Source organism: Gordonia aichiensis, from assembly GCF_039946255.1.
GTDB lineage: Bacteria > Actinomycetota > Actinomycetes > Mycobacteriales > Mycobacteriaceae > Gordonia > Gordonia aichiensis_A.
Genome location: NZ_JBCDWL010000008.1, coordinates 156678 through 198977, shown reverse-complemented (window position 1 = coordinate 198977; position 42300 = coordinate 156678). Strand labels below are relative to the sequence as shown.

Genomic DNA, 42300 nt, shown 5'->3' with positions numbered 1-42300 from the left:
GAGCTGACAAGTCGAGACGAAGCCCACCATGATGGCCGCACATACGACACCAGTCCCACTCGGACAAGGAGCTAGAACCAAGCCTTCCAGCTAGCACCAGACCAGCCAATACCCATTAGAGATACGCGTCCTCCGCTGCGCTCCGGTCGCTACTCGACCACCCTGAAAATGCCGCACCCAGCCACGAACCAAGGACACCCCTCCCAGGCTGGTCGAGTAGCCCGCGAACGAAGTGAGCGAGCGTATCGAGACCCCGCACCCACCAGGCCTCGATACGCGACCACCCTGCAGGCCGCCCCGAAGCAGGGACAGCTTGCCGCAGGCCCCTCTCACGCGTCGCTCCGACCGAGCCTGGGAAGACAAACGGACCCGCAGGGCATCCCTGCGGGTCCGTAGTCAATCGCCCCTGACGGGCGAGTGAAAGGTCTGAGCCTCAGATCACTTGAGCGAGATCTTGGCGCCGGCCTCTTCCAGCTTGGCCTTGGCAGCCTCGGCGTCTTCCTTGCTGACCTTCTCCAGGAGGGCCTTCGGAGCGCTCTCGACGAGGTCCTTGGCTTCCTTCAGGCCCAGGCCCGAGACGACCTCGCGGACGACCTTGATGACCTGGATCTTCTTGTCGCCGGCCGACTCGAGCACGACGTCGAACTCGTCCTGCTCGGCAGCAGCCTCGGCGCCACCGGCAGCCGGAGCACCGGCAGCGGCGATCGCGACCGGAGCGGCAGCGGTGACCTCGAAGACCTCTTCGAACTTCTTCACGAAGTCGCTGAGCTCCAGCAGGGTCAGTTCCTTGAACTGGTCGATGAGCTCGTCAGCGGTGAGCTTCGCCATGATGGCGTCCTTCCGTTAAATCCCCGCCGGTGCGGGGGCGCCTGCATTGCAGGCTGGTTCATGGGGGTGTCGACTCCGTCGGCGTGGCCGAGCGGTCGGAGCCGGGTGGTGGAGGGTTCCGAAGATCAGGCGGCTTCGCCGTCTGCTTCCTTCTTCTCCTGCAGAGCCGCGGCGAGACGCGCGACCTGCGATGCAGGCTGGTTGAACAGCCCAGCGGCCTTTGCCAAGTTGCCCTTCATGGCGCCCGCCAGCTTTGCCAGCAGGACCTCGCGGGTCTCCAGGTCGGCGATCGCTTCGATCTCAGTCACGGACAGCGCACGGCCGTCCATGTAACCGCCCTTGATGATCAGGTTCTTGTTGTCCTTGGCGAAGTTCTTGATCGCCTTGGCAGCCACGACCGGCTCACCCTCGATGAAGGCGATAGCGGTCGGACCGGTGAACAGATCATCGAGACCCTCAAGGCCCGCCTCGGTGGCGGCGCGCTTGACGAGGGTGTTCTTGGCGACGGAGTAGGTAGCGCCTTCGCCGAGCGAGCGACGCAGCTGCTGGAGCTGCGGCACCGTGAGACCGCGGTACTCCGTGATCACGGCAGCGGTCGATCCGTTGAACTGCTCGGCAATCTCCGCAACTGCAGAGACCTTGTCAGCCTTAGCCATACTTCGCCTCCTCTCGTGTCACATTCGTTGTGCTCCGGCGGACCGGAACACCTGATCCAGAGGTTGACGCGGGGTACCGGAGCGGTTCGACGAGGAGAACGGTGCGAGAAATGAGAAGCGCCCCGGGCAGGAGGCACGGGGCGCACAGAATGGATGGCCTGAGCCACCGCATAGAGATATCACCACGTTCATCCTGCGTGGGCCGCCGACTCGCATCGGGCCTTCGATCGGAACACATCCGACAACCAACGGTCTCTGGTTGAACTGACGCGATCGCTTCGACTTCCACGTGGGTCATCGGGCTGATCGCACCGGCTAATAGGGTATCGAGTATGACGGCTGAAGCCAAATCGTCGGCGCAGGACCGGGCCGCGGCGGCCCAGACCGCGATCCGCGAGCGCCACCTGCACCCCCTGTGCGGGTGGGTGCCGGGGACCAGGATCGGCGCCGTCGCCTGGCCGCCGGTGGGCCGACCGTTGTCGATCCGACGACTGACCGCGTCGTGGAACTACTGGTGGCAGGCCCACCTGGTGGATCTGCTCGTCGACGGCGCCGTCCACCGCAACGACGCCCCGTGTGCCGCCGACGCCCTCGCGCTGCTGCGAGGGATTCGGCTGCGCAACCTCGGACGCTGGACGAATCACTACTACGACGACATGGCCTGGCTCGGTTTGGCGATCGAACGCGCCGACCGACATCTGGGACCGCAGACCGGCCGCACCCACCACCGGGCCCTGGGCACTCTGACGTCTGTCCTGCTGCGGGCCTGGGCGCCCGAGCTCGGCGGCGGCATCCCGTGGCGGACCACCGACACCTTCTTCAACGCCCCGGCCAACGGTCCGGCCGCGATCCTGCTGGCCCGGACCGGACACATCGCGCGGGCCGCGGCCATGACCGACTGGATCGATCGTGAACTGCGACTGCCGAGCGGGCTGATCGCCGACGGCCTGCGCGTGCACCCCGGCGGCGACCGAGAGCTCGTGTCCGCGGTGTTCACCTACTGCCAGGGAGTCACGCTCGGCGCCGAGGTGGAGGCGTACCGGCGCCTCGGCGGCCCGGCCCGCGTGGATCGGATCGACCGTCTGCTGACCGCGGTCGCGGCCACGCTGGCGCCCGACGGCGTGATCACCGGTGCCGGCGGCGGCGACGGCGGACTCTTCGCCGGGATCCTGGCGCGCAACCTGGCCCTGGTGGCCACCGACCTACCCGCCGCGGCCCCGGGTTCGGCGGACCTGCGCGCCCACGCGCGCAGTCTCGTGCTCGACAGCGCCGAGGCCGCGTGGGCGCACCGGGCCGTCGACGACGACGGCCTGCCCGTGTTCGGTCCGGACTGGAACCGGCCGGCCGTCGTCCCCCGCGCCGGCGGCTCGGCGGCACGGAAGAGCCACGGCGCGGTGTCGTCGTCGAGCACCCCGGAACGGGATCTGTCGGTCCAGATTTCGGCCGGAATACTGCTGGAAGCAGCGGTTTCGGTCACGATCGGATTACCTGAGCACACCGGTTCGGCCACCCCGGATTAACTATCTGGCAGATGATCGTTTTAGATTAGTGAAGGACTCCGCGTGATTCGCGCCACAACGTGACGGGCGCGGGGCCGAGGAGACACCTCGCACCGAGAAGGCAAAGGGGGACCCGAAGATGACCCTGCAGTTCGATATGAACGACCGTGAGTTCGCAGTCCCGCAGGAACGTCGCCCGCTGGCGCCGGCACCCGTCTACCGAGATGCCGCAGGAGGCGTCGCCGCCCTGGAGTGGCGGCAGGCCGTCGACGGACCCAAGCCCTTCCCCCGCGTTCACATCGACCGCAGTGTTCGACTGACGATGAGCGACGGCGTCCGCCTGCGCGCGACCGTCGTCCGTCCCGCGAACCGATTCGGCCAACCCGTCAGCACGCCGCTTCCGGCGATCCTCAACGTCAACCCCTACAACCGCGCGGTCCTCGACGGACTCGACCACGCTCTGCACGGGCCGGTGATCGGGAAGTCGGTGCACGCGGCGAGCACGACCCTCACCACCGACGACGGCGCGCTCGCCGGACTCAGCCGCATCACCCGCACCTTCGGCAAGGGCCTGTGGGACGTCTTCGGCATCAACCGGAACCTGGTGCGCTCCGGCTACGTCCAGGTGCTGGTGGACGTGCGCGGCACCGGCACCTCGCACGGCCGCTGGCAGATCCTGGGTGCCCGCGAACAGCAGGACAGCCTCGAGGTGATCGACTGGATCACCGAGCAGGACTGGTATGCCGACGGTGTCGGGATGACCGGCTGGTCGTACTCGGCGATCAACTCCCTGCAGACCGCCAGCCATCGACCCGACGCGCTGAAGGCGGTCTTCGCCGTCGAGGGCAGCGAGGACGTCGTCCGCGACATCTACATCACCGGCGGCATGCCGTCGGCGTTCATCCCGCTGTGGCTCGCACTGGTGAACGGCCTCAAGTGGCTGCCGAATCCGGCGACCGCCGTGGCCGACGTGATCCGCGGCGACGCCTACCGGTGGCTGTCGTCGAGGATCAAGTCGCCGGCCACCGAGATGCCTTCCCTGATGTGGGGTTTCCTCACCGCCCGCGACGACCGCATCTTCGACGACCCGTATTTCACCGAGCGAGACCCGAAGATCGAGAACATCGTCTGTCCGACGTTCACCGTCGGCGGCTGGCACGATCTGTTCGGTCGCAGCGCCACCCGCGTTTACTCGAAGCTGCAGATGGCGCCCGGTCGCAAGCAGGTGCTCATCGCCGACGGCTACCACCTCGATCCCGGCTGCGATCACCAGCGCCCGTACAGCCCGCCGCGCCTCGACGTGTTGCAGCGCGCCTGGTTCGATCGCTGGCTGAAGGGCATCGACAACGGCGTCGACGACTACGGTCCGGTGACGCTGGAGCAGCAGGGCGGCGGCTGGTCGTGCGGACCGGCGTTCCCCCGTCAGGAGGTCGCGCCGCGGCGCCTGTTCCTGACCGAGGAGCCGACCGGCACCGCGATGCACACCCAGCACGACGGCGGTCTGCGCCCTGCACCAGCGACTCGTCGCCGTTCCCTGCGCATCCGCCCCAGCCTGCGCGGCTTCGTCTCCCGCGATCTTGCGCAGGTCACCGCGGGTGCGGCGATCGTCTTGGGCGAGAAGTTCAGCACCGACGCGTCGTTCCAGGAGGAGGCGGGGCTGTCGTTCACCAGCGAACCGGTGGCGCGCCCGACGCAGATCTCCGGCGCGATGAACCTGCGGCTGAACGTCTCCACGACCGCGCACGAGGGCATCTGGGCGGTCACGGTCAACGACGTCGCTCCCGACGGGACGTCCACGGTGCTGACCAACGGCGCGCTGACCGCGTCGAACCGGGCCCTGGACCCGTCGCGCTCCACGTACACCGACGACGGTGTGCTGCTCGACGCCTACCACTACCTGACGCGGGAACGGCGGCTGCCGGTGCCCGCCGACGAACCGGTGCGCATCGACGTGGACATGGTCCCCACCGACGCCGTGTTGGCTCCCGGGCACCGACTCCGCGTGAACGTCTACGCGGCCAGCCTGCCCCGCTACCTGACGATCGTCCCCGACCTGATCAAGGCGCGTGGGCGGCGTCAACAGTTGGTGTTGGACGCGGCCAAGCCCAGCTACCTGACCTTCCAGACCGACGGCGACCTGGGCGCCGAGACCGATCCTCCGCATCGGATGCAAGCGGCCGATGGTACCGGAGCCGTCGGCGCCGGTCACTGAGCCGACAGACCGCTTTCACCGAACACGATGCGGTACACCAGGCCGACTTCGGGTCCCAACACCAGGCCGACGAGGTCGATGAGCGTCCCGACGAAGCGCGGCCCGTGGGCCGGCTCGCCGTCGTCGTCGAGGTGATGCGCCAGCTCGTGCAGCACCACGGCCTCGCGCAGCGCCCAACGCCCCGCGGTACCGTCCGGCACTGCCATGACCGCACCGGCACGCTCATAATGGGCTGCTCGACTGCCCGTCCGCACGCGGACCCGCACCGGAACTGCCGCGCGCTGGAACCGCTCGACGACCGGGCCCAGTGCCAGCACCCGGTCCAGGTAGGCGGCCACATCGTCGACCGAGCCGAACTTCGCCTCGGGCGGCAGCGTCAGTTCAGCACCTGCGATCTGCACCGTCTGCGCCCCGCCGGCACGGTCGAGTATGTGGTGCACCATCTGCTCGGCGGCGTACACGCGGGCGCGCGCACTGTCGCGACTCACGACTCCAGGGCGCCGCGTGTCGTGCCGAACTCGCGGTCGGCGCCGAGACGCGCACGTCGGCCCGCTCGGTCACCGGCCTGCCGGGCCGCCGACGAGTATCCCGCCGTGGCGCTGGACGGGCGCCACGTGCCGCGCGCCTTGGACGCGGTCCGGTAGAAGTCCCGGATCTCGAGCTCTTTGTCACGGAGCGCGACCGCGGTCGACGCCCCTCTCCCCCCGCGTCCCCCTTCTTCCTGCGCAGACACTTCCGTCTCGCGCGCCTCTGAGAGGCGGGCACCGATGCGCGCGGCGAATGCCGACTGGAAGTTCAATCGCGCAGTGATCGGCGACAGCGCCTTCTCTTCGACGACGCGCCGGCGGATGAACCCCTCGGTTCGGGTGACCAACTGCCGCGCGGTCTCGCCCTTGTACGCACCCGACTTCAGGTATGCGTCGCTGGCCGCGACCATCTGGATGACCAACGAGGTGTAGAGCGCCTCGGTGGCGTCGATGTCGGTCTCGAAGCCGTAGGCGATCACAAAGGTCGAGTTGGACGCGACATCGCAGGTGAGGTCGTTGGCCCGAGCGATCTGCACGAACAGTTGAACATAGGTCCGGAGTCCGCGTTTGCCTGCACGCCCGATCTCGATCTGACGGATGACCGGCGCGGCCGCCCGTCGCGCTGCCGGGTCGTGTGCACGGGCCATCGCCAGATCGATCGACGCGGCCGTGGCCAACCGTTGCGCAGCGGCCATGAAGGCCTCGGCCTCATGCTCGTTGTCGGTGCCCTCGGCCTGGCGCAGCAGACCGCCGATTCGGGTCAGGAGTTTGTCGTCGCGCATGGGATTCAGGTTAACGACCGGTACCGACACCTCCCAATGCCTTGTCCACAGGCTCGACGCCTGCGGAGCCCAGCAGCGAAAAGAACAGGACCCCGCCTCGCGGCGGGGTCCTGTTCTTGGTTGATCGTCAGACGATCAGGCCTGCTCGGTGAAGTTCCGCGAGACCGACGGGTCCACCGGGATACCGGGGCCGGTGTTGGTCGAAACCGTGACCTTCTTCAGGTAGCGGCCCTTGGCTGCGGTCGGCTTCGCACGCATGATCTCGTCGTACGCCGCACCGTAGTTCTCGGCGAGCTTGTCGGCGTCGAACGACGCCTTGCCGATCACGAAGTGCAGGTTCGCGGCCTTGTCGACGCGGAAGCTGATCTTGCCGCCCTTGATGTCACTGACGGCCTTGGCGACGTCGGTGGTGACCGTGCCGGTCTTCGGGTTCGGCATCAGGCCGCGCGGGCCCAGGACGCGGGCGATGCGACCGACCTTGGCCATCTGGTCCGGGGTGGCGATCGCGGCGTCGAAATCGAGCCAGCCGCCCTGGATCTTCTCGATCAGGTCCTCGGCACCGACCTCGTCGGCGCCGGCGGCAGCGGCCTCGGTGGCCTTGTCGCCCGCGGCGAAGACGATGACGCGTGCGGTCTTACCGGTGCCGTGCGGCAGGTTGACGGTGCCGCGGACCATCTGGTCGGCCTTACGGGGGTCGACGCCGAGACGGATCGCGACCTCGACCGTGGAGTCGGTGTTCTTCGACCCGGTCTCCTTGGCGAGGTTCACAGCCTCCAGCGGGCTGTACAGGTTGTCGCGATCGATCTTCTCGGCGGCGGCCCGGTAGGCCTTGCTCTTCTTGCTCATGTGCTCTGTTCTCTCTCCCCGCCGTCAGTGGCAGGAGTCAGTGGTAACTGGGCCGAGCGCGGCCCTCCCACGGTTTTCGAGGGGGTGGTGGCTGTCAGCCTTCGACGGTGATACCCATCGAACGTGCGGTGCCGGCGATGATCTTCGCTGCGGCATCGATGTCGTTGGCGTTCAGGTCCTCGGTCTTGGTCTTCGCGATCTCGCGGACCTGATCCATGCTGACCTTGCCGACCTTGTTGGTGTGCGGCTCGCCCGAACCCTTCTGGAGGCCTGCGGCCTTCAGCAGCAGCTTGGCTGCCGGCGGGGTCTTGAGCTTGAAGTCGAACGAGCGGTCTTCGTACACGAAGATCTCGACCGGGATGACGTTGCCGCGCTGCGACTCGGTCGCCGCGTTGTACGCCTTGCAGAACTCCATGATGTTCACGCCGTGCTGACCGAGCGCCGGACCCACGGGCGGAGCCGGGTTGGCCTGGCCCGCCTGGATCTGGAGCTTGATGATCCCGGCGATCTTCTTCTTCTTGGGAGGCATCTCTCTTGTCCTTTTTCCTACAGATCCGCGCACGCTGGATACGCGGAAGTCTCTTCTCTCACGCAGCCGGTCGTCGGCCGCGACGCCGTGACGCTAGATCTTCTCCACCTGGTTGAAGCCGAGCTCGACCGGCGTCTCGCGACCGAAGATCGACACCAGCACCTTGACCTTGCGCTGCTCGGTGTTGACCTCGCTGATCGACGCCGGGAGGGTGGCGAAGGGGCCGTCCATGACGGTGACCGACTCGCCGACCTCGAAGTCGACCTCGACGAGGTTCGACGCGGCGGCCGCAGCGGCTTCGACGCTCTCACCGGCTGCCGCGGCAGCCTTGGCGGCCTCGGCCTTGCGGACCTCGGCGCGCGGCATCAGGAACTGCACGACTTCCTTGATCGACAGCGGCGACGGACGCGAGGTCGTCATACCGATGAAGCCGGTGACACCGGGAGTGTTGCGGACCGCGCTCCACGACTCGTCGTTGAGCTCCATGCGCACCAGGATGTAGCCGGGCAGCACCTTGCGGTTGACCTTCTTCTGCTGCCCGTTCTTGATCTCGGTGACCTCTTCGGTCGGCACTTCCACCTGGAAGATGTAGTCGCCGACGTCGAGGTTCTGAACGCGGGTCTCGAGGTTGGTCTTCACCTTGTTCTCGTAGCCCGCGTACGAGTGGACGACGTACCAGTCGCCCGGGAGACGACGCAGTTCGGCACGCAGTTCGGCGACCGGATCGACGGGCTCGGGTGCGGCCTGCTCTGCTGCCGTCTCCGCCTGCGTGGCCTCGGTGGTCTCGTCACCGATCTCCGGCGATTCGATCTCATTCTCCGGGGTGCTCACTGCCCCACGCTCCTTCGTTGGTCACTCGGGCGGCCGCCCGGTAGTAATTGCCTGTCAGCCGAACACCAGCAGGGTCAGCTTCGCGAACCCGATGTCCAGGCCCGCGGTCATCGCCGTGATCAACACGACGAAGACGAAGACCGCGATCGAGTAGTTGACCATCTCGTTCCGAGTCGGCCACACCACCTTGCGCATCTCCGAAACGACCTGCTTGAGGAAGATCCAGATCCGGACGAACGGATTGCGGCTCTCGCGGGTGTCGGTGACGACCGGCGACGAGGTCCGCTCGGCGACGGCCGTCGCCGAACCGGCGGCGCCGGCGCGGCGACCGCGCGCTGAACGCTTGCCGCTGGGGCGCAGTTCCTCGGACTCGGACAAGTCGACGTCGACCACCAGATCGTCGTTGACCTCGCCGGAAGCCTTGCGATCTCGCTTGGCCACCTTCTCACCGATCCCTTCGTCTGCTAGTGCCCCGATGGGCAGGGGCGACAGGACTTGAACCTGCAACCTGCGGTTTTGGAGACCGCTGCTCTGCCAGTTGAGCTACGCCCCTTTGCCCGGACCCGTCGGCCCGAGCTCTGTACTGAGCCTAACAAGACCAACGCGCCACCATCAGGCAGCGCGCAAGTCTGAAGCATCAGACTCAAACGAGTGTAGAGCAAAGGAGTCCCTCACCCCAACTCGGGTCCGTCGGCGGGTCAGTTGAACTGCACCAGCGCCTGCGCGCGACCGAAGATCTTTCGCCCTGATTGGGTCCCGACCAGCGCAATCACGCCGCGTCGGGTCTCGGGATCGAGCGACTTGATCTTTCCACCGAAGTCGACGTGCGCGGTCCCGACCGCCGGCACATAGACCGGAGAAGTGAAGCGAACGTTGTACTCGTAGATCGCGGCGGGGTCTCCGACGAAGGCACCGATGACGGCCGCGCCGAGCCCCATCGTCTGCATTCCGTGCGCGACGACGCCGTCGAGGCCCACCATGGCGGCCACCTCGGGCGAGAAGTGGATCGGATTGGGGTCGCCGGCCACACCGGCGTAGTTGACGAGATTCCCGAGCGTCAACGGCTTGGTGACCACGGGCAGCTCCTGACCCACCCGCAGGGTGTCGAAGTCGATCGCTCCGTACGGCCGCGGCGCGAGGACCGGATCGGGCCGCTCGTACCGCACGAACGGCCCGTGCACGGTCTTTCCGATCGCCGGTTCGACGTCGATCTGCATCATCACCTGCCCCAGCTTGGCGAGCAGGTCCTCGTCGACCTGGACCGCCGCACGGGCGACGACCGAGGTGTAGGTGGTCATCACCGGCTCCTCGTGCTGGTTCCAGATGACGTTCTTGGTCACGAGCAGGTCTGCCCCCATGGACCGCCGGAAGGACTCCAGCGAGACGTCGCAGACGAGTTGGTCGCCGAGTTGGATCGGGCGATGGAACACCAGCCGCTGGTCGGTCTGCATGATCTGCCACGCGTCGTAGCCGGTGATGATGTCCTCGAACAGCCGGCGCTGCGCGGTGAGCCCGAGGACCGAGACGAAGGTGGGCGCCGCGATCAGCGTGTCGTGGCCGAGCGCCCGCGCGGCCGCCTCGTCCCAGAAGACCGGGTGAGAGTCCTGTACGGCTCGCGCGTGCTTGCGGATCTCCTGCCGCCCGACCTCGTAGTAGTCGTCGACGGTGTACTTGAATCCGACCAGCGCCGCGGTGCGCTCAGCCACCTGCTCTGCGGTCAGCGCACCCGATTCGTCCGCCGCGAGCGCGGCGTCGACAGCCGCGTCATCCATCTGTTCGGCTACTGCCGTCATCTCTCAACCTCCGCGGCATCCGGCCGCCACCTCATCGCCCCGTCCCCCAGCCGCAGACGACATGTCCATCGAACGATTTCGCTGTCGATTGTGTAATCTGCGTCGGCCACAAACCAAATCGAGCGGGGCACCTCACTGTGTGAGGTGCCCCGCTCGAGGTAGTCTGTCGGTCGCGTCGCGACCAGCGCGCTAGCGCGACTCCTTGTGGTTCTCGTGCTTGCCGCAGTTCGGGCAGAACTTCTTCAGCTCGAGACGGTCGGGGTCGTTACGACGGTTCTTCTTGGTGATGTAGTTGCGGTGCTTGCACACCTCGCATGCCAAGGTGATCTTCGGCCGTACATCAGTTGAGGAAGCCACTTCGTTGCCTACTTTCGCGTCTTGCAGTTCTTCGGACCCACGCTCGAAGGCCCGCAGTCCCACCGGCGTAGACGGTATGTGTAGCGGTGGGGGGACTCGATCCCCCGACCTCACGATTATGAGTCGTGCGCTCTAACCAGCTGAGCTACACCGCCCTGTTCGATCGTCCACCGGCGGTGGACAATCAAGCGAGCCCCCTGACGGAATCGAACCGTCGACCTTTTCCTTACCATGGAAACGCTCTGCCGACTGAGCTAAGGGGGCGAGAACACTGACCGTCCGGATGAATCCGTTGTGATCGGTGAGCCTCAACGAGGTTACACACACTCTTCGAGTTTAACCAAAACTGCTGGTCGCGCTCGGTTTCGCGTGATGTGACTCTCGCAGTGGCAGATGAAGGATTCGAACCTTCGTAGCTTGCGCGACGGATTTACAATCCGCTCCCTTTGGCCGCTCGGGCAATCTGCCGTGTCACGTTCCGGAGCCGTCCAGCAAGATCTGGAAGCTCTTGAAAGCAACGGGAGATAGAATACAACGATCTCCCCCCGTCCATGCAAACCCGCTGTTCAGGGCACTGATAATGTGGGGCGCATGGCTGATTCTTCGTTTGACGTCGTGAGCAAGGTCGACCGCCAGGAGGTCGACAACGCCCTCAACCAGGCCGCCAAGGAGCTCTCCCAGCGGTACGACTTCCGCGGCACCAACACCGGCATCGACTGGTCCGGCGAGGAGAAGATCGTGATCTCCTCCGACAGCGAGGAGCGCGCGCTCGCGGGTCTGGAGGTCTTCAAGGAGAAGCTGATTCGCCGCGACATCTCCCTCAAGGCCTTCGACGCCGGCGAGCCCGTCGGCTCGGGCAAGACCTTCAAGATCTCCGGCGACATCGTTCAGGGCATCGACTCCGACCACGCGAAGAAGATCGCGAAGAAGATCCGCGACGAGGGCCCCAAGGGCGTCAAGGCGCAGATCCAGGGCGACGAGCTACGTGTCTCGTCCAAGAAGCGCGACGACCTGCAGGCCGTCATCGCCCTCCTCAAGGGTGAGGACTTCGGGATCGCCCTGCAGTTCGTGAACTATCGGTAAGTAGGTCTTCCACTCATCCGGTTCCGTGACCGGCGGTGCGGGTGGAAGTTCTGCCTCGGCAGTCCTCGCTTCTCGGCTAGCGCCTCGGCGCTGCGGAGGGCTCGGCAGAACTTCCACCCGCACCGCCTTCGTCGCGTTCGAGCTCTCACGGCCTTGGCGTTCCTCTGCGGCGTTCCAGCGGACCGCAGGCTGCCGGCTGCGTCTTCAGTGCCCCGCCCCGCGCCGGCACACACGACCGAGAACGAGAACCCGTCAGTACCGCTGACCGCCGTCGCGGGCCATCTGCTGCAGCCGCGCGATCCGATCGGCCGTCGGCGGGTGGGTGGAGAACAGCTTCGACAGCTTCTCCCCCGCACGGAACGGGCTCTCGATCATCAGATGCGACTGGTTGGCGAGGTCGGGGGTGGGCGGAAGCGGGGCGGCGGCGATGCCGCCCGAGATCTTCGACAGCGCGGAGGCCAGCGCCAACGGGTCGCCGGTGAGTTCGGCGCCGGACTGATCGGCCTGATACTCGCGCGACCTCGACACCGACATCTGGATCACCATGGCCGCCACCGGGCCGAGGACGGCGATCAGGATCATCGCCAGCGGGTTGGGACCGTTGTCCCGATTGCCGCCGAAGGCGCCCATCCACATCGCCATGTTCGCCAGGCCGCTGATGACGGCGGCCATCGCGCCGGCCACCGAGCTGATCAGGATGTCACGGTTGTACACGTGCGAGAGCTCGTGGCCCAGGACGGCGCGCAGTTCCCGCTCGTTGAGCAATTCCATGATCCCCGAGGTGCAGCAGACCGCGGCGTTCTTCGGGTTCCGTCCGGTCGCGAAGGCGTTCGGCGACTCGGTGGGGCTGATGTACAGCGCGGGCATCGGCTGGTGCGCCTGCGTCGCCAGATCGCGCACGATCCGATACAGCGCCGGGGCCTGCACTTCGGTGACCGGCTGGGCGTGCATGGCACGCAACGACAGTTTGGCGCTGTTGAAGTAGGCGTAGGCGTTCGTGCCCACGGCCAGCAGCACCGAGAAGGCGAGGATGGTCGGGCTGCGGAACATCGCGCCGATGCCGACGATGATCGCCGACATCAAGCCCATCAACGCCGCGGTTTTGAGCCCGTTGAAATGCATGGCACCTCGCTGTCAGAAGAACGTCACTCACAGTGGCAAACGCGCCGGAGCACCTCGAAGTTCCAGGCGTTAGCTGTCTCACTAGAGCCGAACTCTACAACGCGAGCGCGCCCGGGCGTACGCCCTCGGCGCGCTGGTCAGCCGACCCGGTCGACGGTGTAGCGCACCAGCGAACCGAAGGCCTCATTGGCCGGTCCGGCCGGCAGGCTCGCGAGCAGCCCGTCGGCTTCGTCGGCCATCGCCTCCAGGCGGGCCTGGGCGGCCTTCATCCCCGCTGAGTCGACCAGCAGGTGCAGCGCCTCGGCGACCTCGTCATCGTCGGTGAGCGGGCGCGGCGCACCCGTGCCCGGTTCGGTCAGCAGGTGCCGCAATCGCAGCTCGTCCGGTCCGTCGCCGGCCAGTGACAGCAGCACCGGCAGGGTGTGCACGCCCTCGCGCAGATCGGTGCCCGGCGTCTTTCCCGAGTCCCCGGTCACCGAGGCGATGTCGATGATGTCGTCGGACACCTGGAACGCGGTGCCGACGACGTCGCCGAGCCGGGCCAGGGTGTCGACGGTGACCTGATCGGCGCCCGCGGTGTAGGCACCGAACCGGCCCGCCGTCGCGATGAGCGATCCGGTCTTCTCCCACACGACCTTGAGGTAGTGCTCGATGGGATCGCCGCCGGCGCTGACGCCGACGGTCTCGCGCATCTGCCCGGTGACGAGCTCGGCGAAGGTGTCGGCGATGATCCGGACCGCCTCGGGACCGAGCGTGGAGACCAGGTGTGAGGCCCGGGCGAACAGGAAGTCGCCCGCCAGGATCGCGATCGAGTTGGACCAGCGGGCGTTGGCGGACAGCGCGCCGCGACGCAGCGGCGCCTCGTCCATCACGTCGTCGTGGTAGAGCGTCGCCAGATGCGTCATCTCCAGCACGGTGGCCGACGTGATGACGTCGGCGCTGCCCGGCTCGGGCCCGAAATGCGAGGCGAGGATCGCGAACATCGGCCGGAAACGCTTGCCGCCCGCCTTCGCCAGGTGCGTGGCGGCCTCGACGAGGATGTCGTCACCCGACGACAGCTCGCTGATCAGCAGATCCTCGACGCGCTGCAGTGACTGCTGCACCTGCTCGGCGAACTCGCCGGTTCCGAGGTCCAACCCGGTAAAAGTGGACTTCACGTGTCTGGCCCAATCCCCATCGGTGATCCGAACGCCGCGGTTTCGTCGTTCGGCGACACCAGAAGCGTAACCGCTCCCCGTGACAGACATACTGGTCGGGTGACCAGCGCATCGCCCGCGGAGGGCATTCCCGATTCCGCCGACCTCCTGGTGGTGGGCGCCGGACCGGCCGGTTCGGCGGCTGCGGCCCAGGCGGCGGCGCGCGGGATGGACGTGGTTCTGCTCGATGCCGCGGTGTTCCCGCGCGACAAGACCTGCGGCGACGGCCTCACCCCGCGGGCGGTGGCGGGGCTGCAGCGCCTCGGCATGGGGTCGCTGCTCGACGGACGCCCCCGCATCCACGGACTCGAGTTGAACGGCTGGGGGTCCCGCACCCGCGTCCGGTGGCCCGGCGCCGACCGGTTCGGCCCGGTGGGCAGCGCCATCGCACGATCGGAGTTCGACGACGCCGTCCGCCGCCAGGCCCTCTCCGCCGGCGCGCAGATGGTTTCGGGCGCGAAGGCGATCGGCGCACAGTTGGTGGGCGGGCGCATCGAAGCGGTGACGGTCACCTCGGGCGGGCAGCGTCATCAGATCCGGACCCGCGATGTGATCGTCGCCGACGGCGTCCGCTCGGGACTGGGCAAGTCGTTGGGACGCCAGTGGCATCGGGACACCGCATTCGGGGTCGCTGCGCGCTCGTACGTCGACTCCGGTCGCGCCGACAGCGAGTGGATGGGCTCGCACCTGGAGTTGCGCGACCCGGACGGCCGACTGCTGCCCGGATACGGCTGGGTGTTCCCGCTCGGTGACGGCACGGTGAACGTCGGGGTCGGTGCCCTGGCCACCGCACGACGTCCGGCGTCGATGGCCTTGCGGCCGATCCTGGAGCATTACGCGCAGATGGTGTCCGACGACTGGCGGCTGACCTCGCCGCCGCGCTCGATCACCTCGGCGCTGCTGCCGATGGGCGGCGCGGTCAGCGGGGTGGCCGGCGCCAACTGGATGCTGATCGGTGACGCCGCCGCCTGCGTGAATCCGCTCAACGGCGAGGGCATCGACTACGCCCTGGAGACCGCGGCGCTCGCGGTCGACATGCTCGGGACCGAGTCGGACTACGCGGCGGCATGGCCCGCCCTGTTGCGCGCCGAGTACGGTACGGCCTTCGCCGCCGCCCGCCGCGCCGCCGGGCTGCTGACCGTCCCGCAGACGGTGCCGCTACTGGGCCGTCCGGGAATCCGCTCCCCTCGGCTCATGTCGGCGGTGGTGCGGGTGATGGGCAACCTGTTGACCGACGACGACGCCGATCTGATCGCCCGCGCCTGGCGCAGCGCGGGCCGGGTGACCGCCGGTCTGGAGACCAGACCGCCGTTCAGCTGAGAGCCCGCGGGCCAGGCCGGCCTCTCAGCCCCGCTTGACTCCGCGATGGATCGCGACGATTCCGCCGGTCTGGTTCTGCCAGGTGACCTCGCCGAACCCGGCCGCGGCGATCAGCTCGGCCAGGCCCGCCTGATCGGGCCAGGCGCGGATCGACTCCGCCAGGTACACGTAGGCGGCCGGGTTGCTCGACACCTTGGTCGCGACCGCGGGCAACGCCTTCATCAGGTACTCCATGTACACCGTGCGGAAGGGCGCGAGCGTGGGCGTGGAGAACTCGCAGATCACGACGCGGCCGCCGGGCTTGAGAACCCGGTTCAGCTCGCCCAGCGCGGTGGGGACGTCGTTGACGTTGCGCAACCCGAACGAGATCGTCGCGGCGTCGAAGGAGCCGTCGGCGAAGGGCAGGTGCAGCGCGTCGGCGGCGACCTTCGGCACCCTGCGCGCCGCGCCGGCCCGCAGCATCCCGAGGGAGAAGTCGGCGGCGATGCAGGTCGCGCCGGACGCCGCCAGTTCGACCGTCGACACGGCGGTGCCGGCCGCCAGGTCCAGGACGATGTCGCGCGGTTTGAGGTCGAGTGCGCGACGGGTGTTGCGGCGCCACCGCCGATCCTGCCCGAAGGAGAGCACCGTGTTGGTCAGGTCGTAGCGGCGGGCGACGCCGTCGAACATCTCGGCGACCTCGGCCGGGTCCTTCTCGAGGCTCGCGCGGGTGCCCGCGCCGTCGTCGGTGCTGTCAGTCATGCGGTCCAGACTAATCACGGCGGGAGCGCCGACCGGCCTCGGCCACCCCGAGCATGAGGACGATCACCAGCAGCCATCCGGCCGCGACGACCGACAGCGCCGGCGCGATCGACAGGGCCGCGTCGCGCCCGACTGGCCGCGCGAGGTTGTCGGGGTCGCTCGCGTCGTAGTCGACCAGAATCCGCTGTCCGTCCGACAGGTGAGTCGGGTACAGCAGGCCGAGCTTGGGGTTGCGCAGCACCCCGTCGGGGGTGACGAAGTTGACGGCCGCGTGCAGACGGTCGGCGGAGATCACCTCGGCGACGGCGGTCGCCTTGTCGGCGTCGATCTTGGCGTCGTTGCGGTAGGCGCCCGCGATGATCACCGCACCGATGAGGGTCACCACGACGCCGAGGGCCATCAGCGCGATCTGAGTGCGCCGCTGCACGGTCCGGGTCATGGTTGCTCAGGATAGCCGGAGCCGGCCGCGGCCCTGGCGCTGATCCGAGCGTGCAGGTCGCGCAACCCCTCCCGGCTGGTCCGGACCTCGACCACCTCGATGCCTCCTGCCGGTGCCGGTTCGGCGAGGACGGCGGGCAGCTCGGTCAGGCTCGCACGGCGGTAGGCGATGGAGAAGCCCGCGCACATCGCTTCCAGGTCGGTGCGGTGCGGGGTGCCGAAGATCCGGTCGTAGACGCCGAGGTAGGCCTCCCGGGCGAACCGCGGATCGCCCTGCTCCAGCAGCCCGAAGATGCCGCCGCCGTCGTCGTTGGCGACGACGATCCGCAGGTCGGTGGGCCGCGGCTCGTCCGGCCCGATGATCAGTCCGGTCGCGTCGTGGATGAAGGTGAGGTCACCCATCAGGGCGACGGTGCGGCCGGAGTCGCCGGCCAGGGCGGCGCCGATCGCGGTCGCGTTGGTGCCGTCGATGCCCGCGACCCCACGATTCGACATGACGGTGACGCCGTCGGCGACGTGCCCGGCCAGCGCGATGTCGCGAATCGGATTGGAGGCCCCGACCACCAGGGTGTCGCCGGGGGCGAGGGCCGCGGCGACGGCGCGCGCCACGTGCAGACCGGTGGTCTCGCCGGCGGCGTCGAGTTCGGCGGCGACCGCGCCGCGGACCCGAGCGCCCACCCGAGCGGCCTCGTCGAGCCAGCGCCGATCGGGCTGTCCGACGGCGACGGCGCGGGTTCCGGTCGCCATGACGTTGCCGGACACGTCGGGCCAGCGGGGGCCGGTGGTCAGGGCGTACACGTCGACTGCCCGGTCGGCGAGCAGCCGGGAGACCGAGCGGTGCAGGGTGGGCCGGCCGCAGATGATCGCCTGCTGCGGCGCGAGTTCGCCGAGCGCGAGCGGCGGCAGCGCGTTGGCCGGGTGCGGTGCGGTCGGCTCGGCGACGGTCGGCAGGGCGGCGAGTTCGGGATGGCTGCCTGCACCGTGACCGGCGACGACGACCGTGTCGCGTGACAGGTCGATCTCGATCGGGATGTCGAGCCGACCGACCGGCGAGGTCGTCCACGGCGCGCCGCCGGGCCGGCCGGCGAAGCGACCGCCGTCGACCACGGCCAGATCGGTGTCGGGTCGGTCGTCGGGCCCGGGTACCAGCGGTTCGCGCAGTGGAATGTCGAACTGGACGGGGCCTGCGTTCCCGGTCCGGGCACCGCGGGCGGCGGCGAGCACCCGCCCGACTGCCGACCGCCACTGCGAGTTGGTGTCGAGATCCTCTTCGGCGAGCCCGAGGCTGATCGCCGCCCGAACCTGGGTGCCGAACATGCCGAACTGCTCGATGGTCTGGTTGGCTCCCGAGCCGAGCAGCTCGTAGGGACGGTTGGCGCTGATCACCACCAGCGGCACTCGCGCATAGTTCGCCTCGAACACCGCGGGTCCCATGTTCGCGACCGCGGTGCCCGAGGTCATGACGATCGGGACCGGCGCGCCGGAGGCGACGGCCAGCCCCAAGGCCAGGTAGCCGGCCGAGCGCTCGTCGATCCGCACGTGCAGCCGCAGCCGCCCCTGGGCGTCGGCGGCGTGGAGGGCGAAGGCCAGCGGCGCGTTGCGCGACCCCGGGCAGAGCACGGCTTCGGAGGCGCCGCCGCGGATCAGTTCGTCGACGATCACGCGCGCCTGCAGGGTGGACGGATTCATGAACGTAACCATAGGTGTCGGCGGGTCGGCGACCGCGAACGGCCCGAGCCGCTCGGCCTCCTCGCCTACCCTCGAGGCATGGGTGTCTACGCCGAGCGCGTGCTTCCTCGAATCATCGCCAGAACCTGCGGAATGCCCGCGATGGATCGCCTGCGGACCCGAGTCTGTGAGCCCCTGACCGGCGACGTGGTCGAGATCGGTTTCGGCTCGGGATTCAATGTCGGCCGCTATCCGGCGGCGGTTACCCGGGTGGCCGCCGTCGAACCCAGCGACGGCGGCTGGCGACTCGGCCGCGACCGGATCGCGGCCTCGTCGATCCCGATCGAGCGCGCCGGCCTCGACGGGCAGCGACTGCCCTTCCCCGACGACTCGTTCGATTCGGCGCTGTCGACGTTCACCATGTGCACCATTCCCGACCTGCCCGCGGCGCTGGCCGAACTGCGTCGCGTGGTGAGGCCGGGCGGGGTGCTCGCCTTCCTCGAGCACGGACGCGCGCCCGAACCGGGCGTTCGCCGGTGGCAGCGTCGTCTCGAACCGATCCAGAAGCGTGTCGGCGGCGGCTGCCGTCTCACCCGCGACATCCCCGGGCTGATCCGCGAAGCCGGTTGGCACATCATCGAACTGGACGAGTTCTACGCCGATGCCGCACCCAAACCGTTTGCCGCATTCTTCCTCGGCTGCGCCCGCAACGGTTGAGCTCGGGCAGTAGGGTCGAACCCATGAGTCGCGAATTCGACGTCGTCGTGTTCGGAGCCACCGGCTTCGTCGGCGAACTGACCGCCCAGCATCTGGCCGACCATGCACCGTCGGGCACCCGGATCGCCCTCGCCGGCCGTTCGGAGACCAAGCTCGCCGCCGTCCGGCGCCGCCTCGGCGCGCAGGCCGCCGACTGGCCGCTGATCGTCGCGGACTCGGACTCCCCGGCCTCCCTGGACGCCATGTGTGCACGCACCCAGGTGGTCTGCACCACGGTCGGCCCCTACCTTCGGTACGGCGAGAACCTGGTGATCGCCGCCGCCACCGCGGGGACCGACTACGTCGACCTGACCGGCGAGGTCCCGTTCGTGCGCCACTCCATCGACAAGGCCGACGAGATCGCGGCCGCGTCGGGCGCCCGCATCGTGCACTCCTGCGGGTTCGACTCGATCCCCTCCGACCTGGGCGCCTACCTGCTGCATCGCACCATCGCCGACGATGAGGCCGGCGAGATGACCGACACCACGCTGGTCGTCACCTCGCTGCGCGGCGGCGTCTCCGGCGGCACCGTCGACTCGATCCGGGTGATCGCCGAACAGGCCAAGGACGCTGAGACGCGCAGGCTCATCATGAATCCGCAGGCGCTCTCCGGCGGCGCAGGCGACACGCCGAGGGTCGGCCTGAACTCCGAGCCCAGCGACATGACTCCGGTGGACGCGAAGAAGGTCGATCCGAGCCTGCGCGGCACCCTCGCCCCGTTCTTCATGGCCTCGTACAACACGCGGGTGGTTCGCCGCTCCAACTACCTGCTCGACGGTGCCTACGGCGACGGCTTCCGCTACCAGGAGACGATGTCGGTCGGCGGGGTCCCGGGCCTGTCCGCAGCACTCGCCGGCGTCGTGACGGTCGGGACGGGCGCCTTCCTCGGCGCCATGAGCTTCGCTCCGACCCGCAAGATCCTCGACCTCGTGCTGCCCAAACCCGGCAGCGGCCCCGCCGCCAAGACCCGCGAGACCGGTAATTTCGTCACCCAGACGTTCACGACCACCACGACGGGTCGCCGCTACCGCTCGCAGATGAGGGCCCACGGGGACCCCGGATACAAGGCCACCGCGGTCATGCTCGGCGAGAGCGCGCTGGCGCTCGCGTTGAATCGCGACCAGCTCCCCGACCGCGCCGGTGTGCTCACGCCCGCGGTCGCGATGGGCGACGTCCTCGTCGATCGATTGCAGGCGGCCGGGTTCGTCGTCGAGGCGCACGAGCTGACCCGGCGAGACTGAGGCGAGCGGCCGGCACCGCTATTCTGGACCGCGATCTTCGGGCCGCCGGCCCGAGGTCCGCCCGAGATGGAACGAGAACGCCCGATGCCGACACCCCTGACCGACCCCGAATCCGCTCCGGCCGCGCCGGGCGGAACGACCGTGCATCCGGTGTCGAGTCAGCGCACCGCGCTGCTGTACTGGGGTGCGCGCTCCACCCTTCGCCATCTGTATCGGGCGTGGCCGCTGAGCGATCGGGGCATCCGCTCCCTCGGAATGCTGGAGAACGGTTTCGGTCGCCTGCCGCTTCCGGCCGGTGTCGACGTGGTTCCGACGATGCTCGGCGGGGTGCCCGCGGAGACCGTCACCCCGACCGCACCGACCGACCGCGCGCTGACCGCGACGGTCGTGCTGTACCTGCACGGCGGGGGCTTCCTGTTCTGCAGTCCCGAGACCCACCGACACCTGTGCCGCACCCTGGCGGTGGGTTCGGGCGCTCCCGTCTACTCGGTCCGCTACCGACAGCTGCCGGAGGCCGGGGTGGGCACGGCCGTCGACGACGCCTACAACAGCTTCTGCGCGCTGCGCGAGCTCGTCGGCGACGAGGTCTCGATCGTCGTCGCCGGAGACTCCGCGGGTGGCTTCCTGGCGGCGAAGATCTGTGAGCTGGCCGCCGCCGACGGCATCGTCGGGCCGGCCGCCCTGGTCGGCTATTCGCCGCTGCTCGATCTCGACGCCACCTTCGACGACGGGCCGTGGACCAGGAAGGATGCGTTCATGCCCGCCCACACGGTGCGACGGGCGCAGCAGCTCTGGGACCGCGGGCCGCTCCCGCTGCGCGGTGCCCGATCATTCGATCGGTGCGCCCCCGAGATCTTCCCACCGACTTTCCTCACCACGGTCGAGAACGAGGTGATCGAACCCGCGATGCTCGATTTCGCGGCCCGGTTGCGGTCGGCCGGCGCCCCCGTCGAGGTGCACCGGTGGCGACGCGGCCTGCACGCCTTTCCGGTTCTCGACACGTCGACGCCGGAGAGCCGCAAGGCCACGGCGTTGACGATCGAGTTCCTCCACCGGGTCCTCGGCGGGCCGAAGGACTGACGCCGGTCAGGCCTGCCCTGGTTTGAGCGCGATGAACAGCGCGTCGACCTCCGCGCACAGACGCTCTCCCGCGCACAGGGTGCCGCGCACGAACAGCTTGCGACCCTCGTGCTTCTCGACCCAGGTCCGCATGACGAGGGGTTCGTCGAGCGGAGTCAGCGACCGGTAATGCACGGTGAGGTAACCGGTGCGGGCGACGCCGCCGAGTTTGAGGGCGGCCGCCATGCCGCCGAGGTCGTCGAAGGCCACCGCGACGTGACCGCCGTGTGCGACGCCGTTGCCGCCGAGGTGGAACTTGCGGAAGGTGACCACCGCGTCGACGCCGTCGGGACCGCCACGGCGGACCTCGTACGGCGGCAGGGTGATGTTGCCTCGCGCCGGCAGGTCGACCCGAGTCCCCGACGGGGACGTCCATTCATCGACGAGCATCGTGTCGAGCTTCGCGTTGAGCCGGACCAGGTCGTCGATCACCTCGTCGGCCAGGTCCGCGGTCGGTGCGGCGTACCGGACCTTGTCCATGAACGAGCGGACCTGCTCGATCATCTCCCCGTAGCGCGGACCGCCGCGTTCGGTGGTCACTGCGAGGTCTGCGCGGAATCCGCCTTCGTGGGGCGAACCCTCACGTGCCGGAACGTTCCACTCCTGGTCGGGTGCGCCCTTCATCGCTTCACCGTATCTGCTGTTATGTCGCACCCTGCAGGCGGCTCACTCTGCGGGGTCGCTCCGCGCCAACAGCACGTCGATCTTGGTCTCGATCCCGGTGAGTCGTTCCTGGACGAGTCGATCGACCGGCGGAATCCAGGCGCCGATCACCAGGTCGACGATCTGTCGGCCGACGTCGGCGGTGTGCACCGGGCGACCCGCGTAGCGCTGCCCGCGGGCACTGTGCTCCAGGGTGCCGAAGATCATGTCGCGCACCAGCGGCGTCGGCAGGTCCGCGACGATGTCGCCGTCAGCCTTCATCTCGTCGATCACGCTCGTGTACAGCCTGGTGTACCGACGGTTGGAGTCGATGACGACCTCGGCCAGCTCGGTTCCGGGGAAGGCCTGTGCTGTGTGGATGTACACCTGCACCAGGTCCCACTGGTGGGCCATCACCGCGCACCAGTCGTTGACGAGACGACGCAGCCGCAGTGTCGCCGGCGTCTCCGCGTCAAGGACGACGGCTTCCCCCTCGCGTTGCAGCCCGTCGTAGAACTCGCGGGTCACCGCAGTCAGCAGACCGAGCTTGCTGGCGTAATGGACGAAGACGGTGCCCTCCGAGACTCCCGCGCGGCGGGCGATCTCGGCAGTGGTCGTGGCCTGGAATCCCGATTCGGCGAAGCAGGCGGCGGCCGCGGCGCGCACGGCGCCGCGGGTCCGCTCGCTTCTACCGCCGGGCGGAGTCACCGACTCAGCGATGGGTGAACTCCGGGTCGCGCTTCTCGACGAAGGCGGCCATGCCCTCACTCTGGTCGGCGGTGCCGAACAGCGAGTAGAACAGGCTCCGCTCAGCGCGCACACCCTCGGTGAGGCCGGACTCGTAGGCGCGGTTGACGGCCTCCTTGCCGTACGAGGCGGCGATGAACGACTTGCTCGCGATGGTGGTCGCGACCTCGCGCGCCACGGTCAGGACCTGGTCGGCGGGGACGACGCGGGAGACCAGGCCGAGGCGGTCGGCTTCGTCGGCCTTCATCTGACGTCCGGTGAGGATCAGGTCCATGGCCTTGGCCTTCCCGACTGCTCGGGTGAGCCGCTGTGAGCCGCCGATGCCGGGGATCACGCCGAGGTTGATCTCGGGCTGCCCGAAGCGGGCGTTGTCGCCGGCGATGATGATGTCGCACAGCATCGCCAGTTCGCAGCCGCCGCCGAGCGCGTAGCCGGACACCGCGGCGATGATCGGGGTCCGCGCACGAGTCAGTTCGTCCCAGGCGACGAAAAGCTGTTCGGCGACCACGTCGCTGAGGTCTTTACCCTGCATCTCCTTGATGTCGGCGCCTGCGGCGAAGGCCTTCTCCGAGCCGGTGATGACGATGGCGCCGATGCCGGGGTCGGCATCGAAACCGCGAACGGCCTCGACGACCTCGCCCATGAGCTCGGTATTGAGGGCGTTGAGGGCCTTGGGCCGATTCAGGGTGATGACGGCGACGCGGCCGTCGGTTTCGGTCAGGATGGTCTGGTAATCGCTCATGTGCTCAGTCTTTCGATGGTGTGGACGGCTTCGCGCGCTCAGCCGTCGATGGTCAGTTCGAGGTCCGCGGGCAGCGGCGCGAAGAAGGCGTCGACGGCGTCGACCGTCACCTCATTAAGGTGTGCCGGCTGCCAGGCCGGGTTGCGGTCCTTGTCGATGACCTGCGCGCGGATGCCTTCGACCATGTCGTGGTTGCGCACGCAGCGCAGTGCCAGGCGGTACTCGCGGTGCAGAGCCTCGTCCAAGGTCGGGAGCGGATTGCGCAGGGCACGCAGGGTCACCGACAGGGTGGTGGGACTCTTGGCGCGCATCGCGGCAACCGCCTTGGCTGCGGTCTCGGCGACCGCGGCGTCCTCACCTCGTCGCTCTGCGACGGCTTCGCAGCGCGTGATGATCTCGGCAACGCTGTCGGCGTCGAAGGCCGCGGCGATCCAATCGCGCTGGGCGAACAGCGCCGAGGCCGGCGGAGTCTGCGCGAACTTCGCCAAGGCGTCGTCGAGCGACGTGTCGGCGATGGCCTCCACGAATGCGTCGAGGTCGGCTGCCGGAACGTAGTGGTCGGCGAAGCCGAGGGCGACTGCGTCGGCGCCGTTGATGGAACCCGCGGTGAGGCCGAGGTAGACGCCGAGGTTGTCGGGGATCTGCGCCAGCAGGTGGGTGCCGCCGACGTCGGGGATGAACCCGATGCCCGTCTCGGGCATGGCCAGGCGGGTGCGATCGGTGACGACCCGCGTGTTGGCGTGAGCGGACACTCCGACCCCGCCGCCCATCACGATGCCGTCCATGATCGCGACGTACGGCTTGGGGTACTTGGCGATCTCGGAGTTGAGCTGGTACTCCTCGCGCCAGAAGACCGCGGAGGGGCAGGCTGCGGCCTGCGCATCGTCGGCGCCGGCCGCGAGGAGTTCGGTGGCGTCGCGATGGATGGAGACGATGTCGCCACCCGCGCACAGTCCCCTCTCGCCCGCTCCCGACAGGACGACGGCGACGATCGCGTCGTCGTCGCGCCAGCGCCGCAGCGCCGCCGCCATCAGGTCCACCATCTCGTCGTTGAGCGCGTTGATCGCCTTCGGCCGGTTGAGCACCAGGTGCCCCACCCCGCCCCGCTCAGACACCACGACGGGCTGATCCATTCAGTCCTCCTACGACTCTCCACTGCCATCGCCACCCGGAATCAGAGTGGCACTCATTTTCCAAACCTAACACCTGACCTCAATGAATAGAAGACAAGTATGGAGCAAGGTGGAGACATTTGAGCGTCACTCACGAGCCGCCGGAGCGGCAGTTGCGGCGGACCGCCAGCCGCACACGCCTGACGCGTCGACTGCGGGAGGGGTCGGCGACCACCGCATCCGTCGCTCATGCGGCGGCGGTGGGTGCGGTGGTCATCGTGCGGCGTGCGTTGGAGCGGATCGGTTCCCGCGAACCCACCGGACGCGCCGGGTCGGCCGGTGGCTGGAACCAGGGATGCCGGTCGTGGCCGATGAACACCTCCCAGCCGGTGTGATGGACGACGGTGTGGTGCATCCGGCACAGGGGCACACAGTTGTCGACCGCCGTCTCACCACCCTGCGACCAGGGCACGCAGTGATGCGCGTCGGTCCACGACACCGGGCGCCCGCAGCCGGGGAACGCACACCCGCGATCACGCGCCTCGAGGGCCTTACGCAAAGCCACCGTCACCAGACGGTGCTCGCGGCCCACATCCAACGGCGCCGACTCCGCGTCGAGGACGACCCGCCGCATCGCGGCCTCACACACCACCAACCCCACCGTCATGGGCGAGACCGGCCCGGTGAACCCGAGAGAAGCCACCGACAGCACTGGACACCGCAGTCGGCTGTCCGCCCGTCTCGGTGCGGGCAGTCTGAGTGTGGGTGGGGACGATCAGCGTCACATGCGGCAACACCCCGCCCGAGGCGGTCGGGCGGTCGCGTCCGGTCAGGTAGCCGCGCACGATCTGCCCGAACGCCTCAGCTCGCCGCTGCCCGACCGTTCGCGGATCACGCGACCCATCCGGCAGCGGCACCGGCCGACACAGCGGATCGAGTGCCTGGTGCAACTCCTCCCCAGACAGGGCGTCCAGGTCGAGGGTGGCGGTGGTGCGGCCATCGGCGCCGGTGGTCAGGGTCATCTCGTTCAGGTCGGGCCGCTCGGCCACCGGCACCACCTCCGACTCCGGATCGGCGGGATCGGGAGCGGGCGCCCATTCAAGGGCCAACTCGCGGGCACGGGTATCGACGTCGGCCGGCGTCACCTGCACGATGAGCCTGCGCGCCAGATCCTGCCGGGACTGGTCATCGAGCGGGACCCGCTTGCTCACGAACGCGACCCCACGCCCGACCGCATCACCATGCTCAAGCGAGACACCACCGGTACGAGCCTGCCGGGACAGGTCCGGCAACCCCGCTGCGGCCGCGCCGACCCGGGCGAGTCGGTAGGCGACGACTGGTGGGTGCCCGAGTTCGCGCAGCAGATCGCTCGCGCGTTTGACGCGTTTGCGGGCCGGGATCCCGGCCCGCTCGGCCGCCTGCGTAGCGTCGGCGAGGGTGGTGGTGCACAGGTTGAGCAGCCGGGTCACCTCCACCAACACCGCCAGGATGAGCCGATCGTCGGCGCCGGTCGGCGACGGTGCGGCGAACACCCGGGCCAGCTCCCCACCCGAGGCGCCCGGTGAACCCGCCGAATCCGGCGGATCGAGTGCGTCGCTGAGCTGGTCAGCGACGTCGGTGACAGCATCAACCACGGTCCTGGTCATCGTCATGGTCATGACTCCCCCCTCTCCACGACCCGGTCACCAACAGTTTCAGGATCACCGAAAACCGTTGGCGGCGGACGTGATTCCGGTCTTGAACTCCCCCACAGAAGACTGTGTCGGTCACCGACCGCCGTCCTGCGAGGCAAAATACGGTTGAACGACAAAGCAGTTGGAAATGCAGATGCGCTGCGCGTGGTCCATCACCCGGATGTCAGACCGCCGCCCGCCACTGGAGGGAGCCTCACCCCGGGGTCTCGATACGTCCTCGGCTAGCGCCTCGGACTACTCGACCAACCTAAAAAGGAGCGACCACCCAACCCGAGGAAGCTCCCAGAGCCGGCGGCGGTCTGACATTTGCCGCCGCGTACCCACCCTTGCGCCCTCAGCAGTGCCGTGGGCGTAGTCGGTGTCGCCATGCACGCGACGCGCTATCAAATTCTCAAAGAACGAGAAGCAACCCCTGAGGGCCACCCAATCGATCATATGTTCTATGATACACATCACATTCGACTAGAGCAAGGGTCTGATCGATAACGAACGTCGGCAGGCAGAAGAAGGGCACGACCACCGGTGGGGACGAGCGCATCTGACGAGCAGAGAAAGGGCCCCGACTACGCTCAGAGCACATGACGACCGAAACCACCTCGCCTTTCGACCCGACCCAGTGGCGCCCCGTCGCCGGATTCGAATCCCTGACGGACATCACCTATCACCGCCACGCCGGGGAGGGTCGCGCCAACGGCATCGTGCGCATCGCCTTCGACCGACCGGAGGTTCGGAACGCGTTCCGTCCGCACACGGTCGACGAGTTGTATCGGACGCTCGATCATGCGCGCCGCTCCCCCGATGTCGGCACGGTCCTCCTCACCGGCAACGGCCCGTCGACCAAGGATGGCGGTTGGGCCTTCTGCAGCGGCGGTGACCAGCGCATTCGCGGCCGCAGCGGGTACCAGTACGCGACGAGCCACGACGCTGACGAAGCAGCCGCGACGGTCGAGGGAGTCGACGAGGCACGGGTGAAGGCCGAGGGCGGCCGACTGCACATCCTGGAGGTGCAACGGCTGATCCGCACGATGCCGAAGGTCGTCATCGCGGTTGTCAACGGATGGGCTGCCGGCGGCGGACACTCACTGCATGTGGTGGCCGACCTGACACTCGCCTCCCGCGAGCATGCGCGGTTCAAGCAGACCGACGCCGACGTGGGCAGCTTCGACGCCGGGTACGGCAGCGCCTACCTGGCCAAGCAGGTGGGCCAGAAGTTCGCGCGCGAGATCTTCTTCCTCGGCGAGGCGTACGACGCGGAGACGATGCATCGGATGGGGGCGGTGAACCGCGTCGTCGACCACGCCCAGTTGGAGACCACGGCGATCGAGTGGGCGCGGGCGATCAACTCGAAGTCGCCGACCGCCCAGCGGATGCTGAAGTTCGCGTTCAACCTGACCGACGACGGACTGATGGGCCAGCAGGTCTTCGCGGGCGAGGCGACCCGGCTCGCGTACATGACCGACGAGGCGGTCGAAGGCCGGGACGCCTTCCTGGAGAAGCGCGACCCGAACTGGGACGCGTACCCCTACTACTACTAGACCGACCGCGTACTAGACCGACCGCGGCCCGCTGCCGACCGACCGCGCTCTCAGCCGACCGCGGTCTCAACGACGCGAAACGCCCCCGGGTCAACTCCGGGGGCGTTTCGCATCGATCTTTCGACAGACTCCGGCGCAGATCCGCACCCGACCCGCCGATTTCGCTGCCCGGACCCCTCGCGCCCCCGCCGCGATCGCCAGTCGCCCGAAAGCTCTGATCAGCCGATCAGTTCGCGCAGCACGCCCATGTCGGCGACGCGCTGCTCGTGCGTGTGCGCGGCGGGCGAGGCCAGCAGTACGCCGACCCCGCTGGTCCGGAAGCGCTCGATCTGCTCGGCGACGGCCGACCGCGGGCCGATCAAGCTGATGGCGTCGATCAGGTCCTGCGGGACGGCGGCGGCCGCCTCGTCCTTGCGTCCGTCCAGGTACAGGTCCTGGATCAGCTTCGCCTCGTCGACGTAGCCGTAGCGCTGCACGAGCGAATTGTAGAAGTTCTTGCCGCGCGCACCCATGCCGCCGATGTAGAGGGCCGAATGGTGACGGACGGTGGCCTGCGCGGCCGCGATCTGGTCGGCGTCCTCGGTGATGAGAGCGCTGGCCTGAACGACGATCCGCAGTTCGGGCAGCGACGGATCGCGCTTGGCCCGACCGGCGGCGAGCGGTTCGCCGAAGGCCGCATCGACGTGGTCGGGATGGTAGAGGAAGGGCTGCAGTTCCTCGAACATCTCGGCGGCCAGTTCGACGTTCTTGGGGCCGATGGCCGCCAGCAGCATCGGGATGCGCTCACGGACGGGGTGGTTGATGATCTTGAGCGCCTTGCCCAGGCCGCTGCCGCCGTTCTCCTTGGTGAGCGGCAGCTCGTAGTGCTTGCCCTGGTACTCGACCCGCTCGCGGCGCCACACCTTTCGGCAGATCTCCGCGTTCTCCCGAGCCCGACCGAGCGGGTAGTCGTATTTGACGCCGTGGAAGCCCTCGATGACCTGCGGGCCGGAGGCGCCGATGCCCAGGACGGCGCGACCGCCGCTGATGTAGTCGAGTCCGGCCGCGGTCATCGCCAGGTTGGTCGGGGTACGCGAGTACATCGGCAGGATGCCGGTCTGCAATTCCATCTTCTCGGTGCGCGCAGCGATGTAGCCGAGTTGGCTGACGGCGTCGAACGAGTACGCCTCCGGGACGGTCACCCGGCCCACGCCTACCGACTCGAAGTCGCGGAGATTATCGATGGTCTCGCGGAAATCGCCCGCATAGTTGATCGGCATGCCCAGCGTCATCGGCGTCATGGGCCGATTCTGGCACACGCCACCGACACCGTCTGCGCAAGGAGCGGCGGACCGGCCCCCGCGACCTCGTTCACCTGTCCGCCACCTTGCAGACACCTCCCGTGCGCAAACTTCCGGCACCACTCGGTGGCGTGCCGCCCAATCACAGGTGAACTTTCCGTTAACCCGTCCGATATGGGGGTAAATCCCCTGGTCACGGGGCTGAAGACTATGTCACATCGAGTTGACTCGGAGTAGCCTGCGGCCGTCATAGTAGTGGCATGACCGCAGAGATGCTGATCCTCGTGCTGTTGATCGTCACAGCCCTCGGCTTTGACTTCACCAACGGATTCCACGACACCGGCAACGCGATGGCCACGTCGATCGCCACCGGCGCACTCAAGCCGAAGGTCGCCGTCGGACTGTCGGCGATCCTCAACCTGGTCGGCGCCTTCCTCTCCGTCGAAGTCGCAGCGACGATCACCAAGGACGTGCTGAAGATCCAGCAGACCAGCGGCGCCGACAAGGGCGACCTGGTCACCGGGCTCGACGCCAACAAAGCCCTGATCATCATCTTCGCCGGCCTGATCGGCGCCATTCTGTGGAACCTGTTCACCTGGCTGTTCGGCCTGCCGTCGAGTTCCTCGCACGCCCTGTTCGGCGGCCTCATCGGCTCCGGGCTGGCCGCGATCGGCACCACGGGAATCAACTGGCACGGCATCCTCGCGAAGATCATCGTCCCGGCGCTGTTCGCCCCGGTCATCGCCTGCGTCGTCGCCGCGGTCGGCACCCTGCTCATCTACGCGATCACCAACGGCATCTCCGAGCGGAACAAGGAGAAGGGCTTCCGGCGCGGCCAGATCGCCTCGGCATCGCTGGTCTCCCTCGCTCACGGCACCGGTGACGCCCAGAAGACGATGGGTGTGATCGCCCTGGCGCTGATCGCGACCGGTCACCTCGACGCGGGCAGCGTCGCACACGGTCTCCCGTTCTGGGTCGTGCTCTCGTGTGCCGCCGCCATCGCCCTGGGCACCTGGCTCGGCGGTTGGCGCATCATCCGCACCCTCGGCAAGGGCCTGGTCGAGATCAAGGCCCCGCAGGGCATGGCCGCGGAGGCCTCGTCGGCCGCGATCATCCTCACCTCGTCGGTGGCCGGTATGGCCCTGTCGACGACCCACGTCGCAACCGGTTCGATCCTGGGCACGGGCCTCGGCAAGAAGGGCGCCGAGGTGCGCTGGGGCGTCGCAGGCCGCATGGCCGTCGCCTGGGTCACCACGCTTCCGGCGGCCGCGCTGGTCGGCGCCCTGTGCTTCTGGCTGGCCCACCTGATCGGCGGAGCCGCCGGCGCCATCGTCATCTTCCTGATCCTGGTCGCGCTGTCGGGCTACATGTACTACCGCGCCCAGCAGCAGAAGGTCGACGCCAGCAACGTCAACGCCGAATGGGACGGGGCGACCAACTCCCCCGTGCCCGCCGTCGGCGACACCACCCCGCAAGCCTGATCCGCCCGAGAAAGGCACCAGACCTCATGGACATCGTCTCCTCCATCACCCGGGTTCTCGCGCTCGGCCTGATCCTCGGCGCCGGACTGCCCGCACTGTTCGCGGTCGGCATGCGACTGGAAGCCGCCGGTCACGGCGAGCTCGGCAAACCCGCGAATCAGGGCCTGCGGATCCTCGGCTACGTGATCTTCGCGCTGACCTTGCTGGTGATCGTCGTCGGCATCCTGTGGGTGACTCGACAGACCCTGAACTACTACCTCGACATCAAGATCTTCCCCGACTTCGCCTACAAGAAGTAACGACCGAGCGACCGGTCTGAAAGGCACAGACTCCTCATGGCTCCTTCGCTGTTCGACAATGTCATCAAGTGGATTCGTGCCGGATACCCCGAGGGGATTCCGGCCGCCGACTACCCGCCGCTGCTGGCACTGCTGACCCCGGTGCTGTCGGAGTCGGAGATCACCGACGTGGTCCTGAGCCTGGCGCTGGAGCACGGCGCCGAGACCCCGGCGACGCCCGAACGCATCCAGGAGGCGATTCAGGCGGTCACCGCGCAGGCCCCCTCCGAGGAGGAGACCCGGCAGGTCGCAGCCCGGCTGGCCGCAGCGGGTTGGCCGCTCACCGACCACGTGCCCGCCGCAGATTGATCGTTCGATCGTGGACCGTCCCGCCTTCTTGCACGCCGTAGTCCGCTGGCTGCGCGAGGGATACCCCGAGGGCGTCCCTCGCGGCGACTATCTACCCTTGCTCGCCCTGCTGCGCCGACAACTCACCGAAGACGAGATCGGTCAGGTCGCGCTCGAACTGGCCGATCCGGCATCGCGAGCGCCCATCAGCCGGATCGACGTCGGCGTGGAGATCTCGAAGGTGACCCAGGAACTGCCCCGACAGGAGGACATCGATCGGGTCCGGCACAAGCTGGAGAAGGCGGACTGGCCCTTCGACGACCAACCGCTCCGGTCCGACGCGCCCGCGGCTTCCGAGCCGAATGACCGGATCGCCACCGGTCCCGAAGACGAAGATCCGGAAAACGAGAATCCGGAGGACCGGCCCTGAGACTCCTGCAGCCGCTGTCCCTGCCGGCCGATCCCACGGTGATGGATTCGCGTCGTGCCCTGCTGTCGATGCTCGACGGCGACGCCGCCTATCTGCCGCTGCCCGCCGCGGAGTCGGAGCAGTCGCGGCGGCTGTCGGCCGCCCTCGCGGTCGGCGAGCCGATCGACGACGACACGGTCCTGGTGGTCTCGACCTCGGGCACCACCGGAACGCCGAAGGGCGCGATGCACACGCCCGACTCCCTGCGTGCGTCAGCGGACGCGACCGCGGCGGTGCTCGGCGGTCCGGGCAGTTGGCTGCTCGCCCTGCCACCGCACCACATCGCCGGGCTGCAGGTGATGCTGCGATCGCTGGCCGCCGGCCACGATCCGGTGGTGATCGACATGTCGGCCGGCTTCGACCCCGATGCGCTGCCCGCGCACATCGCCGCGATGACCGGCGACCGACGCTACACCTCGCTGGTGCCGACCCAGCTCCGCAAGGCACTCGACCATCCCGCCGCCGTCGCCGCGCTCGCCGAGCTGGACGCCATTCTGGTGGGCGGTGCCGCCACCGGCCCGGCGCTGCTGGCGAGGGCCCTCGAGGCCGGTCTGCCGATCGTCCGAACGTACGGCATGAGTGAGACGGCGGGCGGTTGCGTGTACGACGGCCTCCCCCTGCCGGGGGTCGCCGTGCGGATCGACGACGCGGGCTCAGACGGGGTGGGCCGGGTGCACCTGGGCGGGCCGACGCTGGCTCGCGGTTACCGCCACCTTCCCGATCATCCGGCGTTCGTCGAGCCCGGGTGGTTCCGCACCGACGACCTCGGCGTCGTCGAAGACGGCGTGCTGCGCGTGGTGGGCCGGGCCGACGAGGCGATCTCCAGCGGCGCGTTGACCGTGGTGCCACAGGTGGTCGAGGCCGTGATCGCGACCCTGCCGGCAGTCGCCGATTGCGCGGTCTTCGGCCTGCCCGATGCTCGGTTGGGCGAGCAGGTGGTGGCCGCCCTGGTCCCTGCACCCGGTTCTGCGGCACCGACCGCGGCCGAGATCGCCGAGCTCGTCACGCGGCGCCTGGACCGCTACGCGGCACCCCGCCGGGTCTTCGTCGTCGATGCGCTGCCCACCCGTGGCCCGGGCAAGGTGGACCGACGAGCGCTGCGCGCGTCGTTCTCCTGATCTCCTCAGGCGGCGGCCGGGACCGGCCCGTCGACAGCCGTGCCGGCTGACGTCTCGGGCTCGGCCCCCGACGGCCCCTGCTGCGTGGGCTCGTGCAGTGTGGGCCCCTGCAGCGCGGGCTCCGTCGCCGGGGCCTCGCCGCCCCGACTCGGCGCGTCCGATTCCGGTGTTCCCGACTCCGGTGCTCCCGATTCCAGTGTTCCCGACTCCAGTGTTCCCGACTCCGGCACGCCGGACGCCGGAGGCGCCGAGGCAGTCGGTCCGGTCTCGGTCGGCACGGGCGCCGATGTTTCGACGGTCGACGGCGCCTCGGACACGCCGGGCTCTGTCTCCGGGGCGGCATGGCGCGGCCCCGGAGAGGAGGCCGCACCCTCGAGCGGGATCGGTTCGGCCCACTCGCCGTCGTCACCGAGCAGGCGATGCCGACCGCCGGTCTCCGGCTGCGACGAGAGGGGCGCCTCGACGACGCCGATCCGGGGGTCGGCATTGTCCGCGGTGATCTCCTGGGTCGGATAGAAGGCCTCGGCCATCCGGTCCCAGCGCTCCAGCTGCCGCGTCGACACCGAGAGCCCGAGCGCCCGGTGGATCATCGCGTTCAGCAGAGCGAGCGGATGGTAGGTGTCGTAGATCTCGTAGGTGCTGTTGCCGTCGACGCTCTTGAGCGTCTTGACGTGATCGAGGTTCTCCAGGTGCGCATAGGTGTACGGCCCGGTATCGGAGTGGATGGCGATGAAGCCCGCCGCGTTCACCACCGCCGACGCGATCGGCCGGTACCAGACCCACTGCAGGTGCGCCGCCGGATCGCCCTGCACGATCACGTGCACCACCTCGGCGTCTCCGGTGTCTGCGGGATTCCGCGCGCCGTCGCCGGTCACGCCGATCAGTCCGAGCAGCCGGTCGGCGAGCGGGACCCGGTCGAGCTGTGACTTCACTCCCCACGGACCGCGGGGGTCGGACACGAGCAGGATCGTGTCGCCCGCGCCGAGCCAGCCCTCGCGAGCGGCCTGCTCGGCGGCGTTCCCGAGCGCGTCGGAGCCCTGGGAGAATCCGGTGTAGACGACGGTGCGGTCGACGCCGCTCAGTGCTTCCATCACCGCGAGACTGTTCGCCCGCCCCACCTCGCGCGAGGCGTCGTAGGTCGGGGCGAACAACGGCAGCAGCTTGCCCGACTTGCCGGAGATGATCGGCCAGAAGGATTCCGGGTAGGTGACGATCGCGGACTCCCGGTCGCCGACGATCCCGTCGATCCGAGGCGAGCGGTCGTCGTCGGTTCCGGGCACCACCACGACGAACGCGTCGTCGAGCGGACCGTCCACCCACTTGCCGAGCACGTCGACGTGGCCGGTGAAGGAGGTGCCGGGGATCGCGACGGAGGCGTCGAAGACCGGCGCGGCAGCCGACGCCGGACTCATCGGCAGCAGCAGGCCGACACACAGTCCGCACGCGGCGGCCGAGGTGGCAATGGCACGTTTCACGATCAGATCTCCCCCGACGCAGCAAGATGTCGGCGCACTCACGGGCGCCGACATGTTCCGACACCTCCACAAATACATGTCGAATCTGACAGTCGAAAGTCCCAGAATCGGCGTCCGACGATCGACCGGCACCCGACCTGGGGACGGCCGGATGCGAAGATGTCCGAGTGGCAACCGTGAGTCAATGGATCGAAGGCGCCCGCCCGCGCACTCTGCCGAATGCGATCGCTCCGGTGATCGTCGGGACCGGCGCAGCGATACACCTCGGCGAGGTCGTCTGGTGGAAGGCGGCGCTCGCGCTCGTCGTCGCCCTGGCGCTGATCGTGGGCGTCAACTTCGCCAACGACTACTCCGACGGCATCCGCGGCACCGATGACGACCGGGTGGGCCCGCTTCGGCTGGTGGGTTCGGGCGCGGCGAGCCCGCGATCGGTGAAGGGCGCGGCGTTCGCCGCCCTCGGTGTCGGCGCCGTGTGCGGCCTGGTCCTGGCGCTGTCGACGGCATGGTGGCTGGTACTCATCGGTGCGATCTGCATCGCGGGCGCATGGTTCTACACCGGCGGCGCCCGCCCCTACGGCTATCTCGGCTTCGGCGAGATAGCCGTCTTCGTGTTCTTCGGGCTGGTCGCGGTGCTCGGCACGCAGTTCGTCGCCGCCGGCGCGGTCGACTGGGTCGGCTTCGGCTGCGCGGTCGCGATCGGCAGTCTGTCGAGCGGAGTGCTCGTCGCCAACAACCTCCGCGACATCCCGACCGACACCGAGTCGGGCAAGATCACCCTCGCGGTCCGCCTCGGCGACGCCCGGACCCGGGACTTCTACGTCGCGCTGTGCGCGGTGCCGGTGATCGTCAGCATCGCGCTGACCTTCTTCGCACCCGCCGCTGCGCTCGGGCTGCTGGTGGTGATCCCGCTGGTCAAACCCGTGCGGGTGATCCGCGGTGGCGCGCAGGGCCGCGATCTGATCCCGGTGCTGGCCGCAACCGGCATCGCGATGCTCGTGTGGTCGGTGACGACGGCGGTCGGACTCGCCCTGACATAGGGCGAGTCCGACCGTCCGTCGCGTTCGCGCCGGTCAGGAGGCGGGAGCCTCCGGCATCGTCGCCAGCACGGCCGCGCGGAGTGCGTCGACGGTCGTCGTCGACTCGATGACGGCGGTCGCCGCCGGATCCGCGGTGTCGAGAATCGCGAGCAGGAGTCGCTCGACGCTGATGTCGTGCTCGCCGCCGCGACGCGCCGTCTCCACGGCACTCCGGATCGCGTCGCGAGCCTGCTCCGACAGCCTGCCGCCGCGACCGCGACCGCGCGGTCCGCGACGACCCCGGCCGGCGTCGGCAGGGCCGAACCAGACCTCGCCCGGCCCCATCTGGAACGCCGTCCCCGGCCCCGGGCGTCCGCCCGGATGCCGGCCGTGCCCCGCCGGCCGGCAGCCGCGGTCGCCGCCGCGCCCTCGTCCACGTCCGCGCTCGGGTCGGTGCCCCCAGCCGTCGGACAGGTCCTCGCCGAACCGGTCACCGACGGCCTCGCGCACCTTGTCCAGGTCGATCCCGATGCTGCGCAAGGCTTCCCGGTCTTCCTCGTAGCGATCGCGGGTCCGGGTCGCGGCGTCGGCCGACTGCCCCTGCCGCACCACCGCGCGTGCATCGGACAGGTTCAGCCCCTGCGCCGCGAGCACCGCGTACAGCGGGCTGCGCGCGTTGCCCAGCATGCCGAGCACGAGGTGGTCGGTGCCGATCTCTCGGCTGCCCAGATCGCTCGCCTCCTGCGCCGCAAAGCTCAGCACTGCGCGTGTGTCTGTGTTGAAACGGTCAAACATCGTGGCCGTCCCTTCCGGCCGCCTCCGCGGCCTCTTGATGGGAATGCTTCTGATGCACAGCCTGGCGGCTGACCTGCAGAATGTCGGCGATCGCCTGCCAGCTCCATCCGCTCGACCTCGCCGAGGTCACGTGGACGTCTTCGAGCCGGTCGGCGAGGGTTCGCAGCGCCCGAACCAGAGCCAATCCGACGGCCGGGTCATCGCTGGCCGCGGCCCGCACCATCGGGTCGTCATGATTCATCGGTTCACCACTGTGCATGATGTCAATTTATCTTGACACCACGTACGTGTCAAGATTTATTGACGTCGCGGGCTCCGTCGACCGTCACGACTGGACCAGCGACTCGGCGATGTTCATCCGCGACGCCCGCACGGCGGGCACCACCGCACCCACCAGGCACAGGACCACCGGCACGATCACGTAACCGAAGGCCGACCACTGGGGTGCGTACGTGATGTCGATCGAGGTCGTCTGGGTGAGGATCCGATCGGCGAGCAGATGCAGTCCGCTGCCGAGCAGCAGCCCGATCACCGCGCCGACCAGCGCGATCGACGCGGCCTCGCTGAGCACCATGCGGGCGACGAATCTGCGCGAGGCGCCCATCGCACGCAGCACCCCCAGTTCGCGGCGGCGCTCCAGCACCGACAGCAGCAGCGTGTTGAGCAGGGCGATCGCGGCTGCGCCGGCGACGATCCACTGGATCGCCACGGTGAACGCACCGGCCTGCTCGGCGCTGTGCTTGGTCGCATCGAGCGCCTCCTGCCCGGTGTAGACCTGCACCGGACGATCCCCCAGTCCGGGATGCGCGGCGGCGATCGCCGTCAGCCGCTCGCGCACCTGCACCTGATCGGCGCCCGGGACCGTCATCACCTGCAGGTAGGTGTCGCCGTCGCGCCGGAACCACTCGTGAAGCAGCCGATTCGAAACCGCCGCCACCCCGGAGTCGATGGCGATGTAGTCGACGGTGTCGCGGACGACCAGCTCGCGATAGCCGGTCGGCGTGGCGAGCCGCACGGTGTCGCCGGTCCGCACCCCCATCGTTCGTGCCAACACCTTCGACAGCAGGATCCCGTCGCCCGTGAGCGTCTCGCGGACCGCCTCGTCCGACGACTTGCGGATGAAGGGGGCCGACGATCCCGGCTCCAGGCCCTGCAGCATGACGCGGGCGTCGCCGATGTTGACCGAGGCCCACTGCCCGCCCACCACCGACTCGACCCCGGGCACCGCGGCGACCAGCGGAGCGATCGCCGGGTCGAGCCTCGGCCCCAGCGGCATCGAGTCCGCCCCGCGGGAGGAGACGTAGAAGTCCGGATCCGACAGTCCCTCGAGGGAGTTGGAGATGGAGCCGATCAGGTTGTTGAGCGACCCGGAGATGCCGACACCGACCGCGATGGCGACCGCGACCGTCATCACCGTCGCCCACACCCGCCGCGGCGCGCGTCCGCTGTTGATCGCGGCCAGCTGCCCGGGCCCGCGCCACCGGTTCGACACCGCGACCACCGCGCGCACCAGGGCGGCCATGAGCGCGAAGCACAGCAGCAGCCCGCCCGCCGAGTACACCGCGCCCGCCAGGATCGCCCAGCGGCCCTCGATCACCTCCGCGCCCACCCAGGCGGCGACGATCAGCACCGTCCCGGCCACCCCGCTCGACACCAGCAGCCGGGTCGCAGGCGGACGCGCATCGGCGGCCTCGCCCGGCACCATCGCCTCGACCGGCGAGACGGCGAACACCGACCGCGCGGCGAGCATGGTGGCGCCGACGCAGGCGACGACGCACGCGACGATCGCCACGACCGGCGCGTACCAGGGCAGGTGGTAGGCGACCATCACGCCGACCGCCTCGGAGGCATCGGGCAGCCGCCCGATGATCCACCGGCCGGCGAGCACGCCGAGCGGCACGCCGAGCACCCCGCCGAGCAGCCCCAGGATCGCCGACTCGGCGAGGAGGTCGCCCACCAGGTGCCGACGCCGGGCGCCCAGCGCACGGAGCATCGCCAGCGACTGGCGGCGCGAGGCGACTGCCATGTTCATCGTGTTGAAGACCAGGAAGGCCGCGATGATCAGCGAGACCATCGACACCAGCAGGGTGGAGTCGTGGGTCACCGAGTTCGCGACCTCGACCTGTTTCACGCGGAACGCCGGGTCCACGACGCTCCCCCGACCGCCGACCACCTGCGCGGTCTGTGCGCGCAGTTCCGGTGAGGCCACCCCGGGCTTCGGGACCAGCAGGAACGAGTCGACGGCCCCGTCGAGACCCGCCAGCCGTTGCGCGAGTCCGAGGTAGGCGAAGACGAACCGGCCGCCGTTCAGGACCTGTGTGGCGGTGTCGTCGACGACCCGCACCACCGTGACCTCGACGCCCGACAGCAGCAGTCGTTGCCGTGCGTGCAGTCCGGTCGCCGCGCCCACCACGATGCCGTCGGCGAACTGTGCCGGGTCCACCGCGCCGCCGTCGTCGAGCGCGGCGCGCAGTGTGCTCGACAACGCGGTCACGTTCAGATCCGAACCGAGCAGGACCGCCGGATGCCCGTCGATCATGACGGTGCTGCGCACCATCGGCACCACCGCGGCGGCGCCGGGCACCTCGCGTCGCAGCTCGCCCGCGAGGTCGTCGTCGACGCCGCTGTCGGTGATGGCGGCGACCTCGACCGTCGCATCCCCCGACAGCGCCGCGCTGAACGCGCGCACCGACTCCGACATCGAGCCGTAGGTTCCCAGGACCGCCACCAGCAGGGCCGACGAGACCAGCACCACCGCCAGGGAGGTGACGACCCGCAGGCGATGGCCGACGAGCTCTCGCAGGTTGAAGATCCGCACGCGAGTCAGTCCCGCGAGCACCGCGCCCATCTCAGTGCGACCCGTCGATCCGACCGTCGCGCACGGTGACGATCCGGTCGCAGACCGCGGCCGCGTTGGCGTCGTGGGTCACCATCAGCACCAGTCGGTCGGGTTCGTCGTGCGCCACCTCCGACAGCAGGGCGAGCACGTCGGCGCCGGTGCGGGAGTCGAGATTGCCGGTCGGTTCGTCGGCGAGCAGGATCTTCGGGTCCATCATCAGCGACCGCGCGATGGCCACCCGCTGCATCTGTCCGCCCGACAGCTCCGACGGTCGGTGCTCCACCCGCCCGCCCAGGCCGACGCGCTCGAGCAGTTCCACTGCGCGGGGGCGCGCCCGGCGCAGCGACTGCGCGTCGAGCAGCCGCGGCAGCGCCACGTTCTCCCAGGCGGTCAGCGTCGGGACGAGGTTGAAGAATTGGAAGATGAAACCCACGCGCCGGCGGCGGAACTCGGAGGCGGCGTCGTCGTTCAGCGCGGTGAGGTCGGTGCCGTCGACTTCGATGGTGCCCGAGGTCGGGACGTCGAGTGCTCCGATGATGTGCAGCAGCGTCGACTTGCCTGCGCCCGACGGTCCGACCACCGAGACGAACTGCCCGCCCTCCAGGGTCAGCGACGCCCCGTCCAGCGCCCGCACCGTCTCGGTGCCCATCCGATACTCGCGTACCAGCTCCGTCGCCTCGACGACTGCCATCTGCCTACCTCCAGCGTGCGCGCTCCCTCAACGCGCACCGCCGGTCAGACCCAGACGCCGGTGGCGAAGAACTCCTCCAGTGCCGCGGTCGGCGGGCCCAGGTCGAGCTTCTGTTCGTCGACCCACTCGTCGTTGAAGTACGTGTGATCGTATCGGTCACCACTGTCGCACAGCAGCGAGACGATACTGCCGGAACGTCCCTTTTCGACCATCTCGCCGATCAGCGTGCACACGCCCCAGAAGTTGGTGCCCGTCGAACCGCCGACCCGCCTGCCGAGCCGGTCCGACAGGAAACGCATGGCGGCCACCGACGCCGCGTCGGGCACGGGCACCATCGCGTCGATCACCTGCGAGACGAACGAGGGCTCCACGCGGGGTCGGCCGATGCCCTCGATCCGCGAGGCGGTGTCCGAGGTGAGCGTGCCGTCACCGGATTCGTACGCGGGCAGGAAGACCGAGTTCTCGACGTCCACCACGCACAGCCTGGTGTCGTGTCGGCGGTACCGGATGTAGCGGCCGAAGGTCGCCGACGTGCCGCCGGTTCCCGCGCCGACGACGATCCACTCCGGGACCGGATGGCGCTCCTCGGCGAGCTGCGCGAACACCGATTCGGCGATGTTGTTGTTGCCGCGCCAGTCGGTGGCGCGTTCGGCCATCGTGAACTGGTCGATGAAGTGCCCGCCGAGTTCGGCTTCGAGCCGCTGCGCGACGGTGTAGATCTCCGACGGCGAGTCGACGAAGTGGCAGATGCCGCCCTGCGCCTCGATCAGGCGGGTCTTGGCAGGCGATGTTCCGGTCACCATCACCGCGATGAACGGCACCCCGATGAGCTTGGCGAAGTACGCCTCCGACACCGCCGTCGATCCCGAGGACGCCTCAATCACCGTCGTCTGCTCCCGGATCCACCCGTTGCAGAGGGCGTAGAGGAACAGTGAGCGCGCCAATCGGTGCTTCAAGGAGCCGGTCGGATGCGTCGACTCGTCTTTCAGATAGAGGTCGATGCCGTCCCCGCGGGCCGCCCAGTCGGGCAGGTCCACCTTCAGCAGGTGCGTGTCGGCGCTGCGGCGCGCGTCCGCCTCGATCAGGCGGACGGCGCGGCTGCTCCACTCACAGTCGGTGACGCGTTCCACCACGCGGGTCGGCACCGTCAGTCCTCGCCTCGGAGCCGGGCCTGCAGGTCGTCTCGCTGCTGCGACCGTCGCGCATCCACCTGTGCGATCTGGTCGTTCACCCGCAGGCGCAGCGACTTGAACAGCACCAAGCCCAGCGGCAGGGCGATCAAGACGCCGAAGACCGCGGCCACCAGCAGGGGCACTTCGACGCCCACCGCCTTGGCGCCGAAGACGATCGCGGCGGCGAGCACCACCACCAGCGCGAGCCGCGCGAGCGAGTAGAGCAGCACGGCGCCGATCAGCGTCGCCGTCGTCGCCTGGGCCTGCTGGTCAGGGTGGCCGTCTGCGGGTCGTTCCTCTGTCATGCTCGCCAGGATACTGGCCGACCACCCGGACCTGCGAATACCCGGTTCAACCCAGGTCTTCGGACCAGTGCGGCAACTGTGCGATTCTCGGCTCAACCGACATTACGGACTCTTTACCAACCCCTGACTGTTCGAGCAACCACCACAAACGGGTGTATCTCTGTTGTCACCGGCGAAACTGCCTGTGCCACCCGCTGGCCGACCGACAACCAGAAGGACGAGGAGATCTCATGACCGCCATCGCCGACAACTCCGCTGCCGAGACCGGGATCATCACCCCGGCGCTGGCCACTCAGCACAACCTGACCCCCGGCCAGGTCGCTGCGATGTTCAATGTCAATCCGAAGACCGTCGCCCGCTGGGCCTCGTCGGGTGTGCTGAAGTCGATCCGCACCCCGGGCGGCCACCGCCGGTTCCGCGAGGCCGACGTCGTGGAGCTTCTCAACCGCTCCTGAACCGGACCGATCGCCACCAGCCCGGACCGGGCCTCGGTGGGAGTGATCGTTCGGCCACCCCGGATGGGTGACCGAACCGCTCCCGACGAGGCCCGGTCTTCGCTGTCTCGGATAGTCGGTACCCTGGGAGGTGGATCTGTCCGCAACGCGTATCTGGAGGAGGCCGGCATGCCGTACCTGTTCGTGATCCTCATCGTGGTCGCCGCCGCATACCTCTCCTGGCGGCTGGTGCAGACCCGACTCGAAGCCGAGCAGCAGCACCACGCCGGAACCCGGCCCCCCGCCCCGCGCGGACCCGACGACGACCCCGACTTCCTGCGCACGCTCGATCAGCACTGACCGTCCCCGGGCCCAGATCTCGATACGCTCGTCGGCCCAGGCTTGTCGAGTAGCCACCGAGCGCAGCGAGGCGGCGTATCGAGACGCCCCCAGATCTCGATACACTCGCAAACTCCGTTCGCGGGCTACTCGATCAGCCTAAGACGCCCCCAGGCCTGCCGAAGCGGAGTATCGAGACACCCTCGGATCTCGATACACTCGCTCACTCCGTTCGCGGGTTACT

45 protein-coding genes and 4 tRNA genes are annotated in these 42300 nt (G+C 68.8%); 16 read left to right on the top strand and 33 right to left on the bottom strand.

Features of this window, described 5'->3' with window-relative positions:
• Window positions 1–438 precede the first annotated feature (438 nt).
• Window positions 439–828, bottom strand: a complete 390-nt coding sequence (rplL, locus tag AAFO60_RS12060; RefSeq protein ID WP_347956436.1) for a 50S ribosomal protein L7/L12 — start codon at window positions 826–828, stop codon at window positions 439–441.
• Window positions 829–953: 125 nt separating this feature from the next.
• Window positions 954–1484: a 50S ribosomal protein L10 gene (gene rplJ, locus AAFO60_RS12055; RefSeq protein WP_347956435.1), complete on the bottom strand. Its 531-nt coding sequence runs from the start codon at window positions 1482–1484 to the stop codon at window positions 954–956.
• A gap of 332 nt (window positions 1485–1816) precedes the next feature.
• Here rplJ and AAFO60_RS12050 point away from each other — a divergent pair, with 332 nt between their 5' ends.
• Both AAFO60_RS12050 and AAFO60_RS12045 read left to right on the top strand, forming a co-directional pair.
• Entirely contained in the window at window positions 1817–3004 is a 1188-nt protein-coding gene (locus AAFO60_RS12050) for a glycoside hydrolase family 76 protein (RefSeq protein ID WP_347956434.1), read from the top strand.
• 118 nt (window positions 3005–3122) lie between these two features.
• The gene (locus AAFO60_RS12045; protein ID WP_347956433.1) at window positions 3123–5195 is read left to right on the top strand and encodes a CocE/NonD family hydrolase; all 2073 of its coding nucleotides are present in this window, start codon (window positions 3123–3125) and stop codon (window positions 5193–5195) included.
• Here the strand turns inward: AAFO60_RS12045 and AAFO60_RS12040 are convergent.
• From AAFO60_RS12040 to AAFO60_RS11985, 12 genes are all read right to left on the bottom strand, one after another.
• A complete protein-coding gene (locus AAFO60_RS12040; protein WP_347956432.1) occupies window positions 5189–5683 on the bottom strand; it encodes a TIGR04338 family metallohydrolase in 495 nt (164 codons plus the stop codon). The two genes, AAFO60_RS12045 and AAFO60_RS12040, sit on opposite strands and share 7 nt — an antisense overlap.
• Window positions 5680–6504: a DUF2786 domain-containing protein gene (locus AAFO60_RS12035; protein ID WP_347956431.1), complete on the bottom strand. Its 825-nt coding sequence runs from the start codon at window positions 6502–6504 to the stop codon at window positions 5680–5682. The genes AAFO60_RS12040 and AAFO60_RS12035 overlap by 4 nt, the downstream gene beginning before the upstream one ends.
• A gap of 135 nt (window positions 6505–6639) precedes the next feature.
• Window positions 6640–7350 carry a 50S ribosomal protein L1 gene (gene rplA, locus AAFO60_RS12030; protein WP_347956430.1) on the bottom strand — a complete coding sequence of 237 codons (711 nt, stop codon included), beginning with the start codon at window positions 7348–7350 and terminating at the stop codon, window positions 6640–6642.
• A 94-nt stretch (window positions 7351–7444) separates the two neighbouring features.
• A complete protein-coding gene (gene rplK / locus AAFO60_RS12025; RefSeq protein WP_347956429.1) occupies window positions 7445–7879 on the bottom strand; it encodes a 50S ribosomal protein L11 in 435 nt (144 codons plus the stop codon).
• Window positions 7880–7972: 93 nt separating this feature from the next.
• Entirely contained in the window at window positions 7973–8710 is a 738-nt protein-coding gene (gene nusG, locus AAFO60_RS12020) for a transcription termination/antitermination protein NusG (protein ID WP_347956428.1), read from the bottom strand.
• A 54-nt stretch (window positions 8711–8764) separates the two neighbouring features.
• On the bottom strand, window positions 8765–9151 hold the full coding sequence (gene secE, locus AAFO60_RS12015) for a preprotein translocase subunit SecE (RefSeq protein ID WP_347956427.1): 387 nt from the start codon (window positions 9149–9151) through the stop codon (window positions 8765–8767).
• A 39-nt stretch (window positions 9152–9190) separates the two neighbouring features.
• Window positions 9191–9263 (bottom strand) — tRNA-Trp (locus AAFO60_RS12010).
• 145 nt (window positions 9264–9408) lie between these two features.
• Window positions 9409–10503, bottom strand: coding sequence for a fused (3R)-hydroxyacyl-ACP dehydratase subunits HadA/HadB (locus tag AAFO60_RS12005; protein WP_424308708.1), 1095 nt, complete (start codon window positions 10501–10503; stop codon window positions 9409–9411).
• A 189-nt stretch (window positions 10504–10692) separates the two neighbouring features.
• Entirely contained in the window at window positions 10693–10860 is a 168-nt protein-coding gene (rpmG, locus tag AAFO60_RS12000) for a 50S ribosomal protein L33 (RefSeq protein ID WP_347956426.1), read from the bottom strand.
• Between the two features lie 81 nt (window positions 10861–10941).
• Window positions 10942–11015: transfer RNA gene (locus tag AAFO60_RS11995), tRNA-Met, on the bottom strand.
• 36 nt (window positions 11016–11051) lie between these two features.
• Window positions 11052–11124, bottom strand: a tRNA-Thr gene (locus AAFO60_RS11990).
• Window positions 11125–11247: 123 nt separating this feature from the next.
• Window positions 11248–11328, bottom strand: a tRNA-Tyr gene (locus tag AAFO60_RS11985).
• Between the two features lie 123 nt (window positions 11329–11451).
• Between AAFO60_RS11985 and AAFO60_RS11980 the strand changes: the two genes are divergently transcribed.
• The gene (locus AAFO60_RS11980; RefSeq protein ID WP_347956425.1) at window positions 11452–11943 is read left to right on the top strand and encodes a YajQ family cyclic di-GMP-binding protein; all 492 of its coding nucleotides are present in this window, start codon (window positions 11452–11454) and stop codon (window positions 11941–11943) included.
• Window positions 11944–12195: 252 nt separating this feature from the next.
• On the opposite strand, the gene htpX is transcribed toward AAFO60_RS11980, so the two are convergent.
• Window positions 12196–13065 carry a zinc metalloprotease HtpX gene (htpX, locus tag AAFO60_RS11975; RefSeq protein ID WP_347956424.1) on the bottom strand — a complete coding sequence of 290 codons (870 nt, stop codon included), beginning with the start codon at window positions 13063–13065 and terminating at the stop codon, window positions 12196–12198.
• A 137-nt stretch (window positions 13066–13202) separates the two neighbouring features.
• The gene (locus AAFO60_RS11970; RefSeq protein ID WP_347956423.1) at window positions 13203–14222 is read right to left on the bottom strand and encodes a polyprenyl synthetase family protein; all 1020 of its coding nucleotides are present in this window, start codon (window positions 14220–14222) and stop codon (window positions 13203–13205) included.
• A 99-nt stretch (window positions 14223–14321) separates the two neighbouring features.
• Between AAFO60_RS11970 and AAFO60_RS11965 the strand changes: the two genes are divergently transcribed.
• The gene (locus tag AAFO60_RS11965) at window positions 14322–15581 is read left to right on the top strand and encodes a geranylgeranyl reductase family protein (protein WP_347956422.1); all 1260 of its coding nucleotides are present in this window, start codon (window positions 14322–14324) and stop codon (window positions 15579–15581) included.
• 24 nt (window positions 15582–15605) lie between these two features.
• On the opposite strand, the gene AAFO60_RS11960 is transcribed toward AAFO60_RS11965, so the two are convergent.
• The 3 genes from AAFO60_RS11960 to menD are packed head-to-tail and all read right to left on the bottom strand — an operon-like array spanning window position 15606 to window position 18449.
• A complete protein-coding gene (locus AAFO60_RS11960) occupies window positions 15606–16322 on the bottom strand; it encodes a demethylmenaquinone methyltransferase (protein ID WP_347956421.1) in 717 nt (238 codons plus the stop codon).
• A gap of 10 nt (window positions 16323–16332) precedes the next feature.
• Window positions 16333–16761: a DUF3592 domain-containing protein gene (locus tag AAFO60_RS11955; protein ID WP_347956420.1), complete on the bottom strand. Its 429-nt coding sequence runs from the start codon at window positions 16759–16761 to the stop codon at window positions 16333–16335.
• Window positions 16758–18449 carry a 2-succinyl-5-enolpyruvyl-6-hydroxy-3-cyclohexene-1-carboxylic-acid synthase gene (gene menD / locus AAFO60_RS11950; protein WP_347956419.1) on the bottom strand — a complete coding sequence of 564 codons (1692 nt, stop codon included), beginning with the start codon at window positions 18447–18449 and terminating at the stop codon, window positions 16758–16760. The genes AAFO60_RS11955 and menD overlap by 4 nt, the downstream gene beginning before the upstream one ends.
• 78 nt (window positions 18450–18527) lie before the next feature.
• On the opposite strand from menD, the gene AAFO60_RS11945 reads away from it, so the two are divergent.
• The 3 genes from AAFO60_RS11945 (at window position 18528) to AAFO60_RS11935 (ending at window position 21505) form a co-directional block, all read left to right on the top strand.
• Window positions 18528–19145: a class I SAM-dependent methyltransferase gene (locus AAFO60_RS11945; RefSeq protein ID WP_347956418.1), complete on the top strand. Its 618-nt coding sequence runs from the start codon at window positions 18528–18530 to the stop codon at window positions 19143–19145.
• 23 nt (window positions 19146–19168) lie between these two features.
• On the top strand, window positions 19169–20425 hold the full coding sequence (locus AAFO60_RS11940) for a saccharopine dehydrogenase family protein (RefSeq protein WP_347956417.1): 1257 nt from the start codon (window positions 19169–19171) through the stop codon (window positions 20423–20425).
• A gap of 84 nt (window positions 20426–20509) precedes the next feature.
• The gene (locus AAFO60_RS11935; protein WP_347956416.1) at window positions 20510–21505 is read left to right on the top strand and encodes an alpha/beta hydrolase; all 996 of its coding nucleotides are present in this window, start codon (window positions 20510–20512) and stop codon (window positions 21503–21505) included.
• Between the two features lie 6 nt (window positions 21506–21511).
• Here the strand turns inward: AAFO60_RS11935 and AAFO60_RS11930 are convergent, their stop codons facing one another.
• The 6 genes from AAFO60_RS11930 to AAFO60_RS11905 all read right to left on the bottom strand — a co-directional run bounded on the left by AAFO60_RS11930 (window position 21512) and on the right by AAFO60_RS11905 (window position 26445).
• Window positions 21512–22168, bottom strand: coding sequence for a PaaI family thioesterase (locus AAFO60_RS11930; RefSeq protein WP_347956415.1), 657 nt, complete (start codon window positions 22166–22168; stop codon window positions 21512–21514).
• A gap of 42 nt (window positions 22169–22210) precedes the next feature.
• Window positions 22211–22894, bottom strand: coding sequence for a TetR/AcrR family transcriptional regulator (locus AAFO60_RS11925; RefSeq protein ID WP_347956414.1), 684 nt, complete (start codon window positions 22892–22894; stop codon window positions 22211–22213).
• A gap of 4 nt (window positions 22895–22898) precedes the next feature.
• Window positions 22899–23675, bottom strand: coding sequence for an enoyl-CoA hydratase (locus tag AAFO60_RS11920; RefSeq protein WP_347956413.1), 777 nt, complete (start codon window positions 23673–23675; stop codon window positions 22899–22901).
• A gap of 38 nt (window positions 23676–23713) precedes the next feature.
• On the bottom strand, window positions 23714–24808 hold the full coding sequence (locus tag AAFO60_RS11915) for an enoyl-CoA hydratase/isomerase family protein (RefSeq protein ID WP_347956412.1): 1095 nt from the start codon (window positions 24806–24808) through the stop codon (window positions 23714–23716).
• Between the two features lie 226 nt (window positions 24809–25034).
• Window positions 25035–25454 carry an HNH endonuclease signature motif containing protein gene (locus AAFO60_RS11910; RefSeq protein ID WP_347956411.1) on the bottom strand — a complete coding sequence of 140 codons (420 nt, stop codon included), beginning with the start codon at window positions 25452–25454 and terminating at the stop codon, window positions 25035–25037.
• Complete coding sequence (locus AAFO60_RS11905) at window positions 25429–26445, bottom strand: DUF222 domain-containing protein (protein WP_347956410.1); 1017 nt, start codon at window positions 26443–26445, stop codon at window positions 25429–25431. The genes AAFO60_RS11910 and AAFO60_RS11905 overlap by 26 nt, the downstream gene beginning before the upstream one ends.
• 614 nt (window positions 26446–27059) lie before the next feature.
• On the opposite strand from AAFO60_RS11905, the gene AAFO60_RS11900 reads away from it, so the two are divergent.
• Window positions 27060–28016 carry a 1,4-dihydroxy-2-naphthoyl-CoA synthase gene (locus AAFO60_RS11900; RefSeq protein ID WP_347956409.1) on the top strand — a complete coding sequence of 319 codons (957 nt, stop codon included), beginning with the start codon at window positions 27060–27062 and terminating at the stop codon, window positions 28014–28016.
• A 218-nt stretch (window positions 28017–28234) separates the two neighbouring features.
• Here the strand turns inward: AAFO60_RS11900 and AAFO60_RS11895 are convergent, their stop codons facing one another.
• Window positions 28235–29287: an LLM class F420-dependent oxidoreductase gene (locus tag AAFO60_RS11895; protein WP_424307455.1), complete on the bottom strand. Its 1053-nt coding sequence runs from the start codon at window positions 29285–29287 to the stop codon at window positions 28235–28237.
• A gap of 269 nt (window positions 29288–29556) precedes the next feature.
• On the opposite strand from AAFO60_RS11895, the gene AAFO60_RS11890 reads away from it, so the two are divergent.
• Genes AAFO60_RS11890 through menE form a run of 5 tightly spaced genes read left to right on the top strand, consistent with a single transcriptional unit; the run spans window position 29557 to window position 32990 of the window.
• Entirely contained in the window at window positions 29557–30777 is a 1221-nt protein-coding gene (locus AAFO60_RS11890) for an inorganic phosphate transporter (RefSeq protein WP_347956407.1), read from the top strand.
• A gap of 26 nt (window positions 30778–30803) precedes the next feature.
• Window positions 30804–31076: a hypothetical protein gene (locus AAFO60_RS11885; protein WP_347956406.1), complete on the top strand. Its 273-nt coding sequence runs from the start codon at window positions 30804–30806 to the stop codon at window positions 31074–31076.
• 36 nt (window positions 31077–31112) lie between these two features.
• Window positions 31113–31424, top strand: a complete 312-nt coding sequence (locus tag AAFO60_RS11880) for a DUF3349 domain-containing protein (protein WP_347956405.1) — start codon at window positions 31113–31115, stop codon at window positions 31422–31424.
• Window positions 31425–31434: 10 nt separating this feature from the next.
• A complete protein-coding gene (locus AAFO60_RS11875) occupies window positions 31435–31833 on the top strand; it encodes a DUF3349 domain-containing protein (protein WP_347956404.1) in 399 nt (132 codons plus the stop codon).
• Window positions 31830–32990, top strand: coding sequence for an o-succinylbenzoate--CoA ligase (menE, locus tag AAFO60_RS11870; RefSeq protein ID WP_424307456.1), 1161 nt, complete (start codon window positions 31830–31832; stop codon window positions 32988–32990). The genes AAFO60_RS11875 and menE overlap by 4 nt, the downstream gene beginning before the upstream one ends.
• Window positions 32991–32995: 5 nt before the next feature.
• On the opposite strand, the gene AAFO60_RS11865 is transcribed toward menE, so the two are convergent.
• A complete protein-coding gene (locus AAFO60_RS11865; RefSeq protein ID WP_347956402.1) occupies window positions 32996–34465 on the bottom strand; it encodes a PE-PPE domain-containing protein in 1470 nt (489 codons plus the stop codon).
• A gap of 167 nt (window positions 34466–34632) precedes the next feature.
• On the opposite strand from AAFO60_RS11865, the gene AAFO60_RS11860 reads away from it, so the two are divergent.
• Entirely contained in the window at window positions 34633–35502 is an 870-nt protein-coding gene (locus AAFO60_RS11860; protein ID WP_347956401.1) for a 1,4-dihydroxy-2-naphthoate polyprenyltransferase, read from the top strand.
• A gap of 33 nt (window positions 35503–35535) precedes the next feature.
• Here AAFO60_RS11860 and AAFO60_RS11855 read toward each other — a convergent pair whose 3' ends face one another.
• The 6 genes from AAFO60_RS11855 to AAFO60_RS11830 all read right to left on the bottom strand — a co-directional run bounded on the left by AAFO60_RS11855 (window position 35536) and on the right by AAFO60_RS11830 (window position 41283).
• Window positions 35536–36276: a Clp protease N-terminal domain-containing protein gene (locus AAFO60_RS11855; RefSeq protein ID WP_347956400.1), complete on the bottom strand. Its 741-nt coding sequence runs from the start codon at window positions 36274–36276 to the stop codon at window positions 35536–35538.
• A complete protein-coding gene (locus AAFO60_RS11850) occupies window positions 36269–36535 on the bottom strand; it encodes a helix-turn-helix domain-containing protein (RefSeq protein ID WP_424310282.1) in 267 nt (88 codons plus the stop codon). The genes AAFO60_RS11855 and AAFO60_RS11850 overlap by 8 nt, the downstream gene beginning before the upstream one ends.
• 66 nt (window positions 36536–36601) lie before the next feature.
• The gene (locus tag AAFO60_RS11845) at window positions 36602–39124 is read right to left on the bottom strand and encodes an FtsX-like permease family protein (RefSeq protein ID WP_347956398.1); all 2523 of its coding nucleotides are present in this window, start codon (window positions 39122–39124) and stop codon (window positions 36602–36604) included.
• Between the two features lies 1 nt (window position 39125).
• On the bottom strand, window positions 39126–39806 hold the full coding sequence (locus AAFO60_RS11840) for an ABC transporter ATP-binding protein (RefSeq protein WP_347956397.1): 681 nt from the start codon (window positions 39804–39806) through the stop codon (window positions 39126–39128).
• Between the two features lie 44 nt (window positions 39807–39850).
• Complete coding sequence (locus AAFO60_RS11835; RefSeq protein ID WP_347956396.1) at window positions 39851–40951, bottom strand: PLP-dependent cysteine synthase family protein; 1101 nt, start codon at window positions 40949–40951, stop codon at window positions 39851–39853.
• 2 nt (window positions 40952–40953) lie between these two features.
• Complete coding sequence (locus AAFO60_RS11830) at window positions 40954–41283, bottom strand: DUF4229 domain-containing protein (protein ID WP_347956395.1); 330 nt, start codon at window positions 41281–41283, stop codon at window positions 40954–40956.
• A 230-nt stretch (window positions 41284–41513) separates the two neighbouring features.
• On the opposite strand from AAFO60_RS11830, the gene AAFO60_RS11825 reads away from it, so the two are divergent.
• Both AAFO60_RS11825 and AAFO60_RS11820 read left to right on the top strand, forming a co-directional pair.
• Complete coding sequence (locus AAFO60_RS11825; protein ID WP_347956394.1) at window positions 41514–41738, top strand: BldC family transcriptional regulator; 225 nt, start codon at window positions 41514–41516, stop codon at window positions 41736–41738.
• 168 nt (window positions 41739–41906) lie between these two features.
• Complete coding sequence (locus AAFO60_RS11820) at window positions 41907–42077, top strand: hypothetical protein (RefSeq protein ID WP_347956393.1); 171 nt, start codon at window positions 41907–41909, stop codon at window positions 42075–42077.
• Window positions 42078–42300 lie beyond the last annotated feature (223 nt).

What these genes read in the sequence shown, in the direction of transcription:
- rplL (WP_347956436.1), bottom strand. Translation starts at nt 828, where the DNA reads ATGGCGAAGCTCACCGCTGACGAGCTCATCGACCAGTTCAAGGAACTG.
- rplJ (WP_347956435.1), bottom strand. Translation starts at nt 1,484, where the DNA reads ATGGCTAAGGCTGACAAGGTCTCTGCAGTTGCGGAGATTGCCGAGCAG.
- AAFO60_RS12050 (WP_347956434.1), top strand. Translation starts at nt 1,817, where the DNA reads ATGACGGCTGAAGCCAAATCGTCGGCGCAGGACCGGGCCGCGGCGGCC.
- AAFO60_RS12045 (WP_347956433.1), top strand. Translation starts at nt 3,123, where the DNA reads ATGACCCTGCAGTTCGATATGAACGACCGTGAGTTCGCAGTCCCGCAG.
- AAFO60_RS12035 (WP_347956431.1), bottom strand. Translation starts at nt 6,504, where the DNA reads ATGCGCGACGACAAACTCCTGACCCGAATCGGCGGTCTGCTGCGCCAG.
- rplA (WP_347956430.1), bottom strand. Translation starts at nt 7,350, where the DNA reads ATGAGCAAGAAGAGCAAGGCCTACCGGGCCGCCGCCGAGAAGATCGAT.
- rplK (WP_347956429.1), bottom strand. Translation starts at nt 7,879, where the DNA reads ATGCCTCCCAAGAAGAAGAAGATCGCCGGGATCATCAAGCTCCAGATC.
- AAFO60_RS12005 (WP_424308708.1), bottom strand. Translation starts at nt 10,503, where the DNA reads ATGACGGCAGTAGCCGAACAGATGGATGACGCGGCTGTCGACGCCGCG.
- AAFO60_RS11980 (WP_347956425.1), top strand. Translation starts at nt 11,452, where the DNA reads ATGGCTGATTCTTCGTTTGACGTCGTGAGCAAGGTCGACCGCCAGGAG.
- htpX (WP_347956424.1), bottom strand. Translation starts at nt 13,065, where the DNA reads ATGCATTTCAACGGGCTCAAAACCGCGGCGTTGATGGGCTTGATGTCG.
- AAFO60_RS11960 (WP_347956421.1), bottom strand. Translation starts at nt 16,322, where the DNA reads ATGACTGACAGCACCGACGACGGCGCGGGCACCCGCGCGAGCCTCGAG.
- AAFO60_RS11955 (WP_347956420.1), bottom strand. Translation starts at nt 16,761, where the DNA reads ATGACCCGGACCGTGCAGCGGCGCACTCAGATCGCGCTGATGGCCCTC.
- menD (WP_347956419.1), bottom strand. Translation starts at nt 18,449, where the DNA reads ATGAATCCGTCCACCCTGCAGGCGCGCGTGATCGTCGACGAACTGATC.
- AAFO60_RS11945 (WP_347956418.1), top strand. Translation starts at nt 18,528, where the DNA reads ATGGGTGTCTACGCCGAGCGCGTGCTTCCTCGAATCATCGCCAGAACC.
- AAFO60_RS11940 (WP_347956417.1), top strand. Translation starts at nt 19,169, where the DNA reads ATGAGTCGCGAATTCGACGTCGTCGTGTTCGGAGCCACCGGCTTCGTC.
- AAFO60_RS11935 (WP_347956416.1), top strand. Translation starts at nt 20,510, where the DNA reads ATGCCGACACCCCTGACCGACCCCGAATCCGCTCCGGCCGCGCCGGGC.
- AAFO60_RS11930 (WP_347956415.1), bottom strand. Translation starts at nt 22,168, where the DNA reads ATGAAGGGCGCACCCGACCAGGAGTGGAACGTTCCGGCACGTGAGGGT.
- AAFO60_RS11920 (WP_347956413.1), bottom strand. Translation starts at nt 23,675, where the DNA reads ATGAGCGATTACCAGACCATCCTGACCGAAACCGACGGCCGCGTCGCC.
- AAFO60_RS11915 (WP_347956412.1), bottom strand. Translation starts at nt 24,808, where the DNA reads ATGGATCAGCCCGTCGTGGTGTCTGAGCGGGGCGGGGTGGGGCACCTG.
- AAFO60_RS11910 (WP_347956411.1), bottom strand. Translation starts at nt 25,454, where the DNA reads ATGACGGTGGGGTTGGTGGTGTGTGAGGCCGCGATGCGGCGGGTCGTC.
- AAFO60_RS11905 (WP_347956410.1), bottom strand. Translation starts at nt 26,445, where the DNA reads ATGACCATGACGATGACCAGGACCGTGGTTGATGCTGTCACCGACGTC.
- AAFO60_RS11900 (WP_347956409.1), top strand. Translation starts at nt 27,060, where the DNA reads ATGACGACCGAAACCACCTCGCCTTTCGACCCGACCCAGTGGCGCCCC.
- AAFO60_RS11895 (WP_424307455.1), bottom strand. Translation starts at nt 29,287, where the DNA reads ATGACGCTGGGCATGCCGATCAACTATGCGGGCGATTTCCGCGAGACC.
- AAFO60_RS11890 (WP_347956407.1), top strand. Translation starts at nt 29,557, where the DNA reads ATGACCGCAGAGATGCTGATCCTCGTGCTGTTGATCGTCACAGCCCTC.
- AAFO60_RS11885 (WP_347956406.1), top strand. Translation starts at nt 30,804, where the DNA reads ATGGACATCGTCTCCTCCATCACCCGGGTTCTCGCGCTCGGCCTGATC.
- AAFO60_RS11880 (WP_347956405.1), top strand. Translation starts at nt 31,113, where the DNA reads ATGGCTCCTTCGCTGTTCGACAATGTCATCAAGTGGATTCGTGCCGGA.
- AAFO60_RS11855 (WP_347956400.1), bottom strand. Translation starts at nt 36,276, where the DNA reads ATGTTTGACCGTTTCAACACAGACACACGCGCAGTGCTGAGCTTTGCG.
- AAFO60_RS11850 (WP_424310282.1), bottom strand. Translation starts at nt 36,535, where the DNA reads ATGCACAGTGGTGAACCGATGAATCATGACGACCCGATGGTGCGGGCC.
- AAFO60_RS11845 (WP_347956398.1), bottom strand. Translation starts at nt 39,124, where the DNA reads ATGGGCGCGGTGCTCGCGGGACTGACTCGCGTGCGGATCTTCAACCTG.
- AAFO60_RS11840 (WP_347956397.1), bottom strand. Translation starts at nt 39,806, where the DNA reads ATGGCAGTCGTCGAGGCGACGGAGCTGGTACGCGAGTATCGGATGGGC.
- AAFO60_RS11830 (WP_347956395.1), bottom strand. Translation starts at nt 41,283, where the DNA reads ATGACAGAGGAACGACCCGCAGACGGCCACCCTGACCAGCAGGCCCAG.
- AAFO60_RS11825 (WP_347956394.1), top strand. Translation starts at nt 41,514, where the DNA reads ATGACCGCCATCGCCGACAACTCCGCTGCCGAGACCGGGATCATCACC.
- AAFO60_RS11820 (WP_347956393.1), top strand. Translation starts at nt 41,907, where the DNA reads ATGCCGTACCTGTTCGTGATCCTCATCGTGGTCGCCGCCGCATACCTC.